Raw genomic sequence first — 57,671 nt, 5'->3', positions numbered from 1 at the left:
GCGGATGCCGATCTCGCCGTCGATGATCAGGTCGCAAGCGCCGACTTCGATGTAGAAGCCCGAGCCGGTGCGGTAGGCCTTCATCAGGAGCCCGGTCTCGTCGTCGCCGAAATCGATGGCGAAGCCGGCGCCGCGCAAACGATCGTAGAAGGCCGCGTCGCGCGCCTTGATGATGTCGTAAAGCGCCCGCTGGCCTTGCGGCAGCAGCGCGAACGGCGTCGAGGCGACGATCATGTCGGCCTTCTCGGTGGTGATGCCGCGGGCCAGCGCCTTTTCCGAAAAGATCTCGAAACCGATCTCCATCAGCGTGTCCGACTTGACCACCGTCGTCGGCGAGCGCTGGACCATCGTCACCTCGGCGCCGCTCTCCCAGAGGTCGACGCTGACGTCATGGCCGGAACTTGCGGCGCCGATGACGGCGACCTTTTTGCCGCGGAATTTCTCGCCGCTGGAATACTGGCTGGAATGCAGGATCTCGCCCTGAAAGACCTCGGCACCCGGCAGGTCGATGCGCCTGGGCGGGCCATAAGCACCGGTTGCAAAGACGATGTGCCTGGGTTTCAGCGTGATGCGCTCGCCGGCGCGGTCGAGCTCTACCGTCCAGACCCTTTCGGTCTCGTCATAGGACGCGCTCACGCATGTCGTGGAGGTCCAGTAGTTGAGCTCCATGACGCGCGTATACATCTCCAGCCAGTCGCCCATCTTGTCCTTGGGCGTGAACACGGGCCAGTTCTCGGGAAACGGTATGTAGGGCAGATGGTCGTACCAGACCGGGTCGTGCAGCACGAGCGAGCGGTAGCGATTGCGCCAGGAATCGCCGGCCTGGGCGTTCTTCTCGATGACTATGGCCGGCACGCCCAATTGCCTGAGCCGGGCGCCCAGCATGATGCCGCCCTGGCCGCCGCCGATGACCAGGCAATAAGGCTGCTGGCCGGCGCCGAGTTCACGCGTCTCGCGCGCCCTCGCCTCCAGCCAGGTCTCGCGCTCCGGATCGGCCTTATGGCGGACGCCCAGCGGCCGCGCCGGGCCCTTGCGCTCCTCAAACCCCTTGAGATCGCTCATCGCGGTAAACAGTGTCCGGCATTTGCCGTCCCTGAGGCGCATGATGCCTTGGCCCCACGCCGATGACGTCTCGAAAGAAAACCAGGCTTCGATCGTGCCTTCGTCCGAAGTAGCTTCGCCGCTGAGCTGCCACCGGGCAGGTTTTGTCGTTGCCAGCGTCGCCGCCAGCATGTCGCGGATCGCGACGCGGCCCTCCATCGTCCTGACGTTCCAGGTGAAGGTCAAGAGATCGCGCCAGTAGCAGTCCTCGACGAACAAATTGGTTGCCGCCTCGACGTCGCCGGCCTCGAGCGCCCGGGCAAAGGAATCGAGCCAGGTGGCAGCCTGTTTCGTCGGTGCGATGTCGAGCATCTGTCTTGCCTAACTTCCAGTGGCCTTTGCGCTGACCTCATTCTTACCCTTTCCCGGTTCTTTGCGGGAGAGGGTAAGGGCCGTGCAAACAGTCCGGAAGCTAAGGACGCAGCGTAGGCCGAAGCGACTGCCGCTGCCGTCAGGCCCGCGCGCGGGCCTGATCCGAACCGCTATCCAGCCATGCGAGATCGTCCGGCGAAAGTGAGATGTCGAGCGCCTGGAGGCTGTCTTCCAACTCGTCGAGCGTGCGCGGCCCGATCAGCGGGACGGACGGGAAGGGCTGTGCCAGCACATAGGCGAGCGCGACGTGGATCGGGCTTTTGCCCAACCGTCTGGCGAGCTCGATGGCGCGGTCGCGACGGCCGAAATTCCTCTCCGAATACCAGACCCGGACCAGCTCCTCATTGTCGCGCCGGTCGCGGCCGGCGCGGTCGGTGAAGAAGCCGCGGCCCTGGCTCGACCAGGCGAAATTCGGCATCTGCCGGGCGGCGAGCCAGGCCTTCCATTCGTCGCTGGAGGAGGTGACGCAGCCTGCCCAGATCGGCTCCAGCATCTCGGCCAGCGAGAAATTGTTGGAAAGCGCACCGGGCTTCTGCTTGCCGGTGCGCTCGGCATAGGCAATCGCCTCATCCATGCGTTCCATCGTCCAGTTCGAGCCGCCGAACGGACCGCGAATGCGGCCGGCCTTGACCTCGCGGTCCATCGCATCGACGAATTCGTCGACCGGCACATCCGGATTGTCGCGGTGCATGAAATAGACGTCGATATGGTCGGTCTGCAGCCGTTCGAGCGACTGGGTGAGCTGCTTGCCGATGACGTCGGGATAGCAGAGCGGCGAGTGCGCGCCCTTGCCGATGACCACCGACTGCTCGCGCACGCCGCGGTTCTTCAGCCACTGGCCGAGCAGCGTCTCGGTATAGCCGGAACCGTAGACGAAGGCGGTGTCGAACAGATTGCCGCCGGCCTCGAAATAGGCATCGAGCAGGATGGCGCCCGACGAAAAGGTGCGGAAATCCTCGAAGCCGAGCGCCAGGCACGAGGCCGGCCGCGGCAGGCCCGGAATGCTGCGCTTGGGGATGGCGGTTCCGCCGGAGCGCAGCTTCCGTCCGGAGATCGTGTCGACGCGCTTTGCCGGTTTCTCGATGTCGTATTCGAGCCCGATTGCGGCCCGCCATTTGTCGAGCACGCGCAGATTGCCGAGACTGTCGGCCCAGCCCATGCCGGGCCAGGCGAACTCCTGCTTTCCGCCGAGAATGGCCTCGCCGGCGGCGTCGACCTCAAATGCGTACAGCCAGCCGTCCTCCGTGACCTCGACCACCTCGGTGTCACCCGGACGGATGATGCGGATTTCGCCGGTGCCGCCTTGCTGGCCGCCGGCATACCAGAAATCCGCCACCTCGATGCGGCCTTTGCTGCCGAGAATACGCAAGACATTGTCCTGAGCGAGCGAGATGCTGCAGGACACTTCCGCGACGATGCCGCCCGGAAAATGCAACAGCGCCGACGCCCATTCGTCGACGCCGGATTGGCCGAGATGCGCAGCGCCGACGACTTTGTCCGGCTCGGCGAAGGGCTTTCCCACTGCTGCGCCGGCAATGAGCCGCGCCATCGAGACGGGATAGCCGCCGACATCGAGAATGCCGCCGCCGGCAAGATCCTTGGCGTAAAGCCGGTGCTCCGGCATGAAGCCCGGCATGGCGAAGCCGAAGCTGGATTTGATCATCTTGATGTCGCCGATCGCGCCGGTCCTGATCAGCTCGACCAGCCTGGCCGTCTGCGGATGCAGCCGGTACATGAAGGCTTCGCCGAGAAAGGTGCCGGCCTTGCGCGCGGCATGGATCATGGCGTCGGCTTCGAATGCGGTCAGGCCAAGCGGCTTTTCGCAAAGCACGTGCTTTCCGGCCTCGGCCGCCTTGATCGCCCATTCGGCATGGCTCGGATGCGGCGTCGAAATATAGATCGCGTCGACATCCGGATCGCCAACCAAAGCCTCGTAGCCGTCCAGGATGCGGGCGCCGGGGAAAGCCTCGGTGAGCCCCGACTTGCCGGGATTGCGCGCCCCTAAGGCGACCAATGTGCCGGTGCGCGAATGGGCGACGCCCCCGGCAAAAGCCTTGGCGATGTTGCCGGGCCCGAGAATGCCCCAGCGAACTTTTTCTGGTTTGGACGTCATGTCAAATCTCCGTGGGGTGGCCGCGAGCAATCGCGATCGGACAAAAGAAAGATGGGTTAGCGAATGCGTGCGCCGGTGGCGTCGAAGAGAAGCGAGCGGTCGGCTTTGATCGACACCACCAGGTCGTCGCCGTTCGCGCGATGCCGCGAGGCCTCGCGCTCGATGATCAGTTCCTCGCGTCCGCCCCCGGTACCGGAATTGGCATAGACATAGCTCACCGATCCCAAGTGCTCGGCGACGTCGGCCTTGAGGGTAAGGTCGCAATCGCCCTGGCCGGCGTCGAAGAAATGCTCCGGCCGCACGCCAAGCACAACATCGCCGCCTGTTGCAGGCAAGGCATCCGAAAGCGGCTTGCGCAGTCGCGCGCCGCGATGATTGACCAGTTCGACGACCGCCGCACCGTTGTCGGCCCCGACCATTTTTGCCGCCAGGAAGTTCATTTTCGGCGAGCCGACGAAGCCGGCAACGAAGCGGTTGGCGGGGTCGTCGTAGAGATCGAGCGGCGCGCCGATCTGCTCGATATTGCCGGCGTTGAGCACGACGATCCTGTCGGCCAGCGTCATTGCCTCGGTCTGGTCGTGCGTCACATAGACCATGGTAACGCCGAGCTCCTTATGAAGGCGCGATATCTCGACGCGCATCTGCACCCGGAGCTCGGCATCGAGATTGCTGAGCGGTTCGTCGAACAGGAACACTTGCGGCTCACGCACGATGGCGCGGCCGATGGCGACGCGCTGGCGCTGGCCGCCCGACAATTGCCGCGGCCGCCGCTTCATCAGCTCGGCGATGCGCAGGATTTCGGAAGCCCGCTTCACCCGCCGCTCGGTATCTCCCTTGGGGTTGCCGGTCATTCTCAGGCCGAAGCTCAGATTCTGCTCGACCGTCATGTGCGGATAGAGCGCGTAGGACTGGAACACCATGGCGATGCCGCGATCGGCCGCCTCGACGTCGTTCACCACCTTGCCGCCAATGGCGATCTCGCCGTCGCTGATGTCCTCGAGCCCGGCGATCATCCGAAGCAGCGTGGACTTGCCGCAGCCGGAAGGGCCGACGAAGACGACGAATTCGCCGTCATCGATGTCGATATTGGCACCGTGGACGATCTCGAAGACGCCGAAGCGCTTGATGACGTTTTTGAGTGTGACTGCCGCCATGCTGATCCTTACTTGATGGCGCCGGCGGCGATGCCGGCAACGAAATGGCGCTGCAGAAGCACGAACACGACGAGCATTGGCGCGGTCAGCATCACCGCGCCCGCCATGATGCCGCCCCAGGACACCTTGGTGAGACCGATCAGCGTGCCGAGCGCCACGGGCGCGGTCATCGCGCCCGGCTTGGAATTGATCAGCAGCGGCCAGAGATAGTTGTTCCAGGAGGCAAGGAAGAGGATGATGGCGAGCGCCGCCAGTATCGGCCGCGCCAGAGGCAGTGCGACGAACAGGAATATCCGCCATTCCTTGACGCCCTCGACCTTGGCGGCGTCGAACAGCTCGTGTGGCATCATCGAAAAACTCTGCCGCATGAAGAGCACGCCCAGCGAATTGAACAGCGGCGGCACGATCAGCGCCACCCAGGTGTTGGCGAGCTTGAAGTCGCGCGCCACCATGATGAATTGCGGTATCAGCACGACCGCATAGGGCAGCGTGATGGTGCCGAAGATGATGGCGACGACCATGCCCTTGCCGAAGAAGTTGTAACGCGCCAGCGCCCAGCCGGCCATCGAGGTCAGCATCACCGACAGGAAGGTATAGGTCACCGCCACCGAGACGGAGATGCCGATGGCGCCGATGAAATTGGTGCCGCGCTGCAGATTGCTGACATTGTCGAGGAAATTGCCATGCGGCAAAAGCTCGATGTCGGGGCTGAAGATGCCGTTGTCGGGCATCGTCGAAAAAACCACCATCATCCACAGCGGAAACAGCCAGACCAGTGCCAGCGGCGTCAGGAACAGATGCAGCGCGATGCTGCGTCCCAATCTGGCCTGGGAGCGGCTGACTCTTGAGTGCGAGGTCATTTCGGTTCCCTCGTCAGCCATATCTGCACCAGCGAAATGGCAATCGCCAGCCCGGCCATGGTGTAGGCGACGGCCGAAGCGTAGCCGAAATTGAGCGACCGGAAGCCCTGGCGGTAAAGCAGCAGCCCGAGCGTTTCGGTGCCGCCGCCCGGCCCGCCGCGCTCGGTGATCAGGAAGGGCTCGGTGAACAGCTGCATGGTGCCGATGATCGACAGCACGGCGCAGAACACGATGATCGGCTTGAGCAGCGGCAGCGTGATGTAGAAGAACTGTTTGACCTTGCTGACCCGGTCCAGGGTCGCCGCCTCGTAGACATCCTCGGGAATCGACTGCAGGCCGGCGAGCAGGATGATGGCGTTGTAGCCGGCCCAGCGCCACGTCACCGCCATCATGATCACCGCCATCGCCGGGGTGACGTTGGTAAACCAGTCGACACTGGGCAGGCCGATGCCGTTCAGCAACTTGTTGATGATACCGTAGTCGAGATTGAACATCAGCCGGAAAACCGCCGAATAGGCGACCTCGCCGACCACGACCGGCGCGAAGAAGGCAAAGCGGAACAGGCCACGGGCCTTGAGCAGTGGCGAATTCAAAAGCACCGCCATCACAATCGCCAGCGAAATCATCACCGGCACCTGGATGACAAGGATCAGCAATGTGTTCTTCAAGGCATTGAAGAAGGCCGGATCGCCGATCAGCCGGCCCCAGTTGAAGGTCGGCGCGAAGCGCCACGGCACGGTGCGCGTCGCCTGGAACGAGATCAGGAAGGAATCGATGATCGGCCACAGCCAGAAGATCGAAAAAATCAGCAGATACGGCGCGAGAAAGCGATACGCCGTGGCGTTCTGGTAGCGCATCGTTTTCCTCCTTTCTGCTTTCAAGTTCTTGCCTTCTCCCCTTGTGGGAGAAGGTGGATCGGCGCGTAGCGCAGAGACGGTTGAGGGGTGATGGCCGGAGTGCCGCCGGCGCCAAGCTGGAGCACCCCTCATCCGTCGCCTTCGGCGATACCTTCTCCCACAAGGGGAGAAGGGGAGCCGCGCGCTCGGAGCCGCCTCGTCTAGATCACGACTTGACCGGCAGGCCGGTCGCCGCGGCGATCTGGCTTGCGGCATCGTCGAGCGCTGCCTTGGCGTCGGGATAGCCGCCGGCCAGATATTTGGTCTGCACCGCGCGGATGATGATTTCGGCGTCGCTCTGGAACGGCGTGCCGCGGCTGGGGACGACCTTGGGCAAGGTGCCGAGGATGTCCTTCCACACGGCTTGGCCACCCCAATAGGGCAGGCCTTCGGAGACATAAGGGTCGTTGAGCGCCGAGATCAGCGACGGCACCAGGCCGAAGCCTTTCAGCATGGTGATCTGGCCCTCATTCGTCGCAAGCGTGTATTTCAGATAGGCGTAGGCGGCTTCCTTGTTCTTCGACACCGAGGTGATGGCGAGCGAGGAGCCGCCGAGATTGGCGGCGCGCGGACCGTCGGCGGTCAGGCTCGGCATCAGATAGACGCCCCATTTGCCTGCCCCATCGGGCGATTCGGTGCGTATGGTGCCTTCATACCAGCCGCCATACATCTGCGTGGCGACCTTGCCGGCGGTGTTGTTGGTGATCTTGGTGCTCCAGTCGGCAGAGGAAATGATGCCGGCGTCCTTCATCTCCTTGATCTTGGTCATGGCATCGACGCATTTGGGCTGGTTGACCGTGATCGATTGCCCGTCGGCGGAGAAGTAGGCGCAACCCTGCTCGTTGGAGATCATGCGGAAGAATTCGGAATCGCCGTTGAAATCGGCGTTGGTCATCGTGACGCCGGGATTGGCGGCCTGGATTTTCTTGGCGGCGGCGATGAAATCGTCCCAGGTCTTGATCGAAGACGGATCGACGCCAGCCTTCTCGTAGAAGTCGCGGCGGTAGAACATCGCCACTGGACCGGAATCCCAGGGCATCGCATAGGCCTTGTCGTCAACCTCGAGCTCGGTACGCTTGAAGTCGGGGAATTTTGCCTGGTCTTCCGCGGTGTAGCCGAGCGTATGCAGGTCGACGAAGCAATCCGGGAACTGGCTCCAGTAGTTTTCGGCTTCGCCGTTCTCGATCGTAACGATGTCAGGCAGCCCCTCGCCGCCGGCGGCACAGCCGGCGATCGATTTGTCGTAGGTCGGCTGGTTGCCAAGGTCCTCGACCGTCACCTTGATGTCGGGATACTGCTTGTTGAAGCCCGCTATGGTGGCCTTCAGCGACGAAGCGGCGATATTCCAGCTCCAGATCGTGATTTCACCGGACTGCGCAAAGGCCGGGCTGGAGCCCAAGGCAAGCGCGAGCGCGGCGCAGGTCAATTTTATGCGCATTGAAATCCTCCCATTTCAGTTGCTCTCTGTTTGCGAGCGTGGCTAGACTAGGCCTCGGGAAAGCCTTGTCCGCGACAAAGGGAATAAGAAATGAGCGGAAAGTAAGATGCCGGAAAGGCCGTTTTACCAGCCTGGCGCCAGCAGCGTGGAGGGCCTGCCGCTGCTGCTGCAGATGTTCCACACCCAGCCCCTGGTGATGCTAAAGCCGCATTGGCACGCCCAGGTCGAGGTGAATTTCATCGTGCGTGGCGCCGTGCATTACCGCATGGATGGGCACGGGCTTTCGCTTTCTGCGGGCGACATGTGCCTGTTCTGGGGCGGCCTGCCGCACCAGATGGACGAAGCCTCCGACGATGCCATCTATGCCGGCGCGCATTTGCCGCTGGTGCATTTCTTCCGGCTGCATTTGCCCGTCGAGGTCCGCAACAGACTGATGACCGGCGCGACACTGGTGACCGACGCCACCGACCGGTCGGACGACCACAATTTCGAGCGCTGGAACCGCTATGCCCGCTCCGGCGACCCGGTCAAGGCCGAGCATGCCGTCAACGAGCTTTTGCTGCGGCTGGAGCGGGTGCGCTTCGAGCCTTACCGGCTGGTGCCCGAAACCCCGGTCGAACAGGAGATAGGCAGTCCCTTCGATCAGCAATCGCTGCGCAATGTCGGGCGCATGTGCGACTTCATCGCCGAGAATTTCCTCTACGAAATCGATTGCGTCGACATCGCCGCGGCGGCCGATATCCATCCCAAATACGCCATGAGCATCTTCAAGAAATCGACCGGCATGACGCTCAATGAATATGTGAACTTGCTGCGCCTCAGCTACGCGCAGGCGCTGCTGATGCATCAGGATGCCAATGTGCTGCGCGTCGCCATGGAATCGGGCTTCGGCTCGCTCAGTGCCTTCAACAAGTCGTTCCGCAAGCTTTCCGGCATGTCGCCGTCGGATTTCCGCAGGGGCGTGGCCGGCGCCAGATAACGGCTGGATTCAAGCGATAATATCCAGGCGCCTCGGCAGGCGGTTCATCGGCGACGGCCCGTTGGCGGTGATCAGGAACTGGTCCTCGAGATTGAAGCTGGCGAGACCGTCGATGTAGAGCGGGATTTCGAATGCCAGCACCATGCCGGCCTCGATCACGACATTGCTGTCGGCCGAGATGAACGGCCATTGCTCGGAAAACACGGAATTGCCGACGCCGTGGCCGAAATGGCCGCGGCGATAGGAACGCAGGCCCTGGCGCGCCAGGCTTTCGCTGGCGGCGCGATGCACGGCGGCTAACGGCTTTCCGGGCATAAGCGCGGCAAGCCCGTCGGCGAAGGCGCGTTCGGCTATCGCATGCAATTCGGCCTGTTCGGGCGAGGGCGGCCCGAAGGTGAAATTCCGCGACATATCCGAGGCATAGCCGTTCACGCTGCACACCATGTCGGCCTTCAGCGGATCGCCGGCGGCGGCGACGACGTCGGCGCCTTTTGGGCGAGCGCCCAGCGTGACGTATTCCGCCGTCGAGATTTGCTGCGACGACCCGGCGGATGCATCCGCGACGCCTTGCCGGTAAAGCGCGACCAGCTCAGACTGACGCATGCCGGTCGTCGCATGCTGCTGCAGCCGCGACAGGCCGGCTTCCGACAGGGCGATGCCCTGCTGCAGAAGGTCGATCTCGCTCTGCGATTTGATTGCCCGCAGCCTGTCGAGAACCGGCGAGCCGTTGACCAGGGCAGTGCCCGGCAACATTGCCTGCATCGCGGAAAAATCGCTGGCCGAGACGAAATCCAGCTCGATGCCGAGCGTCGCACGCTCCAGCCCGAATTCTGCGAGGATCGTTTTCAGCTCGCGGACGGAGCGGGCAAGCTCGAAGGTCGCCGGACGTGAAAACCCGGGGGCGCGGCCAACCAGGCCGGCCTCGATGCGCTGCGCAACAGGCCGGTCGGCCGTCGCCGGCTCGAGCGACGCCGATTCGATCCAGATCGCATGCGTGCGCAGCACGGCGCCGGCCATCGCCGCCCGGAGCCGGGCAGCCTGGAAATCCGCCACCACGACGCCGATCGGCAGGTCGCCTCGCTTGGGAATAACGACGAAACCGGCGCCGGCCCGCCGGAACAGGCCGGCCGGGCCGATCCAGGCACCGGTGGCATATTGGAACGCCTCGGGCTCACAAAGCACCAGCGCCTCGATGCCGGCGCGCTGCATCAGGTCAGTTGCGCGCTCGCGGTCGACAAAGCCGGCCATGGGATCTCCTCGAATGCAATCGAAACCGACGCCGATGCGGCGGCGTTTGGCCTTAGCGTAGCTTCAGTGCCGCCGTGGAGCAGCTTTTTTCTGGAAGCGCTGTTCACCTTTGAGAGTTCGTCGTCGGGAAACGAAAAAAGCCGCGGCGAACCACGGCTTTCAACGCGACAAGTGGTCTGTTTCGAATGCTCACTCGGTTTCGTCAGAGGTGTCGTCGGCAGTGTCTGCCGCGTCTTTCGCGGCCTTTCTATCCAGCGCTGCCTGCAAGGCCAGCGTAGCCTGCGGCGAGGCCGGTGTCGTGGCAACGACCGCCATTGCATGAGCAACGCCGGTCGTCGACTTGTCCTTGGCCGCGGCGGAAGTGGCGGCTCCGTGTCCCTGCGAGCCGGCCCCGGCCGAGTTTCCGCCGTTACCGTTGCTGCCGCCATTGCCGTTGCCATTGCCATTGCCCCCGGGAGCAGCGAGTACCGGAGACGCGACAAGGGTGAGAGCGGCTACAGTCGCGAATAGACAGGTGCGCGTTTTCATAGTTCCTCCTTCGAGTCGCCCTCCCGCCAGGATGGGTTTCTGATGAAAAACGTCAGGACTTTCGAATCCGAAAGTCGGCTGTTACCTAGCTTTGTTCAAATACAGTATTCTACAAGACGGACCTTGGTCCGAAATCGATACGCAAAAGTCCTGGATTTTATCGACAGCGTACTTCGGACGACCGCAGCGGCGGGATTTTTGCTGCCGGCAGATCCGGCGGCGCTGCAGCGCAGTGTGCGTCGGCTGACATCAGGCTAGGGTCGAGGAAACCTAGCTGCTCGACCATCGGTGAGATCATTCAAGGCGATTGAGAAACATTCCACATCTCCTGAAGTTGGGAGCGCAGGTGCGCTTTTGAGGTGCCAAAATGTTTGATGCCGGCGGGCTTTTGGGAGGAAGCCATGATCCGCGTCACGCCTGCATTTCGTGTTTCGCGCCGCCGCGCGTTGCAGTTTGGCCTGGGAGCAACGCTCGCTTCGGCCACCGGCCTTGCCCCGATTTCCCGGGCCTATGCGCAGGATGAGGTCAAAGACGAAGACATTTTTTTCCGGTTCGCCCTCAATCTCGAATATATGCGGAAGCCGAATATTACCTGCGCGGTACAACCGGAAAAGGGATCGAAGACTCGGATACTGGCCCGAAGGCCGGCGCTGTCGTTGGCGGTAAACAGGTCAGCTTTGACACGCCTGCAATCGGCGAGTTCATGTGCCCATGGCGTCCAAAAAGCTAGTGAGTTCAATTGGCTCGCCCGAAAAGAGTCGAACTCCTGACCCTTAGATTCTGGTCTGAGAAGTCAAGATCTAGGCGGTTCGAACGTGTCCCATACTCCGTCAACGCTCCGGCTTCCCACCGCAAGGCACATCATGGTTTAGGAGCTTGGCTTAGACGCTCGAAGTGAAGTACCCAGCCCATACCTTATTCCATTCTGGAGTTTCCACGTTTTTCGCAGCGGTCAAGGCCGCCGAGAATCCGAGATGGTCAATACCAGTGAAATGATGCAGGTTCTTCTGGACCACGTGGCAAGCAGGCCGCTGAGCAGACGTAGCTTCCTGGTTTCAGCATATGGACCCTCTTTGTAATACGAATTGAAAATTGCGCCCTCATGTTTCAGAACAGGTCGGTAGACCCGCGAGGATGATTTCGAATCCTGCGGGTCGCTCACGGTCCTCAAGGCGAGAATTCTAAGAGACGTTCAACAATGACCCAGCACGCAGAAAACGCTCGAATTCTCATGTACAGCCACGACACGTTCGGGCTCGGCCATTTGCAGCGCTGCCGGACTATCGCGCATTCGCTGGTCGAGGATTTCCGCGGACTTCAGGTGCTCATCATTTCGGGTGCGACTATCGCTGGCGCCTTCGATTACCGCGCCCGTGTCGACTTCGTGAAGATCCCCAGCGTCATCAAGCTGCGCAACGGCGAATACACCTCGCTGGAAAAGGACATCGATCTGCATGAGACGCTAAGGATGCGCCAGTCGATCATCCGCCATACAGCTGAGACCTTCCGGCCCGATATCTTCATCGTCGACAAGGAACCGCTCGGCCTGCGCGGTGAGATTGAGGACACGCTGTCCTACCTCAAGACGCGGGGCACCACGCTGGTGCTTGGCCTGCGCGAGGTGATGGATGCGCCGCATCTGCTCGAAGCAGAGTGGGCGCGCAGAGACGTGATGCGCAAGATAGGCGTCTTCTACGACAAGGTCTGGGCCTATGGTCCGCCGGATTTCTACGATCCGTTGACGGGCTTGGATGTGCCCCCGGCTGTCAGGGCAAAGATGAGGTTCGTCGGGTTCCTGCAACGGAGCCTGCAGCGGAACGAGTTGCCCGGCCACCGGCCCGAGGGCGACTATATCCTCGTTACTACCGGTGGCGGCGGTGACGGCGCCGATCTGATCCACGACGTCATCGATGCCTATCAGCAGGATCCGCAATTGCAGCATAGAGCCCTGATCGTGCTTGGGCCTTACATGCCGGCGCGCAAGCGCAACAAGCTGCTCAAGAAGGGGTCCAAGATCCCTTACATCAAGATCATCGAGTTCGACAACCGCATGGAAGACCTGATTGCCGGCGCCAAGGCGGTAGTGGCGATGGGCGGCTACAACACCTATTGCGAGATACTGTCTTTCGACAAGCCGGCGCTGATCGTGCCGCGCGTCGAGCCCCGCCGGGAACAACTGATCCGCGCACGGCGCGCAGCCGAACTCGGCCTCATCGAGATGCTTTTGCCGGAAGAAGCCGAGGACTCCCGGCGGTTTGCCGATGCACTGAAGGTGCTGCCGGACCGGCCCCGCCCATCGCAGAGCAATCCGCATCTGACGCTCGAAGGGCTGCCTCATATTTCCGAAATCGTCGCGGAACTGCTCGACCGGCGGGCCGGCCATCACCTTTCGGTCATTGAAGGAATGACCTGAGTTGCAACATCGCAAGATCGTCGTGGTTCTGAAGGGTTATCCGCGGCTGTCCGAAACCTTCATCGCGCAGGAACTGCTCGGTCTTGAGCGTGCGGGGTTCGACCTGATACTCGTCGCGCTCAGGCGGCCGACCGACGAAAAACGCCACCCCGTGCATGACGAGATCAAAGCCCCCGTCCATTATTTGCCGGAATATCTGCATGAAGAGCCGCTGCGCGTGCTTCGCTCGCTGTTTGCCTGTCTGCTGCGTCCGGGCTTCTGGCGCGCGCTCGGATCGCTGGCTGCCGATATGCCCCGCGACTTTACGCGCAATCGCGCACGGCGCTTCGGGCAAGCGCTCGTGCTGGCGGCCGAATGGCCGGAAAACGCGGGCTGGCTGCATGCACATTTCGCGCACACGCCTGCATCGGTGACGCGCTATGCCAGCCAGCTTCGTGGCCAGCCCTGGACCTGCTCTGCCCATGCCAAGGACATCTGGACTTCGGCGGACTGGGATCTGGCCGGCAAGCTTTCCTCGGCGCGCTGGACGGTCACCTGCACGAAAACCGGCTTCGACCGTCTGAAAAAACTCGCTAACGGCAACTCGTCTGTGCATCTGAGCTATCATGGGCTCGACCTTGATCGCTTCGGCAGTTTCGGCAAGGCGCGAAAGCAGCATGACGGCTCGGCTCCGGACGAACCGGTTGTCGTTCTGAGTGTCGGGCGCGCCGTTGAAAAGAAAGGTTACGATACGTTGCTGGAGGCCCTTGCCCTGCTGCCCGGCGATTTGGCGTGGCGTTTCGAGCATATCGGCGGCGGCGAAGAACTGGAACGGTTCAAGGCGCTGGCGCAAAAGCTCGGCCTGGATGGTCGCGTCTCTTGGAAAGGCGCGCTTGCGCAGGAGGAGGTGCTTGAGCACTACCGCCGCGCCGACATCTTCGCCCTGGCCTGCAGGATCACCGCAAATGGCGACCGCGACGGTCTGCCGAACGTTCTGGTGGAGGCGGCTAGCCAGCGGCTTGCCTGCGTGTCGACCGATATTTCCAGCGTGCCGGAGCTTTTATCGCCGGATGAAACCGGGTTGCTGGTTCCGACGGAAAACCCGATTGCCCTGGCACAGGCGCTGGAGCGCCTGATCCGAGATCCCGTGCTCCGCGACCGCCTCGGCGACGCCGCAGAGCGGCGCGTGCGCGCCAATTTCGATCACATGGCAAGCATTGGACAGCTCAAGGAACTGTTCGAGCGGGAGTGGCGGGCCGCCGAATGAAGCGGCTGCGCGCTTTCTTCTATGTCCAGCACTTGCTCGGCATCGGCCATCTCGCGCGCGCCAGCCGCATTGCGGCGGCTCTGGTCGATGACGGGTTTGACGTTACCGTCGTGACCGGCGGAGCGCCGATCGCCGGGTTTCCGGGACTGGGTGTACAATCTGTAACCCTGCCACCTGTCACCTCCGGTGATGAAGGATTTTCGGGACTTGTCGACCTGCAAGGCAACCCGATCGACGATGATTTCAAGAAATGGCGTTCAGAGATGCTGCTGCAGGCATTCCGGGATTGCAGGCCTGATATCGTCATTGTCGAGGCGTTTCCATTTGGACGCCGGCAGATGCGTTTCGAACTCTTGCCGCTGATCGAGGCCATCGACGCGACGTCGCCCAGACCGCTGCTGGCGACGTCCGTCCGTGATATCCTCCAGGAGCGCGTCAAGCTGGGCCGAAACGAGGAAACGGTCGATCTCATCAACGGGCATTTCGATCTTGTTATGGTCCACGGCGATCCGGCTTTCGCAACCATCGACAAGACATTTCCACTGGCTGGGGCGATCAGGGCCGAGGTCACCTACACGGGGCTCGTTGCCGCGCCGCCGTCGCCCGCGGCCTCCGAGCGCTTCGACGTTCTGGTGTCGGTTGGCGGCGGGGCTGCCGGAAAGAGCCTTGTCAGATCCACCATCGCAGCGGCGCGGAATGCCAACAACGCTTGGAAATGGTGCTTGATCACCGGCCCAAACCTGCCGAAAGACGAGTTTGACGCGATCGCACGCGATGCCACGCCGGGCCTGTCCATCTTCCGGTTCCGCGAGGATTTCGCCAGCCTGCTGACCGGCGCCCGCCTGTCAGTCTCGCAGGCGGGTTACAACACGGTCTGCGATGTCCTGCGCGCGGGTTGTCGCTCCCTACTCGTCCCATTTGCAGCCGGCGGGGAAACCGAACAGACGGTTCGCGCCCTGATGCTCGAAGAACTCGGTCTTGCAACGGTGCTTATGGAAGAGGACCTGACGCCTGAAGGTTTGGCGCAAGCGATCGAACAAGCGCTTGTGGAACCGACGCCATCCGCGCATCGTCTCGATCTGGAAGGCGCGCGTCGCTCCGCGCAAATCCTGCGTGAGCGGCATCGAACATGGTCCCTAAATGTGGGGCCCGGTTTCGGAAAAGTTCATGATTAAACAGACGATAGATCCTAGAGCGGTTCATCGTTTCACGCAGAACCGCTCTGTCTCTTTGTTTTGACGCAATTCCGGACGGAAAGCCGTTTCCACACTTTCCTGCAAATGCTCTAACGCGCGTCGCGCCTGGTGAGATTCGTGCGACGCGCTTCAAGTCCTGTTTTTATGCATGTCGTTTCCCAAACCGCTACGCGCTTTTGGGCGAAATGCGTTAAACAGTTCCAATCAGCATGAAGCGCGTATAATTTTTTGTCGGCAGTTCGCCGGAGAACCGCACCTCCCGTAGCGCCGCCATTTCCTCGAAGGCTGCAAGCGAAGCCACGCAGTTGATGTGCGTCGGCTCGCTGAAATAATCGTTCGATTGCAGCAGTACATTCGTGCCCGGCGGAAGCAGAGCAAGCCAGGCGCGCAGATCGGCTATGTGTTCGCAGCTCGTATTGACCATCAGATCGGGCCGCCCGGCCGCATAGTCGAGTGCGTACATATCTGCCGTCAGCGCCCGGAACCGGTCGCCGGCTTCCCGGTTGAGGGTCCGGGCGACCGGCGCGACTTCGGGATCGATGTCGATACTATCGACCGCCGCGATGTCGAAGCGGGCGTCGTTGAAAAGCATTGCCGGCAATACGCCGTACCATCCACCCAGAACCCATATGCGTCCGAAGCGGCCGCCGCCGCTTTCGAACAGCCTGTCGAGCGCCCACATCTTGCAGGCGACCTGCTTGTGGTTGAAGGCGTTGGCGATATCGGCCTTCGGATGCTTGGCGACGACCCGCGCCAGCCCTGCCACGAGAGGGCAGTTGACATAAGCAGCAATTCCCCGCGTGAGGTCTAAGGCTTGCTCGTGCCAGTCCATGGCATTGCGTGGTTGCGTGACATCCATCATAATTCGTCTTGTATGTTGGGATTTTGGGCGACACAACGCAATCTTGCCTCCCGCAAGACTGTTTGATTCCGCGGACGTGATCATGCTGCAAGCCGCTTGGCTATTGCCCGGTGCCGGAGAGAGCCTGTTGCATCTGTCCGGATCATCGGCGTCCATCCGCCAGCACCAGCCGCGCAGCTGCGGCCTCGTGCCGCTCGGCTGTTCGCCAAAGCCCTACGAAAGCCGCGGACCGTTTGGCCAGCCGCTGTCTTCGCCGATCAACAATGCCCATGTCGATGCCATCGACCATGCGTCGGAACTGGATCGCGCCGCCTCGCAGGTTTCTTGCATCGTTGAGCGCAGGACAATGTCCGTGCACAGCAGCTTCGAGCTTGTCGTTGGCGATGAAGAAATTGCCGATACGCCATTCGCCAGCAGGTGCTTTTACATCCTGCATCCTTCCAACTGAAGGGTCCACAGTCGCATATGGAAGCCAGCCTAGCCCGCTATATCTGGACGCACACCAAGAAGCAGCAACTCTGGATATTGATGATCGTCGTGCTTTCGATGATCCCGTATTTCATGTCCTTCGACCTGCCGAAGCTGATCGTCAACGGACCGATCCAAGGTCGCGGCTTCGAGCAACCGGGCGCGACCCAGCCATTCATGAGGCTACACTATAACCTGCCGTTCGTTGGAGAGGTCCAGTTCTTCTCCGGTTTTCAGCTCGACCGCAAGGAGACCCTGTTTGCCCTGAGCCTTGTGTTCCTCTTGCTAGTCGTCATCAACGGCCTGTTCAAATTCTACATCAACACCTACAAGGGCCGCCTCGGCGAACGCATGCTGCGGCGTATCCGCTTCGATCTGGTCGACCGTGTGCTGCGTTTTCCGCCGGTTTATTTCAAGCGGGTGAAATCCGCCGAAGTGGCGACCATGGTGAAGGACGAGGTGGAGCCGCTGGGCGGCTTCATCGGCGACGCCTTCCTGCAGCCGGTACTGCTCGGCGGCCAAGCGCTGACGGCCATGCTGTTCATCATGATCCAGAACGTCTGGCTCGGAATGATAGCGGTCGTGATCGTGGCGATCCAGATCGTGCTCATCCCGCGAATGCGGCGGCGGCTGATCGTGCTCGGGCGCCAACGGCAGTTGACCGCGCGCGCGCTTTCGGGCCGGGTTGGCGAAATCGTCGACGGCATCGGCGCGGTTCACGTCCACGATACATCAAACTACGAGCGCGCCGACATAGCTGCCCGGCTCGGGCTCATCTTCAAGATCCGCTTCGATCTTTACCAATGGAAATTCATGGTGAAGTTCCTCAACAATTTTCTCGCGCAGCTCACGCCCTTTCTGTTCTACATGATCGGCGGGTATCTGGTCCTCGAGGGGCGGCTGGACGTCGGCCAGCTCGTGGCTGTGATCGGCGCCTACAAGGACCTGCCCGGACCGATGAAGGAACTGATCGACTGGGATCAGGATCGGCAGGATGTCCAGGTCAAATATCAACAGGTCGTTGAACAGTTCACCGTCGAGGGTCTCATCGCCCCGAAAATCGGGGCATTGACGATCGACGATCCCGATCCGATGACCAAGCCGCTGTCGGCGATCAATCTGTCCGTAGCAGACGATGGCGGTGCAATGCTCCTCAACCGTATCTCCCTCCAGGTCAAGCCGGGTGAGACGGTGGCACTGGTCAGTACCGCAACAGGTGGAGCGGAGGCGCTTGCAGAAGCCTTCGCGCGGCTGACCTGGCCGGACAGCGGAAGGGTCGCTTCGGGCACCGACGACCTGCTTGAACTCCCCGAAGCAGTAACCGGCCGGCGCATGTCGTATGCCTCGTCGGATGTTTTCCTGTTCCAGGCAAGCCTCCGCGACAACCTGCTCTACGGGTTGAAGCATGCGCCGCTGACATCGGTGCCTTATGACGGTGCTGCGGCAGATCAGCAACGCTGGAACATTCACGAGGCGCGCCGGTCGGGCAATCCGGATCTTGATATCCACAGCGACTGGATCAACTATGCTTCCGCTGGCGCTACCGGCCCGCACGACCTCTTTGAAGCCGTGCGCCGGGTGCTCGACGCGGTTGTTCTGTCGCGTGACATTCTGGATCTCGGCTTGCGCTCTTCGGCCGACCTCACGCGTCACACGGAGCTTGCCAGGCGGATCGTCGAACTGCGTGCGGCGCTGCGGACCCGGCTGGAACAAGAGGGGCTGAGCGGACTGGTGGTTCCTTTCGAACCGGGCGCCTACAACAAGGAAGCAACGATCGGCCAAAACCTGCTCTTCGGCGCTGCCGCCGGCCCTGAACTGGCCGACAGGGCCCTGGCGGCCAATCCCTATTTTGCTTCCGTGCTGAGGCAAGCCGGCCTCGACCGAACGCTCTACGAAATGGGCTTGGAGATCGCCAAACAGGCGATCGAGCTGTTTGCCGACCTGCCGCCCGATCACCAGTTCTTCCAGCAGCTCGCCTTCATGAGCGCGGAGGAGATACCCGCCTACGAAACCTTGCTGCAACGGCTCAAGAACCGTCCCTACGAGGCGGTTTCGGAAAACGATCGCGCCATGATCGTTACCTTGAGCTTTGCCTACATCGAGCCCCGGCACCGCTTCGGCCTGCTGAGCGACGAGCTGATGAGCAAGATCGTCGCTGCACGCAACCGGTTCTATGAAGACCTGCCGCCCGAGCTGCACAATGCGGTCGAACGGTATGATCCTGCCAAATACATTGCCGCGGCCACCGTCATGGATAATGTCCTGTTCGGGCGTGTGGGCAACAATCATCCCGACGCGCCCGACCGCATACGCTCCATCGTCTATGACATTCTTGACGAACTGGGGCTTTATGGCGAACTTCTGGATGTCGGCCTGGACTTCAACGTCGGCTCCGGCGGCAGGCGGCTGACCGGTGGACAGCGACAGAAGCTCGATGTTGCCCGAGCCTTGCTCAAGCGTCCCGATTTTCTCATTCTCAACCGGCCGCTGTCGGCGCTCGATCAGCGCATGCAGGATAAGGTGCTGCGAAATGTGCTCGAGGAAGCCAGGCGCGACGGCCATTCGCCGGCAATTGTGTGGGTCGTGACGAGTCCGGCAATGGCGATGATGTTCGATCGCGTTATCGTCTTCGACTCGGGTCAATTGGCGGAAGACGGAACACACGAGACACTTTTGGCAGGGAACGGTATCTTCAAGGAACTGTTGTCATAGAGCAACGGATATTCAGATGGGATCATTCTGCCGGTGCACGACATCGGGCTCGCCACCTTTCGCGTGGTTTGTCTCGCCATCCCGGAAAGAGAATTGATTCCATCGGGGCGTCCGTTGCTCTAGTCTGGCAAACGCGAATTTTGGAAGGTTTGCGACAATGCTGCTCAAGGATGAAGTTGGAATGCTGCAACGCGTTCCCTTGTTCTCTGCCATCGAGCCGACAAAGCTCAAGCTGCTTGCGTTCACATCCGATCGTGTGAGCTACAGCGCCGGCCAGATCCTTTTCCGGCAGGGCGACGAGGGAGACGCCGCCTATGTCATCCTTTCAGGCAGAGCGGATATTCTTGTCGATTCCGACAGCGGACCGATAAAAGTTGCCGAACTGGAGCCAAATTCGATCGTTGGCGAGATCGCCATATTGTGCAACAGCTCCCGCACTGCCACCGTCAGAGCGGCAAGTCCGCTGGAAGCCCTGAGAATCCGCAAGGATCATTTCCTGAGGCTTATGAGGGAGTTCCCGGAAATGACCATCGAGATATTGCGGGTTCTTGCCGATCGCCTAAGCCATACGACCGCGGATCTGATCGACGCACGAAGCGCCAAATAACGAAGGACGTGCGCTCGATCCTCGCCGTCGTGACGGCACTGTCCTCTCGCTGAGAAGATCACCCGGAGAAAGCCTGTCTGTCTCGCCTAGCAGCAGTTGTTTGGATATGATGGGCGAAGGGGTAGCATGGACGACAACGTTTTCCTGGTCAGGTTTTGGGGTGTCCGCGGCAGCATTTCGGTATCAGGCCCAGAATTCTCTCGCTATGGCGGCAACTCAATCTGCGTCGAGATGCGATGCGGTAAGCACACGCTTCTGTTCGACGCAGGCTCTGGCCTACGGCCTGCCGGCGCGGCGCTTCAGGCGTTGGGCGTGACCGATTTCGACCTGCTTTTCACCCATTGCCATTACGATCACATCATCGGGCTGCCGTCTTTTGCGCCGATCTATGATCGGGGCGCCAAGGTTACGCTTTGGTCCGGGCATCTTGCAGGACACATGACGACCCGGCAGATGGTCGATGAGTTCATGCGGCCGCCGTGGTTTCCGGTGAAACTGGAGGCCTGCAAGGCAAGCCTCGACTATCGCGATTTCGTATCCGGAGACGTGCTTCGCCCGCGCGAAGGGGTGGTGGTCCGAACCGGCAGTCTTATGCATCCGGGCGGCTGCATAGGCTACCGGGTCGAATGGGGTGGCGGCGTCGTGGCGGTGATCACAGACACTGAGCACGACCCGGATAAACTCGATCAGACGGTGCTCGGCCTGATCGAAGATGCCGACCTTGTCATCTACGATTGCACCTACACCGAGGAGGAAATGGAACGCCGCCGCGGTTACGGGCACTCGACGTGGCAACAGGGCGTCAAACTCTGTGAGGCGGCAGGTGCGCGGAGGCTTGCGCTGTTTCACCACGATCCGACACGCACCGACAAGGAACTGGACAAGATCCAGAAACTGGCCAAGGACAGGTTTACCGGCGCTTTTGCCGCGCGGGATGGCCAGACGCTCAACATTCCAGTCTCATTGCGCAAAAAGCGCTGAGCTATTTTCCTCTATCTCTTTGTCTTGACGCAATTCCGGACGGAAACCGTTCACACTTTCCTGGAATTGTTCCATCGGCGCTGCGCCCGATCAATGTCCTGATCGGAAGCCATGCGCAGGCTTCAGTCTTTGCGGTGACTGTGAACAGCCGTTCGAGGAAGAGCCAGGCCGGTTCATCATGTACGAGATGGTGGGTGAGCAGGCCCACCGGTTCGCCCCCATCGAATGCATGCTGCAATTGCGCGATGATAGCCTGAACCAATAGGCCATGATCGCGGCAGCCGCGCGTGCCATGCCAATCCATGATGTCGACATTGCTGTTGATGACCGCAAGTGAAGCCGGCGTTGGCGGCCCATAGACCGACAATGCCGAAAATCCTATCGATCCAAGGTCGGATACCAAGCCGGCGTCGATCCTGTTCCAGGGTGGCACCAGCATCGGAACGGCACGTGCGCCGTGCAGGCCGGTTACGTGCGCCAGCCCGCGAGCCACATCATCGAGCACCGCCTCGCGTGGCCGATGCGCGCCGAGCTCCTGCTTCTTCTGGCCCTCGGGCGCATGATTTCGGTGCGCCCAGCCATGGATGGCGACCGTGGCATGCGGCGCCTCGTCAAGCCGAACGACAAGCTTCTCGTCAGTCAGGGCGGGAATGACGGCCAGAGTCACCGGAACCGCGAATTCACCGGTGAGGTCGAGCAACCGATCAAGCGCAGGCGTCGGATCCACGGCGTCATCGTCGCGCAGCCAGAACTCTGCCTTATGGTCCGCCCGTTGCCGGCTCGCCAGTTCCTCCACCAAGGGTTGCCAGATCTGATCGGATGTCATGAGACCGGGATCTTTGCAAGAAGTTCGGCCAGACGCGCCGCCGCAGCACCGATAGAACGTTCTTCGAGGATGAAACGTCTGGCTTCTGCGGCCATGATGGATCTTTCGTCGTTACGGGCCAGAAGCCTTTCAATGGCAGAAGCGAACGCCGCCACATCGCCCGGCGGGGTGAGAAACCCGGCCTGGCCATCCCGCACGACCTCCGGCACGCCGGCGATGTCCTGAGCCACAACCGGAAGGCCGGCGGCCTGTGCTTCAAGATAGGCAACGCCATAGGCCTCGCCGAAACCCGGCCAGACGTAAATTCCCCCACTGTAGAGAACATCCGGCACGGCGGCTGGCTCAATCGCGCCAAGCCATTTGATACGGTCGGCGGGCAAGCTGGCGAATTGCGCTTTGATCTCCTCGCGGGCAGGTCCGTCCCCGACGACCGACATCGTCCAGGGCAGGTGACCGATCGAACCGAGCGCCTGCGCCAGCATGCCATAGCTTTCGACTTTGTCGCCCGGGCGCATCATGGCGACCGTAACGAGGCGCGACGGACAACCCCGTGCCGGCGTTTCCCGGAATGGCGATGTGTCGATGAAGGGCGAAAGCCTGCCGAAAGCGGCGTCGGGTACCGCATCTGCCAGTCCCTGACGATCCCTTTGCGTGAAGCAGATGTTCAGCGCCGCCTGTTCGACGGCTCGCGCCACCAACGCTTGCGTATCGGCCCACAAACCGGTGTTGCGCCGCCTCGAATAGGAGGCTTCCGCTGTCACATAGGGGACACCAAAGGCCAACGCCAGTTCGGGCCCGATCAGGTCGGGTGCCTTGTAATAGGGATGATAGGTGAACCACAGATCGGGCTTGCCGTCACGATCCCAAAGCCTTGCCAGCCGCGCGGCTTCCTCCCGGGCCTCGATCTTGAGCGCATCGAAACTTTTCGAATCCGGTTCGCGTAGATAAAAGCGCAATTCGGATGCCAATTCGACGCTATGCCTTCCATGCTCCAGTGCCTTGACCAGCATCCGTGCCATCTGGCGGTCGCCGGAGGCAACGGGATGATTGGGCGACTTCAGCGGCGCATAGAAGGCAATTCGCATCGCCGGACCCTATCATCGGAAAGCCTGCGCAAGTCAAATTCGAAGCATGATCGACTTCACCCTCAAGCACTGGAATGTGCTATCTGATGCTCATGGAAACAGCTGCCGCGTCCGATCCGTTTGTTGCTTCTCTGCCGGTCTTCGCAAAGTTCGAAAGCGTTGCCGATATCGATAACTATCGGCCTCTCCCCGATAGCTGGGCGCTGGCCACCGCCGACATCGTCGGCTCGACCAAGGCGATCGAGGCGGGGCGCTATAAAACCGTCAATATGGCCGGTGCCAGCGTCATTTCGGCGCTGCTCAATGCGCTGGGTAGGCAAGATCTTCCCTTTGTCTTCGGCGGCGACGGTGCGCTCGTGGCGTTTCCCGGCTCGGCGCTGGAGATCACCCGCAACGCGCTGGCGGCTGTCCAGAGATGGGTGGCGGACGAACTGGACCTGACCTTGCGTGCCGCAATCGTGCCGATAAAGGATATAAGAGCGCAAGGCCTCGACGTTCGCGTGGCGAGGTTCCAGGCCTCCGATGCGGTCTTCTATGCCATGTTCGCCGGAGGTGGCGGCAGTTGGGCGGAAGCCGAGATGAAAGCGGGGCGCTACCGCATCGATCCTGCGCCGGCCGGCGCGCGGCCGGACCTGACCGGCCTCTCGTGTCGCTGGAACCCGATCGAAGCCCGGCATGGCGAAATCGTTTCGATCATAGCCATACCGGGGGCGTCGCGCGACTTGCGCGGTTTTCAGTTTCTGGTTTCCGACATCATCGCCCTTGCCGGCAGGCAGGAACGCGATGGCCACCCGGTGCCGGTGAACGGGCCGGACTACAGTTTGCTGCCCGCCGGCCTCGATATCGAGGCGCGGGCCACGGCGCCGGCAGGACGGCGGTGGCTGTCGAAGCTGTGGATAGTGTTCCTGATGACGCTTACGGCTGTTACGGATAGATATGGCTGGACGATCGGCAGATTCGATCCGAAGATCTACAAACGCGAAGTGGCCAGCAATTCGGATTTCCGGAAGTTCGACGATGGCTTGAAGATGACCATCGACGTTGACGCGGATGTGTTGCAACGGATCGAGAACCGGCTGAAACAGGCGGAAGAGGCGGGCATCTGCAACTATGGCCTGCACCGCCAGAAATCGGCCTTGATGACATGCCTCGTCGCATCGCCGCTGCAGCGCGATCACGTTCATTTCATCGATGGCGCCGCCGGCGGCTATGCGATGGCTGCCGCAAGCCTTAAGGCGAAGGTGCCGGTCTGACGCTTGCGGACATCGATTTTCCGCAATATGCCTCGGGGCTCTTGTGAGCGGTGAACCTCACCATGGAAGCGGACGGCCTGTCCGAATTAACAGAAAGCAGATTGTTGGACGCCTCACGATCGATATATGACCGTCTTCTGACCCGGATTTCGACGCGCGCCGCGCAAGTCGGCGTGATCGGACTGGGCTATGTCGGGTTGCCGCTGGCGGTTGCGATCGCACGCGCCGGCTTCCCGGTTTCCGGCTTCGACATCGAAGGCCAGAAGGTCGAGAGCCTGAACAACGGCCAATCCTACATCGAGGCGGTGACGTCGACAGCTCTTGCCGGCCAGGTGGCAAGCGGACGGTTCCGCGCCACTGCGGATTTTGCCGAACTGGCCGTCTGCGATGTCATCATCATCTGCGTTCCGACACCACTGACGAAACACCGCGAGCCGGATCTCTCCTTTGTCAGGAACACCGCAGGCACCATCGCGAAGCATCTGCGTCTCGGCCAGCTGATCGTGCTGGAATCGACCACCTATCCCGGCACCACCGACGACGTGATCAAGCCCATCCTGGAAAAAACCGGCTTGCAGTCGAGGATAGATTTCTTCCTCGGCTTCTCGCCCGAACGCGAGGATCCCGGCAACCGCAGCTTTGAAGTCGCGACGATCCCCAAGGTCGTGGCAGGTGACGGCATTGAAGCGGCGACGCTCGTGCAGGCTTTCTACCATGGCGTGGTCAAGACCGTCGTTCCGGTTTCCACCACGGCGACCGCCGAGGCGGTCAAGCTGACGGAAAACATCTTCCGCTCGGTCAACGTCGCCCTCGTCAACGAGTTGAAGATCGTGCTCGGTGCGATGGGAATCGACATCTGGGAGGTGATCGAGGCGGCAAAGACCAAGCCCTTCGGCTACATGCCTTTCTATCCCGGCCCTGGACTTGGCGGGCACTGCGTTCCGATCGATCCCTTCTACCTGACGTGGAAGGCTCGCGAATACGAACTGCCGACCCGCTTCATCGAGCTGGCGGCAGAGATCAACACGGCCATGCCGCGTCATGTGGTCGATGAACTGGCGAAGGCGCTGGACCGGCGCTGCGGCAAGGCGCTCAGCCGCTCGCGCATTCTCATCATCGGGCTCGCCTATAAGAAGAATGTGCCCGACATCCGCGAAAGCCCCTCATTGCGGCTCATTGAACTCATCGAGGAATGGGGCGGCAAGGCGGAATTCCACGATCCGCATGTTGCCGAAATCCCGGCCACACGGGAGCATATGGCGATCAAGGGGCGTCGCTCGGTCGAATTGACCGAGGCGGCCTTGAAGGATTTCGACGCTGTCGTCGTTGCAACCGACCACGACGCGATCGACTATCAGGCGATCGCGGATCACGCTCTACTGATCGTCGACACACGCAATGTTTTTGGCCGCCTCGGGCTAGCCCGAGAGACGGTGGTGAAGGCCTGACGGCGTCCAAGCCGGCGAATTTGTGGCAGATCAGGGAGATTTCGAGATAGCATGAGCACAGCGCAAGCAGAAATTTCTGCCATTCTCATGGATAAGGTTGCCGATTGGCTGACCCAATCGGCGTTGGCGGGCAACGACCTGGAAACATTGGTAAGGGGCTTTTGTGAACGGCTGGCTGCTGCCGGCCTGCCGTTGAAGCGGGTGCATTTGAGCTTTTCGATGCTTCATCCGCTTTATGACGCGCTCGGCTTCACCTGGCTCCGCGGCCAGGGCCTGGAAGTGGAAGGCTTCCGCAAGGAGAACGGCGTTCATTCCGACAGATTCCTGACCAGCCCATACTACCATCTGCTCAGCCACAAGCTGGACCATCTGCGGCGCCGGCTCGACCCGTCGGTGCCGTCGGAATTTCCTGTTTTCGATGACCTCAAGCTGATGGGCGTCACCGATTACATGGCTTTTGTCCATCCCTTCAGCGGCAACACCAGTCAGGGCATGATCGGGTCTTGGTCCACCGACAGTGCTGCAGGCTTCAGCGACAGCATGATTTCGGCGCTGCTGCGCATCCAGAACCATCTCGCTATCGCAACCAAGATGGCGGTGCTCACCAAGCTTGCGGACAACATGATGACCACTTATCTCGGCGGCGACGCCGGCAGGCGCGTGCTCGAAGGCCAGATCAAGCGCGGCGAGGGTGATACAATCCGGGCGGCACTGGTCATGGGCGACATGCGCGGGTCGTCAAGACTTGCCGAAACCTCCGGCCGCGAAGTCTATATCGATACGCTGAACCAGTTTTTCGACGCCGCTGCTGCACCTTTCAATCGCAAGGGCGGGCAGATCATGAGTTTCATAGGTGATGGCTTCATTGCCGTCTACCCTTGCGCAAGGCACCGTTCACAGTCCGAGATCGCCTGCCAGGCTGCTCTTGCAGCAGCGCACAAGGCCACCGCGCGCATGATGGATCTTAATCTGCGCAGAAAGCAGCAGGGATTGAGCGACATAAACTATGGTATCGGGCTGCATGTCGGCAATGTGATGTTCGGCAATGTCGGGCTTACCGACCGGCTCACATTCTCTGTCTTCGGCTCGGCTGTAAACGAGGTCCAGCGCCTCCAGACCCTGACCAAGAAATATCCGCACAGCGTTCTCGCCAGCAAAGACTTCGCCAGCTATTGCGGCGCCAACAACTGGCTGGCGCTCGGCATGGAGGAACTGGCGGGCATCAGGCAGAAGCTAACGGTGCTTTCACCCGATTTGTCGGGTGCTCTCGCACTCGATGAAGACGGTGCGCTGGAGCCGATTTACGACCGCATATCGGACGCCGAGCAGGTCATGCTGCTTCATCGCAATGCCGCGCGGCCGTCCGCGGGCGACCCGAGGAAGCTCCAGTAACCGCCACGCTCTGATCCGAACGCGTTTGGTATGCAGTCCGGTCGCCGGTTCCGCCAGGGAACTGGCGACTGTTCGAATCCAAGTTGCTCTAGGCTGGCAATGCGTTAGTCTCGCCTTCTGGACGTGCCAGAGTGGGGGCTGGTGTGAGAATGAATTTGGGCGTTGATCTGCTGCGGATCGAGGATGTTGGCATCTCTTTTGCCATTATAGGGGGACCGTTGCATGCTGTCAGGCGTGCAAATCTTCGCGTCCTGCCCGGCAAGGTTACCGCGCTTGTGGGCGAGTCCGGTTCCGGAAAATCGGTTCTCAGCCAGGCAGTGATGGGCATTTTGCCGAACACAGCCCATGTTCGCGGCCGTATCCTGTTTTCCGATCCAAAAAAGCCCGGTACGACGCAGGATATCCTGCAGATGCCGCGTGACGGAACCGAAATCCGGGCGTTGAGAGGCAGCCGCATCGGCAAGATATTTCAGGAGCCGATGACATCGCTGTCGCCGCTGCATACGATCGGCAATCAGGTCAGCGAATCCCTGCAGATTCATACGCCCATGGCCCGGGTGGAGCGCAAGGCGCGGACCGAGGAAATGCTCGGCCTTGTCGGCTTTCCCAACCCCAAGCGCGCCTATGACATGTATCCCTTTGAACTTTCGGGAGGATTGCGTCAACGCGCCATGATCGCCATGGCGCTTATCTGCCGGCCCGCCCTGTTGATCGCCGACGAGCCGACGACGGCGTTGGACGTGACCATCCAGGCGCAAATCCTGCAATTGCTGCGCGAGCTTCAGACGAAGCTGAACATGGCGATGCTGCTGATCACGCACGACCTTGGCGTAGTCGCCAATGTCGCCGACGAGGTGGTGGTCATGTACCATGGCGAGATCATGGAAGCGGGACCCGTGGAGGCGATATTCCGCCGGCCGGGCCACCCTTACCTGAAGGGCCTGATGGCAGCCGTTCCGCATTTCGACCTGAAGCCCGGCGAAAGGCTAAAGGCGCTCCGCGAGGTGCCGGTGAATGTCGGGAACCTGCTCGGCAAGCAGACGGCGCCGGCATCGAAGGGGCCGAACGACCTCCTGCTATCGGTCAGCGATCTGACAAAGACCTTCACGATCCGCAAGTCCGGATGGTTCGGCGGAGATCATCAAACCTCTGTTCGCGCCGTGGACGGCGTGAGCTTTGATATCAGGCGGGGTGAGTGCCTGGGTCTTGTCGGCGAAAGCGGCTCCGGCAAAACCACCGTCAGCAAGATCCTCATGCGGGCTGTCACCCCTACCGGCGGCTCTGTGATCTTCAATGGCCGCGATGGTCCGATCGACGTCTTGGAAGCCGAGGGAGACGCCCTGCGCATGCTGCGCGCGAAAATCCAGATGGTATTCCAGGATCCGGTTTCGTCGCTTTCACCCCGCATGACGGTGGAGAACATTTTGAGCGAGCCGCTGGAAATCCATCGACGTGGCAATGCCGCGTCCCGACTCGCCACGGTCAAGAGCCTGATGCAGGCAATCGGGCTCGACCCGCGCTTCATAAAGCGTTATCCGCATAGTTTCTCCGGCGGGCAGCGTCAGCGTATCGGCATCGCGCGCGCGTTGGCGCTGGGGCCTGAACTCCTGATCTGCGACGAGCCGGTTTCGGCACTCGATGTCTCTGTCCAGGCGCAGATCCTGAACCTTCTGAAGGACCTGCAGAAGGAACTGGGCCTGACCTACCTGTTCATATCCCACAACCTCGCGGTGGTGGACTACATGGCAGACCGTATCGCGGTGATGTGCGGCGGGCGTATCGTCGAGCTCGCGCCGCGCGAAATTCTGCTTAGGAAACCGGTCCACCCCTACACGCGCTCATTGGTCGCCGCAGTACCTTTCCCCGATCTCGACAGGCCGATGGATTTCAAGACGCTGAAACTCAGCGGCGCTTCCGACACCAGCGCATGGGGACCGCAATTCCGCGACGAGGGCGACGAGGATATGCTGTCGCCGCTCGATCTTGGCGGCGGCCACCTCGTGCTGGCCCGACGTTCGGCCGATTTCAGCGAGCTACGCCATTGATCAGCCGGCGCACCGTCCTTGGACTCATGGCTTCGGCATTTCTGCCGGGCACGTTGCGCGCAGGCGATCTGGAGCCGGAATTTCTTGAGCCGCAGCTGAAGGCCAGAGCGCTGCCGGCACTCGCCGAACGCCTGCCCAAGCGCCCTCGCGCGTTGAATCTCGCCGCGATGGGCCGGCAGCCCGGCCAATATGGCGGCACGCTGCGCACGATCATCGGCAGCCAGAAAGACATCCGGATGATGACAATCTACGGGTACGCTCGCCTGGTCGGCTATGACGAAAAGCTTAACCTCCAAGCCGACATTCTCGAAAGTTTCGATGTAGCGGATGATCGTGTCTTCACTTTCAAGATACGAGAAGGACATAAATGGTCTGACGGTAGCCTGCTGACGTCGGAGGATTTTCGCTATTGCTGGGAAGATGTCTGGCTGAACGATGAGCTTTCGCAAGGCGGGCTCGCCCCGGCCCTGCTGGCGGACGGCAAGCCGCCACGCTTCGAGATCGTCGATCCGTTGACGGTCCGCTATAGTTGGGATGCGCCCAATCCCGACTTCCTGCCCAAGCTCGCCGCTGCTTCGCCCCTATCGCTTGTTCTGCCGGCCGCCTATCTCAAGCAGTTCCACAAGAAATACCAAGATCCATTCCGGCTCGCCGGCCTAATGAAGGAGAACCGGGCCCAGAAATGGACGCTCTTGCACATCCGCATGTCGCGGCAGTATCGCCCGGAGAACCCGGAACTGCCGACGCTCGATCCCTGGCAGAACCGGACCAAGCCGCCGGCTGAGCAGTTCGTCTTCGAGCGGAACCCGTTCTTTCATCGAATAGACGAGAATGGCCGGCAACTGCCTTATGTCGACCGGATTGTCATGAATGTCAGCTCGTCGGCGATCATTTCCGCCAAGACCGGTGCGGGCGAGAGCGACCTGCAAGGCATGGGAATTGACTTCACCGATTACTCCTTCCTGAAGGATGCGGAGAAGCGCTACCCGGTGAAGATGCATCTCTGGAAACGCACACAAGGTTCGCGGCTGGCGCTGCTGCCCAATCTGAATTGTGCCGACCAGGTGTGGCGTGGCCTTTTTCGTGACGTGCGCGTGCGCCGCGCACTTTCGCTCGCTGTGGACAGGCGCGAGATCAATTTGGCTGTGTTCTACGGATTGGCGCAGGAAAGTGCCGATACGGTCCTGCCGGAGAGCCCGCTCTACCGGCCGGAATTCGCGAAAGCCTGGGTCGCCCATGATCCCGACCAGGCCAATGCCCTGCTCGACGAGGTCGGGCTTCAGGCGCGTGACGATGACGGCCTGCGGATACTCCCCGACGGACGCCCGGCGCAGCTCGTAGTGGAAACGGCCGGCGAAAGCACGCTGGAAACGGACGCGCTCGAGCTCATCACCGATCACTGGCGCAAGATCGGCATCGCCCTGTTCATCCGGACTTCGCAGCGCGACATCTTCCGCAGCCGCGCGCTTGGTGGCCAGATCATGATGTCGATGTGGTCGGGCATCGACAATGGCGTGCCGACCGCCGACATGAACCCCTACCAACTCGCCCCCACCGTCGATGACCAGCTGCAATGGCCGCTCTGGGGTGCTCACTACTTGTCCCGTGGCAAGGTCGGCGAAGCGCCCGATCTTCCGCCCGTGGTCGAGTTGATGGCTTTACTCAAGCGCTGGAACGCATCGACCGAAGCCACGGAGCGCGCCGAGATCTGGAATTCAATGCTGTCGATCTATACCGATCAGGTGTTTTCGATCGGCACGGTAAACGGAACGCATCAGCCGATTCTGGCATCCTCGCGGCTGCGCAATCTGCCTGACAAGGCGCTCTACGGCTACGACCCGACCGCCTATTTCGGTGTCTATATGCCGGATACATTCTGGCTTGGAGAGTCCTGAGCGTGCTTCGATATTTTGTCTGGCGTATCGCCGTGATGGTTCCAACGCTGCTGGTCATATCGGCACTGGTGTTCACGATCATCGAACTTCCCCCAGGCGACTATTTCGACAGTTATGTTGCCGAGCTTCGGGCTCAGGGCGAAGCGGTGGATTCCGATCGCATCGAGATGATGCGCAAGGAATATGGTTTCGACAAGCCACCGGTCATTCGCTACTTCTACTGGGTCGGCGGGATGCTGCACGGCGATTTCGGCTATTCCTTCGAATATGAGCTGCCGGTTCGCGACGTCGTCGGGGACCGAATGTGGCTGACGGTGCTGGTTTCGTTCGTCACGATCATCTTTACCTGGCTCATCGCCTTTCCGATCGGCATGTACTCCGCCACGCATCAATACAGCTGGGGCGACTACGGCCTGACTTTCTTCGGCCTTCTCGGCCTTGCGATTCCGAACTTCATGCTGGCGCTGATCCTGATGTATTTCGCCAACATCTGGTTCGGAACGTCTATCGGCCATCTCATGGACCAGCAATATCTCGGCGAGCCGATGAGCTGGGCCAAGGCGAAATCGATCCTCGCCCATCTCTGGATTCCGGTCTTGATCATCGGCACCGGGGGCACGGCAAGCATGATCCGGCGGCTGCGCGCCAATCTGCTCGATGAGCTACATAAGCAATATGTCGTGACCGCGCACGCCAAAGGCCTTCATCCCTTCAGGGCGCTGGTCAAATATCCGCTGCGCATGGCGCTCAATTTCTTCATTTCGGATATCGGCTCTATCCTGCCGGCCATCATCTCCGGTGCCGAAATCACGGCGATCGTGCTGTCTTTGGAAACGACCGGGCCGATGCTGATCAAGGCGCTGCAAAGCCAGGACATGTATCTCGCAGGGTCGTTCCTGATGTTCCTCGCCTTCCTGACGGTCATCGGCGTCCTGATTTCCGACCTGGCGCTGGCGCTACTTGATCCGCGAATTCGTTTGCAAGGCGGCAGCACCAAATGAACACGCAATCGCCGCTGCCCGCTCCGGGTGCCCCACTGCAACACTACGTTTCCATCGAGCCCTTTGACCTGCAGTCGGTCGAGGCGATGACGCCGGAGCAGGAGAAGGTCTTTCAGGCGTCGCAGTTGCGGCTGATGTGGTGGAAATTCCGTCGGCACCGGCTTGCCCTTGTATCCGGCATATTCCTGGCAGCGCTTTATTTCGGGATACTGATCTGCGAGTTCCTGGCGCCCTACGATCTGCACACGCGCAACATGGACTACATCTATTCGCCGCCGCAGCGGGTGCACCTGTTCCACAACGGCGAGTTCGTCGGGCCGTTCGTCTATGGCCGCCAGATGACGCTGGATATGGACACGCTCAAGCGGAACTACATCGAGAACCAGGATGATGTTCAGCGGATCCGTTTCTTCTGCAAGGGCGATAAGTACCGGTTCTGGGGCCTGATCGAAGGTGACAGGCATTTTGTCTGCCCCGCCGAAAACGGCCAGCTCTTTCTGGCCGGCACTGACAGGCTGGGGCGCGATGTGCTCTCGCGCATCATCTATGGCGCCCGCATTTCACTGACAATCGGCCTCGTCGGCATCAGTTTCAGCTTCCTGCTCGGCATTGTCATCGGCGGACTGGCCGGCTATCACGGCGGTATCTTCGACCTGATCGTCCAACGGATAATCGAAGTTCTGCAATCGATCCCCAGCATTCCGCTATGGCTGGCTCTGGCGGCGATCATGCCGATAACCTGGAGTCCGATCCTGATCTATTTCGGCATCACCGTCATCCTCGGGCTGCTCGACTGGACCGGACTGGCGCGGGCCGTGCGTTCAAAGCTTCTAGCTTTGCGCGAGGAGGATTACGTTCTGGCCGCGCAATTGATGGGCGCCAGAAGCAGCCGCATTATCGGGCGGCATCTCATTCCCGGCTTCATGTCGCATCTGATCGCGACGGCGACGATCTCCATACCCGGCATGATCCTGGGCGAGACGGCGCTGAGCTTCCTCGGGCTCGGCCTGAGGGCACCGATAACGAGCTGGGGCATCCTGCTCACCGAGGCGCGCAGCGTCAGCGTTATCGCGTTCTATCCATGGCTGCTTTTGCCGATGCTCCCCGTCGTTCTCGTCATCTTGGCGTTCAACTTCCTCGGCGACGGGTTGCGGGACGCCGCGGACCCCTACAAGTGAGATCGCTATTCCGCCGCGCGCAGCGCCGCCGACTCCACCCGGTATGATCCTTGTTGGCAGCCTGTTCGCCTGTTGCAGTGTTCATCGTTCGCCTCTACACGCGGCAAGACTCGTCGCGAAACGCTCTGCTCGGGGCAGTTGATTCCGTGGACTGGTTCAGGACATACAATCGCACATGAGTCGCCTCGACAGCTTCATCCGGAGGATGACCGCACAGCGCGACATACTCGATCATGTCTGCGCCGAGGTGGCGAAGATGGAGGGGCCCGTGCTCGAGCTCGGCCTCGGCAATGGCCGGACGTTCCACCATCTGCGCGAGCGCCTGCCCGGACGCCGGATCGTAGCGTTCGACCGCGCACTTGCCGCACACGCCAGCTCAATTCCCGAAGCTGAAAACCTCGTGCTCGGCGAAATACGCGAGACGGCGAGCAGGTTCATTGGCATCGACGCCGCTCTTGTTCATGCCGACATCGGCACCGGCTATGAAGATCGCGATGCAGTGATCTCTACCTGGCTTCCCGATCTAGCCGCGCGCCTGCTTCGCGTCGGCGGCATCGCGGTCAGCGGCACGCCGCTCGATCACCCGCAGTTGCAACGCCTCTCGCCGCCACCTTCGATTGCCGCCGATCGCTATTTTATCTGTAGGCGCGTGTGAGGGGCCGGGACGAGCCAGATTTTCGGGGGCCAAGTCTCCAGGGGCCAAGTCTTCAGGGGATCGTATATACCGCTATCTCCCGGTCAATGCCGCGCAGCGAGACCTCGTGGGGCACGGGCGTCAGCGCGTTCCTGTGTAAGAGATCGGCGGTGAGATTGTCGTCGACCACCGCTCGAGTGGCGAAGATCGCCTGTGCGTTGGCAAGGTTCTGGACCCGCGAAGCAATGTTGACCGTCTGGCCGAAATAGTCCTGTCGCTCATTCATCGACACGGCGATGCAGGGGCCGGCATGGACTCCGATCTTGAGCAGCAGATCCTCGCGCCCGCTCTTGTCGTTGAGCGTACGCATGGCATCGCGCATCCTGAGGGCTGCAGCAATCGCACGATCAGGCGTCGCGAAGGTCGCCATCACCGCATCACCGATCGTCTTCACCACCGCGCCTGCCTCCGCCGTGACGATCTCGTGCAGAACCTGGAAATGCTCGCGCACGAGATCGAAGGCTGAAAGGTCGCCCACCCGCTCGTAAAGCTCGGTCGATCCGCGCAGGTCGGTGAACAGGAACGTCAGGCTGGTGATCTTCAGGCGCTGGTTGATGTCGAGTGTATCCGTGCGATAGAGATCGCGGAACGTCTGGTTGGTGAGCAGGCGCTTGGCGGTCAGGAAGGGCCGGCGTTTTCCCAGGAAATCATGCAATGTCTGGCCGGCGATGAAGACTGTCGGCAGCACGCGGGTGTCGGTCCGGTTTTCCAGCGAAATGCGCAACGGGCCGGGTTGCATCTCCAGCGTCTGGTTCTGGACATGGTCGCGGTCGAAGGCCAAAGAGAGGCTCCGGCGCTCCTTTGTTGGTTCGCCCTTCCCGTCGATGAACTGCGCTGAATGGGTGACCGGCTCGAAGACGATGATGAATTCAGACGGAAGCTGTATGGTCAGAACCGCCTTTTCACCGGGCGCAAGCTCGATATCCTCCAGCGAGAACGCTTCCAGCTTTTTCACGAAATCCTCTTCCGGCAGATCGACGCCGGACGCCCAGTAGATCTGGCGGAAATATTCCGCCACCGGCAGTTCGTGTGGATTGTGTGCGGCAATCCTGCGCACGCGGGGACTGACGGTGAATGTCGCCTCGACCATCTCGTCGAGAGTCGGTGAATAGCCCTCGGAGCACAGCGCGCAGGTGTATTCGTCCTTTTGCAGGGTTTTCAGCGTGGCGTTGGTGTCGAGCACACCGCCGCAGCCGGGGCACAGAACATTCCAGGAAATGTCGAAGATGCCCACCCGCGCCGCATGGAGAAAGGCGCCTATTGCACGCTCCTCGTCGAGGCCATGCTTGCTGGCGAAGGCTGGCGCATTGATGCGGCAAAGTTCGCGGTCCTCGCCCTCCGCGATGGTTCGCTTGATCGCGTCGATCGCCTGCGGATCGACATCGGCCGATCGTCGCAGAAGTGAGAATAGATCCTGAGCTTCGTTCATCGTGCAGGCTCCGGAAAATGCACCTCGAGGCGTTTTGACCGGACCGATCTTTGGTCCGAGTGTTCCATCTTACTTCGAAACGGACCGTACGGCCATTCGAATGGATAAGCCTGGTGACCGTTCAATTTCCATTCGGCGGATTTTAACCGGCCGCAAGCAGCACTATGATGGTCCATGGAGCATTCATCTTTGGGATTTTCTCCCATGCCGACATCAGACAATCCGCCATTTCCCGCGGTCCTGCGCCTTTTTTCTGCGGGGGTCATCGTCGTCCTGATCGTAGGCGCCGGCCTGTTTTTCATGCCTGCGCTGGTGAAACCGGGCTGGCCTTGGGCCGTCACGCCGTTCAATGCGCGCTTCCTCGGTGGCTTCTACACCGCCGAAATGGTCGTGATGGCGGCACTGCTGGTCTGGAATCGCTGGTCGCCCGGCAGGCTCGTGCTCGTCATGGCCTTCATCTTCACCGTCATCGTGTCGGTGGCTTCGTTCATCAATCTCGGCTATTTCAACTTCGAGCGCAAAGCGCCCTGGCTGTGGTTTTTGGTCTATCTTGCTTCGGCCGCGGTATCCGGGCTGTTCCTGTGGCGGGCCAGGGCCCGTCCTTCTGCAAAAGGCGTGACCTTAAATCCCGCATGGCGCGGCTACATGCCGACGGAATCCGCGATCCTTGGGCTCTATGGCGTCGGCCTGTTGCTGTTTCCCCTGACATTCAGTGGCATCTGGCCATGGCCGATCGATGCCTTCCACGCTCAGGTCTACAGCGCCATCTTCCTCGCCGGTGCGGGCGGTATATATCTCGTCTGGAGAAGCGCGCCGCGCGAGGAACTGCTGGTGCTCGGGTTGGCGCAGTGTCTGGTTGGCCTGCTTGCCATCCTCGGCGTCGTCATCACCGACGCTGCGGTGCACCGGATCGACTGGACGGCGACCGGGACATTGGGCTGGCTCGCCCTTTTCGGCTGGATAGGCATCAGCGGCGTCTTCAAACTCCACGCCGCCTCCCGGTATTTTTAGCCCGCAATCGGCATCATATAGGTCAGAGACGGCTGGATTTTCGGGTGGCGTCCGGTGCATCGTACCGGGCCGCTTGCCTTCGCCGGGAACGCCATGACCAGCACGACCTCGCCACCCGCCGAGAAAATCCAGCCGCTGCTGCGGTCCGTCCGGCCAAGCGATGCGGAGGCGCTTTGCGCTATCTTCAACATGCCGGGCTTCCGCTGGGGCACGCTCAGGATGCCTTTCGAGATGGTGGAGCAGGTGGCGCGGCGCATTGCCAAGTCCGGCCCGGAAACCACCTGGATCGTTGCCGAGCTGGACGGCAAGGTCGTCGGCCATGGCAGCCTGGTCGTGCAAGGTTCACCGCGCCGTTCGCACATCGGCGAGATCAATATCGGCCTTGACGATGCCTTTGTCGGCAAAGGTATCGGCTCTGCCATACTTGGCGCGCTGCTTGACGTGGCCGACAACTGGCGCGCCCTGAAGCGAGTCGAATTGACCGTCTATGCCGACAACGAAGCGGCCCTCCGTCTCTACAAGAGCCACGGCTTTGAGATCGAAGGCCGGCATGTGAAGGCCGGCTTTACCGACGGGCAGTACCACGACCTCCTGAGCATGGCCCGGCTGCGGTTCTAAGATCCGCTGTTTGCCTTAGCTGTCTAGCCTATCTGACAATTCGTGCCGAGGCAGCGAACAGGTGATTGCTCAAGGAGAACTGCGTAGGATACTGTCATTTCGTCTCACACCATCTTGATCGAGTTGACGATCTATGTAGGCCGGCCGCATCCAGCAAGTCTGGTCTCGCTTGGCGTTTACACCGCAAGCGGCTAGACGGGACCAATGACCGCCGTCTTTGATCCAACCCCTACCCCTCCGCGGGAAATTCTGGCTGTGCTGTCGCTGCTCTGCCCGGAGGTCGTGCGCGACATCGAGCAGAACTGGAATGCACCGGTTTCCGATTACGCCCGCCATCTGTGGCGGCCGGTGGCAAGGCCTGCATCGGGCCCGGCGATCGCTGCCCGCTCGATCCTGCGCGAAGTCCTGCATCAGCGCCTCGGTAGGATCATGCAGCCTGAGGAGATCGGCAAAGCCCTCGACGAGTTCGAGCACAGACCGGTGATTCAGTCCGGCCTGCACTGCTTGCTTCTGATGGACCGGATCACCTTCGATGCCCTTCTGCTTGCCTGGCTCGGCGCGGTCGAAAACGGGCTGTCGGCCTTCGTCGGCTTCATGGGAACGACGATGACCATGGAGACAGTTGGCCGGGAGGGGCCGGGATGGCTCGATGTCGGCGACGACAAGGTCAACCTGTTTGGCATGGGGCGCCACAAACTGTGCCGCAAAAGCGCCTGCGTGGCCGGTCCCGTCTCCATCAACAAGCGCGCGCTCGAAGCGGTGGGCGATGAAACGGATGCCAGCCGCTGGCTGGGCACACTGCTTGCCAGCCGGGACAAGGTGTTTGAAACCGCCGCCGATGCGCTGACTGAACTGAATGAGGATCTGGTCGCCAATTGGGATCGTGCCGGCATGGCCCTGCCGGTTTTCGTCGATGATCGGGTCGCCGCGGCTGCCATGGCGCGGCATCTAGAATATGACGGCAGCCTTCTTTCCAGGCTGCTGATTGAACCCGCAAGACGCCAGCGTCTCGAACATGCCTGGCAAGAGGCCGCATCGAGCCCATTTGGCAGATTCCTGCCCAATGCCACGGACTATTTCTGGGGCATCCGCGAGGAGCGCGTGCGCAAGCTCGTTCTCGAGAACGGGCACCTGATCGAGCCCGACAGGCCGCAAGGTCTTTCCATCCCGTTCGAGCGGCCGTATCTCAGGCAGGCGCTGCTGGACGGCGTGCTGCTGCCGAACTTGTTCCTGACGTTCCTCGTCCTTGCCATATTGCCGCGCGTGCGGGTCGTGGGCGGCCTGAGACAGATTGGCTATGTAGCGCTTTTCCACTCGATCCTTCTGGCCGTGCTGGACGAAAACGTGCCGGAAGAGCGCGATCTGGCCGCGGAACTGCAGGTTCGGGAAAATGCCTGGGGCATGCGGGTCATCGATGAAAAGATCTCAGTCCGCGAGCAGCTTGCCGTCCTGCCGGAAGGAGCGCTCTTCCCGGACCTGCTCCGGCAATACCGATTGCGGACATTTGCCGAGACGACCGACGACCTGAAACTGGTTCGCGAAAACGCCAGATGGCGCAAGATCGGCCAGGCAGAGATCAAGCCGACCTGAGCCTAATTCGCAACCGCAAGCGACGGCGATCCATCGGCGAGCCTCTGGCGTCTGACCCCGCCGCACAGGCCTCACCTGTCATTGCACCACACCGCCCTTGCGGAGCCCATCCACCACGTGTTCGAAATCGACCGGTTCTTGTGGCAGACCAAGACTTTGTAGCGGTATCCAGCGAATAGTCGCGATTGACGCGAAGCACCTCCTGCCATGGCGCGCCGGCCTCGGCGAAGCGGCCCAGATGACCGTAGCTGGCGGCCAGAAACGCGCGCGAGACGTCGGTGACAGCGTTTGCGAGCCAGCCGTTGCATCAGAGGTCATGGGTAGCGCTCTGCCACCGGACCCACACGGATCGGCCGCTGCCGCTTGCCCGCCGACGGCTATCGGTGCATCCTTGTGAATAGCCTGGCCGTGAAGTGCGAGCGAGATCACGCCGTCACGGCCACTAGTGAGGTCTTGTTCGATGGACTGCTCAGGCTGCGGTTTCGAGATTGAGGGCGGTTACGCCTTCTGTCCGAGGTGTGGCAGGCGCCAGCCCGTGCCATGCGCCAGTTGCGGCTACACCTGCGCACCTGATTTCGAGTTCTGTCCGAAATGCGGGGCAAGCGTCGGTGCGCCCGCAAAAGCCGTCGAACGGCCTGCTCCGGCACCAAGCCGGACCATTGTGTCGCCTTCTCGAACTCCGTCGCTGCTTCCGAACATCGAAAGCGAAGAAGGGCTGCATCCCGTCTCTGACGCCGATCGCCGGACGGTAACGGTCCTGTTCGCCGACCTTTGCGGCTTTACGACACTCAGCGAGCAGCTCGACCCCGAGGTCATGCAAGCGCTGCAGAACAAACTGTTCAAGGAATTGACGGCGGCCGTGCGAAACTTTGGTGGGTTCGTCGACAAATTCATCGGCGATGCGCTGCTCGCTTTGTTCGGTGCGCCGGTCGCGCATGAGGACGATCCGGAACGCGCGCTTCGTGCCGCTCTCGACATGATCGCCCGGACGGCGCGGCTCGGCGAAAGCACCCCCCACTCCGGCTCGCCTCTGTTACTCCACATCGGCATAAACACTGGTCCGGTCGTTACTGGCGGGTTGGGCATCGGCGCCGCCAGATCCTATTCCGTGACCGGCGACACAGTGAACACGGCGCAACGCCTGCAATCGCTGGCCGCACCGGGTGAGGTGCTGGTAGGCGAGCTCACTCACAGGCTGACCCGGCATGCCTTCTCTTACGAGTCGCTGGGTGATGTCGTGTTTCGCGGCAAGGCTGGCAGCGTGCTCGTTCATCGACTGGACGCACCGCTAGCGGTGCCGCGTGCAGCGCGCGGGCTCGAGGCGCTCGGCCTCAGTGCGCCGCTAATAGGTCGTGGGGCGGAGCTCAATAGAATGATGGCGAGCCTTGACCAGGCGTGCGGCGGCTCGGCCCAACTTGTCCGCCTCGTCGGAGAAGCCGGCATCGGGAAATCGCGGCTGGTGAAGGAGTTCGTCGCCCGCGTCGGCGACGACGAGCGTTTTCGCAACGTCGCCGTGCGGCAGGCCACGTGCTCACCGCTGGGTGAACAATCTTTTGGCGCCTTGGGCGCAGTGGTGCGCAGCGCTGCCGGGATGATGCAAAACGACAATGGGGACGAAATGCGGGGGAAGCTCGCAGGCTTGCTTGCCGATCTCGGCCTGCAGGGCGAGGAGGCGAAGCGGCTGATGCCTTTGCTCTACCATGTGCTTGGCCTTGGCGACCCCGATGCCACCTTGCAGCATGTCGAGCCCGAGCAGCTGCGGCGGCAAATTCTCTACGCAGTCCGCACAATCATCGAACGGCGGCTTGCGTTGTCGCCGCTATTGATTGTCGTCGAAGACCTGCACTGGGCCGACGCCGTGTCGCTCGAGGCACTACGTTTCGTGATGGACAGGTTGGAACGCACGCGGTTGATGTTGCTGGTCACGCATCGTCCGGCGCCGGACAACGACCAGCTCGACTCAAGTCGGGTCAGTCACACAGCGCTCAGGCTTCCGCCACTCAACAATGATGACGGACGCAGCCTGCTGGCAGCGCTTTTCGGCGAGAGCTGGGTAAGCTCCGCGGGAGGGCTTCTCGACCAGATCCTCGAGCGCGCGGGCGGCAACCCCCTTTTTGTAGAGGAAATCGTTCGCGGCCTTATCGATCGCGGTGTACTGGTGCGAGAGGGCCAGCGATGGCGGACTGTGGCAGGCGAAGTCGCAACCGGCATCCCCGCCACTATCCAGGCAATGTTGCTTGCCCGCGTCGACCGGCTGCCCCAAGAGGTGCGCCGGTTGGCCCAGGAGGCCGCGGTAATCGGCCCGCGCTTCGATGCCACACTTCTGAAAACCGTGACAGCCGACCCCGGCCGGCTCGAAGCCGGCTGCGAACTGCTTTGCGATGCGGAAATCATCGAGGAAGTTGCCGGATCAGGCTCGGTCTCGTCTCAAAGCTACCGCTTTACGCAAACATTGCTGCAGGACGTGATCTACCAGAATCTGCTCCTGCAACGCCGGACCGAAATCCACGGGCGGATCGGTGCTGCCTTGGAGCAACTGTGCGGCGACGAGCCGGAACGGCTCGAGGATTTGACCGTGCTGGGTCATCATTTTGCACAGAGCGCCGAGCGGGAGAAGGGCGCGCATTACCTGCAGGCGGCAGGCGATCGCGCTCGCATGATATATGCCAACGACGACGCCCTTCGTTTCTACGAGCGAGCACTGACTGCGTTGGGCGCGATCGGGCAAACACCACTCAAACTGGCAATTGCAGAGCGCATTGCCGATTTGAGCGGCCCGGCAGGCCGCCGTGAGATCGCGCACCACCACTACGAGACGGTGTTGCAGGCATACCGCGAGTCAGCCAATCGCGTCGCCTCGGCGCGAGTTTTGCGTAAGATCGGTCGGCTACTCTGGGATGTCGGCAAGCGGGACAAGGCAGAACCCCGCTATGCCGAGGCGGCAGCGCTCCTCGATGGAGCGGATGCCCCGATCGAGCAGGCGCATCTGTGGCAAGAACGTGGCCGACAGGCGTTCCGTAGCGGAGATCACGCTCTCGCGGCAAAATGGGCAGACGCGGCGCTGGATTGCGTAGGCACACTGACAACGGAGCATGTCTCCGAGGTAAGGTGTGATGCCACTCTTGTGACCGCCGAGGCACTCAATACCAAGGCTGTCGCGCTGGCTCGCCTTGGGCGAAACCGTGAGGCCGTGCGTCAGGTTGAGCGTAGCATTGAATTGGCCGAAGCCGCCGGTCTGCTGGGCGCGGCCTGCCGCGGCTACACCAATCTCGGCGTGCTTTACACGACCATCGATCCCGCAAAGGCAATGGAGGTCTGTCGGCGCGGTCTTGAAGTGGCGCGCCGTATTGGTGATTTGGGTTTCCAGGCGCGCCTCCTCGCCAATCTGGCGGTCGCTTGTTGTACTTTCACGGATCGCTGTCCAACGGAGGGCGTACCCGCTGCCGAGAAGGCCATTGAGATCGACCGTGCGCTCGACCAGCGCGAGCACCTGCCGGTGCCTTTGATCGTGCTTGGGCAAATCCACCAGTGCAACGGCCGCCCGGACCTGGCGGTTGGGTTGTTCCACGAAGCACTGGACGTAGCTCGCGAAACGGGCGAACCCCAACTGCTGTTTCCGTGTTATGATGGTCTCGCAACGCTTAATCTCGATCTCGACAATCTGGCCGAGGCCGAACGCTACTTTTCCCTGGCGCAGGGTATATGCGCCCAGCACGGGCTCGACCCGGAAGCGCTTGTGGTGCTGCCTTTTCTCGACTAGCCGGGGTGGAGGTTGGAAATGTCCGCGCGTAGTGACTTGGTGCCGCTTCAACCGGGCGACCGTGCGCCAAACGTGGTACTCGACGCCATTACCCAGGAAGGCAAGATCGCGCTTGACGATTTTCGCGGCCAAAAACCGGTGCTGGTCGGCCTGTTTCGAGGTCTGCATTGCGCGTTTTGCCGGCGCCATATCGCCGCCCAGGCGCGGCTTGATCCGGAGCTGCGCGAAAGGGGCGTGGAGAGCCTGACGGTGGTCAACACGCCGATCGAACGGGCGCGTCTCTATTTCCGCTACCATCCGATGCCGAATCTGCTTGCGGCCTCCGATCCTGAACGCGCTTCACATCGTGCTTTTGGACTGCCCAATCTCGAATTCACCCAAAACGAGACGAACTGGCCGTACAAGGTCTCGATGGCAGCGGCAAAGGATATGCGGGTCGACATACCAGGCGAGTTGCCCGGTCCTATGGATCCTCTTGCGGCCAGTGAAATGCTCAACAAGAGGGACCATTACGAGCTGACCGAAGCCGACGAGCAGATGCTAGCAACGGGACACGGACAATTGGTCGGTCAGTTCCTGCTGGACCGGCAGGGGATCGTCCGCTGGAGCTTCACGGAGGTTCCAGAGGGTGGGCGATACATGTTTGGGGCGCCAAGCCCGCAGGAGCTGATGTCAGCCGTATCGCAAGTCGCCCAATAGACTTGCGAACGAGGTAAGCGGGCGGGACACGGAATAAAAAGCGGAACCAATTTGTTACGAATCTAGACACTGACAAGTTCACGGTTCATGCGAGCACGGCCTCGACAACGGCAACAAAGTCATCGAGCGAACGATCCCCACGAATCTCGATGCGCGGAAGGTCGATGGGATCGCAATCGAGGTCCGCCGGTCCGTGTCTGCCGCCGAAGCCGATTCGATAGCCGCACTCCTTGGCCAGCCTGCCAAGCCGTCGGTCGGTGACAGAGAAGGGTGCCGCGAACGCCGCGGTTGGCCGACCGGTCCACCGTTCGATGAACATACGAGAGCGCAGGAGCTCGGCGGCCAAGTCAGAGCTCGACAGACCATCGATCGCGCGATGCGTCGCCAGATGGCTTCCGAAGAACGCACCTTCGCCGGCGAGGCGTCGCACCGTCCCGGCGTCCATAAGCTGCGTCGGCGGGCCGCTGTAGGCGTCCCACTGTGCACTTTCACCCACCAAGTCCGTCACCAGGAACACTTCCGCGGTCAGGTCGTTCGCGCGCAAGGCCGGCCAGGCATGGTCGGCAAAGTTCTGGAAGCCGTCATCGAAGGTGATGAGCACTGGGCGGCCAACGAAAGGCTGACGGTTGGCGATGAACCATTCCAGCTGCTCGGAGCTAATCGCGTGAAAGCCATTGGCGCGCAGCCATGTCATTTGGCTGGCGAATGCGGCGGGCGCGAGCCGAAAACGGGCGAGCGCGGCCGGACCTTCATCGGAGACACTGTGATACATGAGGACAGGGATACGCTGCCGCCGCTCGCTATGTGCGACGTCGCGGCGCAAGGCCCGCGCCCCGCCCCAGACGATATTTCGCGCGACTCCGATTTCGATGGGGGCGCGGATTGGCACATGATCTATCGTCGGTTCCGTCGCCACGTCGCCTGGTGACAGGCGGCGGAAGCGGTCTATGCGGTAGAGCTCGGTCTGGATCGATTGCTCGAGAACGAGGCCGTGGGTCGCTGCCAGCGTCTCTGAGATCGCTTGTGCACCGAATGTGTTCCAGTCGAAGCCCGTCCTTTCAACATTGTCTCGTAGCACGAATGCGTGTGCGCTGATGAAACTGCCACCAGGCGCCAACGCCTCAACAAGTTTTTTGGCGATGCGCCGCAACTCGGTGAGATCGTCCAGGTAGTAGAGCACTTCCGAACAGACGATCAGATCCATCTCGCCCGGCAGCGTGTCCGCAGAAAAATCCAGTACGCCGAACTCAACGTTCGGCTGATCACTGCATCGCGCGCCCGCCCGCCCGACGGCTACGGCGGAGATGTCAGTTGCGGTCAAATGGCCCACGCGCGGCGCCAGCTGCCGCGTGAAGTGGCCCTCCGCGCAGGCCAGCTCAAGCGCCCGTCCGATGGGACCGGCAGGCAGAATTTCGAGCTGCCGCTCATATTTTTCCTGCTCATAGGGCGAACCGTAGTTCCAGGGATCCTCGATCGCAAAATGGCGATTCCAGAAAGATGTGCGGTCATTGTCGCGCCCATCCGCGGCCCGTGCACGGCGCGGCGCTGCAAAAGGCTCTTTAGTTTCGGCGCTCGACCGAACCAGCGCCTGCGCTTCCGCGGCCAATCCCGCAAGTTTGCCGAAATGGCTGTCCTGATCAGACCGGCGTCCCGCCATGGACAACAATGCCTCGGCTGCAGACATGTTTGACTTGTCGGCACCGGCGCCCTTTTGCGGTGCATCTACAGGCGATCGCCTCGCAAGTCGCGCGGCACTGTGCATAGGCCGCTCAGAGGGCAGGAAATTCAGGATCAATTCAATCCAATGACGCCTCGTCACTCTCCCGAGTACGCCGAACTGCACGAGAGCCTCGATCTGGCCATCCATCATCAGATGGGCATAGATTTGATCGATTCCTTTCGGTACTTCGATCGAGGCCGGATTTCGCACGTCGACACGAATTCCAAGTGTCCGCGCCAGCCTGCGCGGCGCGGCAAGATCGTCGACATCGAGCAGCATTTGCTCAAAGTGATACTGCACGCGGCGAGCCGCGTCCGGATTATTCCAGACCTTGCCGAGTTCGAGGATCAACTCGGTGAGGGAAGCGCCGAACCTGTCCCACCTGGCAGCCAATTGCGCTGGCACCGACAGGCTTCCTACCATAAGGCCATCGACGGCCACCTTGGCGATCTCACGCGCCCACTTACGTCCTGCTGGGAGCGCGCGCAGGGACTGCGGGTTGATCGAGCGCGAGCCGCAGCCGCAATCCGATGCGGCGTTCCACAACGCGAACCACGCGAGTGCTTCTGAAGCGGTGTGGCCGTTCGCGTCGGTCGCTCCATTGGCGTGAGCCGATGCCGGGTGTTTGACCCTGGGATCGGCGGAAAAGCCGCGAGCGATCACGACTTCGCCATCTGCCAGCATCTGCGCCGAATTGCGGCTGAGCGCGTTGGGGCTGGCCCGATAGAAAGCGAGCGGCTCGTCGACCATCACCCAATTTTTGCCTAGACGTGCGAGGCGCTGCCACAGATCCCAGTCCTCGCAGGTGCGCAGCGACACGTCGAAACCGCCCAACTCGACAATTATCTCCCGATCGACCAGCAGCGCGTGAGTGCGGACGGCACACCGGCGGGCGAACGTTTCGAAGGGTTGAATCGCAACCTCCGTTGCGATGCTCGACGCCGTGAGTTCGCCATCGGGCATCACGCGTCGGGAACCGCAATAGGCAGCCACTGCATCGGGAGCGGATTTCAGTGCGGCCAGCATTTTGGCAAGGAAGCTGGCATCCACCCAATCGTCCGCATCCAGAAACATGAGCCAGTGGCCGCGCGCCTTCGAAATCCCGCTATTGCGCGCGCCGGCGGGGCTATGCGCGCAAGAGCTCAACATCCGAAATCGGGCATCGTGCTCTACATAACCGGCGATGATCGCAGGGGTGCGGTCCGTGGAGGCGTCGTCGACGATGATCGCCTCCCAATCCATTATTTCCTGATCAAGAAGGCAATCGAGTGAGCGCGCCAGCGTTACCTCCGCGTTGTGCGCAGGAACCACGATTGAAACCAAGGGATCATGCGCCACGCCGTCTTACCCGCGCCTGGTTCGAGGTAGAACAAGATGTGTTGATCTTTCTCGGCGTAGGCCGTCACAATCGACGCCGATCAGTCCGTCGACCCATCGTCCATCACCACTATATCCAGTATCTGGCAGGTCTGCCGGCGGATGCCGGCACGCATTGTGCCGACGGTTTGCTCGGCATTGAGCATCGGTACCACACCGCCCTGCGGTAGCATCCTGGATCATCGAGCTTTCGTTTTCTTCGGCAAGAGTTGGCAAATGTCAAAACCGGATGACGGCATCGGCTGGCAGCACTGCCCTGTCAAGATAAGGGCGAATTGGAGGCGGGCAAAAAAGACTTGAACACAGGCTGAATGGCAGCGCGCATGCCCGACGGCTTGGAGCTGGGGTCGATGCGCCAGGGCATCTCCGCTCTCGCATTTCATCTGCATAAAGATGATCGCGGGCGAAGACGCGAGCGCGAGCTGATCCGGATCGAGCCGCATGTCGAAATCTACCCGAATGGGGACGTTCGAACCGACTTAAGCCGCGAAGATTCCGGCTTGCGGGTCGACAATTTTACTGGCAAGTTTACCAGTTGCTAAATTAGCGCTGTGGCAATGTTCAAAAGAAGGGGCATGGGATGGCCAAGGAATCTTCGAGTACCGCTTCTTCGGCAAATAAAGCGGACGCAAATCTGATAAGTAATGCAGACGGAAGCGGGCTGACCTTCATGGCGGGCCAGGCTCGCGAGAGCGGAGCCCCCGGCGACGCTGTAGGTGTCGACAAGATACGTGATCTGCTGTTCGGCAACCAGATGCAGGACTATGACCGCCGCTTTTCCAAGCTTGAAGAACGGGTCTTGCAGCGCTTCAAGGATGTCGAATCCGAGGCCAAGCGCAATCTTGAAATGTACGAGTCAAATGCAAAGAAGCAGGTTGACTCGCTTGCGGCGCAATTGCGGAACGAAAAAGACGCGCGAGCCGACGCCGATAAGGAGATTGATCGGAATCTTCGCGAGCAAAATCAGGCGCTCGAAAAGCAGGTGCGCGCGTTGTCGGATCAGTTGAGCGAGCTTGAGCGGGAAGTTGCGGACCGGATAAATCGAAACGATCATTTGCTGCGTGAGGAAATCAAGCAAAAGAATGAAAGCATTCAGATGCTGATGGAGAAAATGTTTTCCGATCTTGGCAATGTCAAGACCGACCGAAATCTTTTGGCTGGCCTGTTTGTTGAGGTTGCAAAATGTCTAAATCAGGATCCCGTCGGCAGCAAGAACAACTCGGAGCGTACCTGGAAAGTGAGTTGATCGGAACTTGACGTCGACTGTCGACCCAATCAGCCTCCCTCAAAGAGCAGCTTCGAACGATACAGAGATTGATCGCGAGGCGCTGGCTCGCCTTTTGATCGAAATTGCCCGGAACGTTGATCCGGACTATCGTGCGCGTCTCGACGGAATCCCAACCGCCGACCCTCGCATGGAAACGCTGCGCCAGTTGCTGGTCGGCCGCGAAATTTCGGAGCTTTCACGAGTTACGCACCTGCTCGACGAACCCGAGCAGCTTGCGGCTGCAGTGGGGAGCGTTCTCCCCAGTGCAGCCGCACGTGCGCCTCATGCGCAACTCGGAGAGGCCCTTGCGCCAGCTGTCGAGAGGGCCGTGCAACGGTCCATCCAGAAGAGCCCGCGTACGCTGACGGATATATTGTACCCGGTGTTTCTGCCGGCTATTCGCAAGTCGATCGGCGAAAAGATCGACCAGACCTTTCAATCGTTGAATGAAACTTTAAGACATATATTTACCTGGCACGGGCTCAAGTGGAGACTTGAAGCGTGGAGAACAGGAGCAAGCTTCTCAGAAGTTGTTCTTAAGCATTCTCTTGTTTATCGTGTAGAACACGTCTTTCTAATCAATCGCAATTCCGGGCTTTTGATAGCGCATGTAACTGCCGATAATGCAACTAGCGAAGATCCTCAACTCATTTCTTCTATGCTTAGTGCAATTCAAGATTTTGTAAAAGACTCATTTAACGAGAAAGAACAGAGCGGCCTGGATACCATTCGTTTCGGAGAGCTTCGTCTCTGGTCGGAAGTTGGACCGTTTGCGACCTTGGTTGCGGTGATCCGGGGAAATCCGCCGGAGGAATTACATGAAATAATTCGCGATGTATTGCTTCGCATCCATGATGAATGCTCACAGGCTCTAGAGCAGTTTGACGGCGACAGTTCGCAGTTGGCCGGCGTAGAGACGCAGTTGCAGACCTGCGTTGAACTGAAGCAGGAGGAATCAAACCAGGGATTTCCGTGGCTGGTCGTGGCTGCAGTCCTGCTGGTTTTGATTCCGGCAGGCGGTTGGTTCTTTCTTTCCTGGCAATCCGTGCAGCGCTGGCAGACCTATGTGTCGCGACTGGGGACCCAGCCGGGCATCATCGTTGCCGAACAAAAGGTGCGTGATGGCCAATTCTATATTGCCGGTCTGAGAGACCCGCTTGCCGCCGACCCGCAGTCGCTGTTGGCCGGAACGCAGGTCGATCCCGCCCGCGTTCATTCACAGTGGCAATTCTATCAGAGTCTTGATCCGGAGTTCGTATTGAAGCGGCTAACGGCGTCGCTGGTTCCGCCGGATTCAGTACGACTTTCGATCGTCAATGGTCGCATCGTTGCCGAGGGTGAGGCTCCCAACACCTGGATAGATCGGGCGCGCGCAGCGGCCCAACAACTTTCGGCAGGCGGACCGGAATTCGACATCTCCAGGGTTCGTGATGTGAGCCCCGAAGCACGCGCGGCGGAGCACTGGCAGACTTATGTGTCGCGACTGGAGGCCCAAGCGGGAATCATCGTCGCCCAACAAAAGGTGCGTGATGGCCAATTCTATATTGCCGGCCTGAGAGACCCGCTTGCCGCCGACCCGCAGGCTCTGCTGTCCGGAACGGAGGTAGATCCCGCCCGCGTTCATTCGCAGTGGCAATTCTATCAGAGCCTTGATCCGAAGTTCGTCCTGAAGCGGCTGATGGTATCGCTGACCCCGCCGGATTCAGTACGGCTTTCGATCGTCAAGGATCGCATCGTTGCCGAGGGTGAGGCTCCCGACATCTGGATAGACCGCGCACGCGCAGCGGCCCGACAGCTCTCGGCAGGCGGACCGGAATTCGACATCTCCAAGGTTCGTGATGTGAGCCCCGAGGCTCGCGCGGCGGAGCACTGGCAGACTTATGTGTCGCGACTGGAGGCCCAAGCGGGAATCATCGTCGCCCAACAAACGGCGAGGGGGGGACATTTCTATATTTCCGGCCTGAGAGACCCGCAGGCCGCCGACCCGAAGGCTCTGCTGTCCGGAACAGGGGTCGATCCTGCTCGCGTTCATTCACAGTGGCAATTCTATCAAAGCCTTGATCCGAAGTTCGTGGTGAAGCGGCTGATGGCGTCGCTGACTCCGCCGGATTCAGTACGGCTTTCGATCATCAAGGATCGCATCGTTGCCCAGGGTGAAGCTCCTGCCGCCTGGATAGATCGGGCGCGGGTCGCCGCCCAACAGCTGTCCGCGGACGGACTCTCTCTAGAACTCTCCGAGCTGCGTGAGTTGACCCCTCCGCAACTCACTCATTTGAGGGAGGCTATTCAAGCGGTCAACATTTTCTTCGATTCTGGCAAGGCTGTACCGGGACCAGAGCAACTGCCGGTTCTCGACAAATTGGCGAATCAGTTGAAGGAATTGGCCGAGGACGCCCGCAAGGCAGGCGTAACAGCACAGTTCATGTTGACCGGCCATTCGGACGAGACGGGCCGTGAAACGGCCAAGTTGTCGATCAGCGCCGCGCGCGCGGAGACAGTTCGTGCGCTTCTCAAGAAGCGCGGCGTCGATCCGGAGTTGCTCTTGGTTCGCGGCGCGGGCACCTTTGAGCCAGCGGAGATTGAAAATAGCCGAACCGGGAACTCCGCCAACCGCAGAGTTTCGGTTACGGTAAACTTCCACTAGGCGGAGCCCAGGATATTGCAAAAGAAGATCTGTATGTTGGGCGGGTTCGCTGTCGGAAAGACGAGTCTGGTTCGCAGGTTTGTGCAAAGCATCTTTTCAGAAACCTACTTGACCACGGTGGGAGTGAAAATCGACAAGAAGAGTGTCGCATTCCCGGACAAAACCGTGGATCTGATTTTGTGGGATTTGGCCGGCGAAGACGATATCGGCTCATTCCGCGTCAGCTATGTGCGAGGTGCGAGTGGGCTCGTGCTTGTCGTCGATGGAACACGCGCTGCTACTCTTGCCGTTGCGCTCACGTTGCGCGAGCGGGCCGAGGCTGAATTCGGCGCTATGCCGTTTGTATTGCTGTTCAACAAATCCGATCTGGCCGATCGGTGGGCAATATCGGATAGTGAAATTGACGAACTGAGGCAACTTGGATGGCAAATCTATCTAACAAGTGCGCTTTCGGGCGAACATGTTGATGATGCGTTTCGTCAACTTGCTTCGATGGTCAGCAAATAAACCATGAATGTCTTGCCAAGAGAAGTTAAAAGCTGGATTTACGATTTCTTCTACAACGAGCGCTCGGTCGCATATCTGAAAATCGACGCCCAGCTTTGCATAGCTGCGAAGGGCGGTAACGTTAACCATTACGGACTCTCGTCAGTTCGCATAGGTAAGCCTGTTGCCGAGCAGCTTGAATTCATGGAAGGTTTGTTGCCCTGCCCGGAGCTTCCATATGATATGGCCATGGTCGAACTGCCCAGCGGGCGTGTCGCGGACCTCCATCTTTTTGCTGACAATGCCTGCGTGTGGCTGCTCTTTCTTGACGCCACTGCCGAACGCGACAATAGGCAGCGGCTTCAACAGAAGGCTTATGAAATGACGCTTCTGCAAGAGAGGGAGCGTCAACTCAACGAGAAATTACAATCGACAAACGAGGCGTTGAGGGCGAGCCAAGAGGGATTGTCGCGTGAATACCAGCGCGCCGAAGCCCTACTCCTCAACATTCTTCCGGCGTCGATCGCGGAGCGGCTAAAAGCGCACGAACAAATTGCAGACAACCATGCGGAGGTGAGTGTGCTTTTTGCCGACATCGTCGGCTTTACGGAAAGAGCGCGGAGCGTCGGAGCCGTGACGACGCTCGCTATTTTAAATTACTTCTTCAAGGCGGCGGATCTGCTCTCGGAGCGATACGGCTGCGAAAAGATCAAGACAATCGGCGATTGTGTGATGGTGGTCGCTGGCCTGCCCACCGCGCGATCCGATCATGCGGAAGCCCTTGCGCACTATGCACTTGAACTGCGGAAGGCGGTTAAGCGCGAACGCTTCGCAGGAGAACCGATAAGACTCAGAATTGGAATTCACTCAGGACCAATCGTGGCGGGCGTCATAGGCAAAAGGCGGTTTGCCTATGACCTATGGGGCGACACCGTTAATCTCGCCGCACGTATCCAAACGTCCGCGGAGCCCGATGAAATCCGTATTTCGGATGCAACTCATCAACTGCTTGGACCAAATTTTGCTTGCGACCCACTCCAGGAAACGGAATTGCGTGGTACAGGTCGTGTGCGAATGTGGCGGCTCCCGGCCTGATTTGCCGCATGGCAGTGCCGACCCGGAAGCGCATTTCATCTCAAGCAACATCATGGTTTCGAATGTCCGCAGCGGTGCGCGAAGCAGTTGACCACCGAGCGACCGCCAAAGGTCTGTCCTGGTCAACTCAGGAAATCAGTTCCTGAGATTTAACGTCGATGCCCAGTCCATAGAACGGCCGGAGGCCTGGGACGAGGTCGGAATGTCCTGCCCCCGCGGCTAAATAAACACCGCCAAGTACCCGGCGCAACGGTCTGGCTCGGAACGATGACGTCTTGCACCGCAACATCGGTTTCTTCAAGGTAGGGCAACAACGGACATAGATGTCGTTGCTCGCCGATCTGACCGGAAGGTTAACAGCACGATGCCACTCATGACTCGACGATTGGGCGCCAGGAACCTGGCGCGCCCGGCACGGCGTCTCGGAGACCTGACTGCGATGTTTGCCCTGATTGCCAGGCCGCTCGTCTTTGGGATCGCCCTTTTGTTGGCTGGTCAGGCGCAGGCGCAGGCGCCGGCGACCGTCCCGCCTGAAAGGGTCAAACAGCTGCTCGAGCTTCTCGACGATCCGTCAGTGAAGGCCTGGGTGGCCGAACAGCGAAATCAGGACGCCGGATCAACGGGAGCGCCCGCCGAGAGAGGGGCTTCGCCGACCGACGCATCGTCCGGCGCTGTGGCCGCACCAGGCCAGATGAATACGATGGCATCCTCGACGCTCGATGGGATCAGGCATCATATCGAAAGAATCGTGCGAACTTTGCCCTTGCTGCCAGGCCAGTTCGCGCGCGTTCGGGCAGAGACGATGGAGGATATGTCCAGCAAGGGGCCTGCCGGCGTATTTGTGCTGATTGCAATGTTCATCGCTGCCGGCCTGGCACTCACTTGGGCAACATTCAAGCTCACCCGTCCATTTCGTCTTTGGATTATCGCGCAACTGAAGGATACGCCTGTTGGGCGAGCCAAGAAGATTGGTGGCCGCCTGCTTTATTCCAGCATGCTGATAGTCTCTTTCGCACTGGGCAGCGCCGGCGCGTTCATGTTGTTCGACTGGCCGATGCTTATCCGCGAGATTGTACTGACATTTCTGATGGCGGCAGTCGTTACATGGGGTGTGCGCATGTACGTCATGGCCACGCTCGTCCCTTCCTTCATGAACGTCGAGAACGCCGTCGAGGTTCGTGCTTTGCCGATCACCAACGAAGCGGCTGACCATTGGTCCTATTGGCTACCCCGGATCGTCGGCGTCTTCGCCTTCTTCGGCGCCGCGTTTATCCTCTTGCCAGGTCTCGGCATCGATCAGGACGGAATGACGGTCCTGTCACTGGTCGCCGATTTCGTGCTGCTGCTGCTCCTGCTGCTCGCCATTTGGCGTCGGCCAAGAACGCAGCGAGACGGTGCGCGCCACATCGGTCACACGGAAGCGACATGGCTATTGACTGCTTATTTCGTCGTCCTGTTCCTGCAGCGTATCGCCGGCCTTTATACATACTTCTGGTTCACCTTCGCCGCATTCTTCCTGCCTTTGGCAATCGTGGTGACGCAGCGCGGGGTTAATTTCGTTCTGCGGCCAGGTTCGGAAGACGTCGGCCGGCCCACGATCCCGGCGGTGACGATCGCTGTCATCGATCGCGGAATCCGAATGATTTTCATCCTGGCGGCGGCTTACCTTCTCGCACGTGTCTGGGGTCTGGACATGCAATCCATGCGGGGCAGTGATACGACGACAACATTCATATTGCGCGGCTTGATCAATGTCGTGGTCATTGCCCTTGCCGCCGACTTCGGCTGGTCGATCATCAAAGCTTTGATCGAACGAAAGCTGGGCATCGAAACACCGCACCCTGTGATCAGCGACGAGGACGTCCCGATCCTCGATCCGCAGCAGGCGCGGCTGCATACGCTCTTGCCGATCCTCCAGAATATTCTGCTCGCATCGATCATCGTGATGGCGGTGCTTATGATGCTCGCCTCGCTGGGTATCCAGATCGGCCCATTGATCGCCGGCGCTGGCGTCGTCGGCGTCGCGGTGGGCTTTGGGGCACAAACCATTGTCAAGGACGTCATTTCAGGCGTGTTTTTTCTGCTCGATGATGCGTTCCGTGTTGGCGAATACATTTCATCGGGCAATTACAAGGGTACTGTGGAAAGCTTTTCGCTGCGCTCGGTGAAGCTGCGCCACCATCGTGGTCCGCTGTTCACAATACCTTTCGGTGAACTCGGGGCAGTCCAGAACCAGAGCCGTGACTGGGTTATCGACAAATTCAACATCACCGTTGGTTATGACACCGATATCGACTTCGCTCGCAAGCTGATCAAGCGGATCGGCCTCGAACTGGCGGAAGATCCCGAGTTCAAACACTGGGTGCTCGACCCGATCAAGATGCAGGGCGTACAGGAGTTCGGCGAATACGGCATCGTATTGAGGGTCAAGGCCACAACCAAGCCGGGAGGTGCCTTCGGTATGAAACGCAAATTTTATGTACGCCTCCGCCAGGTCTTCAAGGAACAGGGCATCGAACTCCCATTTCCGACCGTCCAGGTCCAGGGGCTACAGAACCAACATGGGGCAGAGAATGCACCGTTGGAGATCACGCCCGAGTTGAAAATGGCCGTCGCGCAGTCGCACACTATTCGGCGCAGAAAAAAAGCTAGCACAACGGAATAGAAGAGCTGTGACACCTGCTGGTCACAGTGCGGCTTTCCGCGCATCGCTCATGGCAGGGACACTCTTTTCGCCACGTAAGCAAAAGGCGCCCCGAAAGGCGCCTCTTAATCGCTTGGTTCCCCTCAAGGAAACTGGAGCGGGTGAAGCGATTCGAACGCTCGACCCCAACCTTGGCAACCCGTTCCGGCGGTTTTCGCTACAGCAAGTCTTTTTATCCCATAGCGCTAAAAATCCCTACGTATCAATAACTTACATTGACACCCCTGTCGCCGGGCCTACGCTGCAAACACCCCGGATTTCCGTTCTGGTGCTTCCCCCCTGCTTCCCCGGCGATGCTGCACCTGCGTGGGGAAGCAGATATTCCCGATCGCGCGCGCCTCCAGTCAAGCCGCGTCTCGCAGCAAAGGAAAGCCGTATCTGAAAAGGAATGCCTGAATGCCGAAACTTACAAAAAAGCTCGTTGACGCCCTGGAGCGTGACGCCGACCGCGATGTTTTCGTGTGGGATTCCCAGGTGCGCGGTTTTGGCGTGCGCGTCAAACCCTCCGGCACGAAAACGTTCATCATCCAATATCGAAACGCCGAGCGGAGGACGCGGCGGTTCGTGATCGGCCAGTGCGGTGTGCTGACAGCCGAAGTCGCGCGTGACCTCGCAAAGAAGAAGCTGGCCTCGGTGATCGACGGCGGCGATCCATCGCAAGAGCGTCATGCCGCCCGTGAGGGAATGACGGTGGCGCAGGTTTGCGACTGGTATCTGGAGGAAGCGGAAGCCGGTCGCCTGCTTGGCAGGAATAGGCGTCCTATCAAAGCCTCGTCGGTTACAGGCGATCGCAGTCGCATCGAGCAGCACATCAAGCCGCTTGTCGGAACGCGCGTTGTTAGTCACCTGAAGCTAGCGGACATCGAGCGCCTTCAGGCAGACATCGCGGCGGGCAAGTCGGCGCGGGAGCGCCATGCAGGGCGCGGCGGGCAGACTTCAGGCGGTGCGGGTGTGGCCGGGCGAGCGATCAGCACGCTGCGCAGCCTGCTCAACCATGCGCGGCGGTTGGGCATCATCGAGCAGAGTCCCGCGAACGGTGTGCGTGTGATTGCGTCGAATAAATTGAAGCGGCGTCTGAGCGCTGGCGAGGTGCGCCATCTCGGAAAAATCATGGCGCAGATGGAACGTGAAGGCGAGCATCCGACAGGCCTCGCAGCGATCCGCGCGATGCTGCTGACCGGCTTCCGGCGCATGGAAGTGCTGGCCATGCGGAAGGAATGGATCGAGCCGGAAGACAATTGCGTGGCCTTTCCGGATACGAAGTCCGGCGCGCAGATGCGTGCTGCCGGCGACGCCGCAATTCTGCATCTGATGAGCCAGGGACAGCGCAGCAACTCTCCCTATGTCTTTCCCGCCGACTGGGGGGACGGCCATTTCATTGGAATTGTCCGCGTGCTCGACCGGGTGTGCGGGCGCGCCGGGTTGGAGAACGTGACGCCGCATACCCTCCGGCACACCTTTGCCAGCATCGCCGCTTCACTCGGCTTCAGCGAACTGACCGTCTCCGGATTGCTCGGGCACGGACCGAGAGGAGTGACGCAGCGCTATGTCCATCTCGATGTCGCGTTGGTGATCGCCGCGGATCAAGTCTCAGCCGAGATTGCACGATTACTTGACGGAGGTGAGATTTTGTCCACCAAGGAAGCGAGGCGTATTCGCTTGTCGGGACATGCCGGGATGCTCGCTTCTGTATGACGGAATGAGAGCCGCAACCAGCAGGCGCGGTCATTGGGAATCAGTCTCAAGAATGTCGTATTTCAGCGGGCTGGCGGTGTGGGAGTGAAGAGTGAGAATTCGGCCAAAATGGCGCTCGGGGCAGGCTAGGAACCGAGACCTAAAGTAGGATCGGCGGCACGCTGCGGGCGTGGCGGAATTGGTAGACGCAGCGGATTCAAAATCCGCCGTCCTTACGGATATGTCGGTTCGAGTCCGACCGCTCGTACCAGTCACCTTCAAACTACGAATCTGGGGGTCAGGAGTTCGAATCTCTTCGGGCGCGCCATTATTTCAATAACTTAGCCGGACTCCGCAGACTAAAGTTATGGATTAGTCTGCGATTTAGTCTGCGGAAAACATCTTGATGGGGCCCGGGTGTGCGGATGTGAGGCCTACCTCCGAAGGCAGAGGTCACAGGTTCGAATCCTGTCGGGTGCGCCATTTTTCCTTTGTATTTCAATGCATTAGCTGGTCAGTAGACGCAATGTGTATGTCCGAGGCAATGTGCCCCTAAGCAGTGGAGCAAGCGTTTGGCCACAAACTGACTGACTCATTGGTCCAATTGCGCGTTGGATTCATCCATTTTTTGCGGAAGCGGCGCCGCGATGATCCAGCGAAACGATTGAGCGTTGCTCCCGAAGGCAGCACTCTGCGCGTTCGGTCCGATGGTTTTAAGCTCGAACTGCAGAACAGGGCAGCGGCGAACGCCTGTCCGAGCATCCACAACGTAGCGTCGGCGGGATGATGATAGCGGAAGACCGCTGTCAATGGAATCGCGTCAAATCACCAGTACATACATCGGCTATTTGAGGTTCTCCTCGGGCTTTTCATGGCCAAAAGAATTGTCTCCCAGGTGTGGCTCGATATCCGAAGCTGGGCGATCCTCTCCCACATGCTTGCCCTCACGTCCGCACCCTGAGCGCCTGCTCCAGCCTGTCGGCAATCTGGGTGACGATATAGGCAATCACCATGTAGATCACGACGGCAATCACGAAGGCTTCGAGGTAGTAGTAGTTCAGCGCGGCGGTCAGCTGGGACTGGGCGAAGATATCGACGACCTCGATGGCGAATCCGAGAGAAAGCGCCTTCATGATGACCATCATCGAGGTTGTCAGGTCGGGAATTGCCGTGAGAGCCACCTGGGGAAACAGAATCCGTCGGAACAATTGGCCGTTCGTATAGCCAAGGGAATGGGCGGCGTCTGACTGACCAGTGTCAAAGGCGTTCAGGGCTCCTTTGATAATCTCCGATTGGAACGCAGCGATACAGCCTGTCACCGCAATAATAAGGATAACCGAGTTGGGTGTTTCGTGGGCGTTGAAGTTGATCCCGAGCAACGAGAGCAGGAACTGGAATGCCGGGGGCAGACCGAAATAGGCGAGGAAAATCACGATGACCATCGGAACGCCCTTGAAGATGATCTTGTAAGCCATGATGAGCTCTCGCAGCACCGGGACTCGTCTGTATTCGACGAGTGCAAAAATGCTGCCGACTAGCGTCGACAAGACGAAAATCGTCAGCGCCATTCCAAGCGTTACAGGTACGGCGCCCAGAATTTCCTGGG

43 protein-coding genes, 1 tRNA gene and 2 pseudogenes (1 of these 46 running past the window's edge) are annotated in these 57,671 nt (G+C 60.5%); 30 read left to right on the top strand and 16 right to left on the bottom strand.

The annotated features are described in order from the left end of the window. The 6 genes from NKH41_RS11850 to NKH41_RS11825 all read right to left on the bottom strand — a co-directional run. Window positions 1–1,413 carry the 5' portion of an NAD(P)-binding domain-containing protein gene (locus NKH41_RS11850; protein WP_352770100.1) on the bottom strand. It extends 369 nt beyond the left edge of the window, so the window shows 1,413 of its 1,782 coding nt (coding positions 1–1,413); its start codon is at window positions 1,411–1,413; its stop codon lies off the left edge, out of view. Between the two features lie 139 nt (window positions 1,414–1,552). Further along, the gene (locus NKH41_RS11845) at window positions 1,553–3,586 is read right to left on the bottom strand and encodes an aldo/keto reductase (protein WP_352770097.1); all 2,034 of its coding nucleotides are present in this window, start codon (window positions 3,584–3,586) and stop codon (window positions 1,553–1,555) included. 56 nt (window positions 3,587–3,642) lie between these two features. After that, window positions 3,643–4,740 carry an ABC transporter ATP-binding protein gene (locus NKH41_RS11840; RefSeq protein WP_352470902.1) on the bottom strand — a complete coding sequence of 366 codons (1,098 nt, stop codon included), beginning with the start codon at window positions 4,738–4,740 and terminating at the stop codon, window positions 3,643–3,645. A gap of 8 nt (window positions 4,741–4,748) precedes the next feature. Beyond that, entirely contained in the window at window positions 4,749–5,600 is an 852-nt protein-coding gene (locus tag NKH41_RS11835) for a carbohydrate ABC transporter permease (protein ID WP_352770094.1), read from the bottom strand. Next, entirely contained in the window at window positions 5,597–6,457 is an 861-nt protein-coding gene (locus tag NKH41_RS11830; protein ID WP_023675946.1) for a carbohydrate ABC transporter permease, read from the bottom strand. The genes NKH41_RS11835 and NKH41_RS11830 overlap by 4 nt, the downstream gene beginning before the upstream one ends. 205 nt (window positions 6,458–6,662) lie before the next feature. Continuing rightward, the gene (locus NKH41_RS11825; RefSeq protein ID WP_352770091.1) at window positions 6,663–7,934 is read right to left on the bottom strand and encodes an extracellular solute-binding protein; all 1,272 of its coding nucleotides are present in this window, start codon (window positions 7,932–7,934) and stop codon (window positions 6,663–6,665) included. Window positions 7,935–8,040: 106 nt separating this feature from the next. Between NKH41_RS11825 and NKH41_RS11820 the strand changes: the two genes are divergently transcribed. Beyond that, on the top strand, window positions 8,041–8,913 hold the full coding sequence (locus NKH41_RS11820) for a helix-turn-helix domain-containing protein (protein WP_023675948.1): 873 nt from the start codon (window positions 8,041–8,043) through the stop codon (window positions 8,911–8,913). A gap of 9 nt (window positions 8,914–8,922) precedes the next feature. Here the strand turns inward: NKH41_RS11820 and NKH41_RS11815 are convergent, their stop codons facing one another. Together NKH41_RS11815 and NKH41_RS11810 are read right to left on the bottom strand one after the other, a co-directional pair. Further along, window positions 8,923–10,161 (bottom strand): M24 family metallopeptidase, encoded by a 1,239-nt coding sequence (locus tag NKH41_RS11815; protein ID WP_352770088.1) that lies wholly within the window; start codon window positions 10,159–10,161, stop codon window positions 8,923–8,925. Between the two features lie 189 nt (window positions 10,162–10,350). After that, complete coding sequence (locus tag NKH41_RS11810) at window positions 10,351–10,689, bottom strand: hypothetical protein (RefSeq protein WP_023675950.1); 339 nt, start codon at window positions 10,687–10,689, stop codon at window positions 10,351–10,353. A gap of 401 nt (window positions 10,690–11,090) precedes the next feature. On the opposite strand from NKH41_RS11810, the pseudogene NKH41_RS11805 reads away from it, so the two are divergent. The 4 genes and pseudogenes from NKH41_RS11805 to NKH41_RS11790 all read left to right on the top strand — a co-directional run. Next, a pseudogene (locus tag NKH41_RS11805) lies at window positions 11,091–11,395 on the top strand (ferritin-like domain-containing protein); the annotation flags it as partial. Between the two features lie 492 nt (window positions 11,396–11,887). Then, window positions 11,888–13,102, top strand: a complete 1,215-nt coding sequence (locus tag NKH41_RS11800) for a glycosyltransferase family protein (protein ID WP_352450264.1) — start codon at window positions 11,888–11,890, stop codon at window positions 13,100–13,102. Window position 13,103: 1 nt separating this feature from the next. Beyond that, window positions 13,104–14,348 carry a glycosyltransferase gene (locus NKH41_RS11795; RefSeq protein WP_352770086.1) on the top strand — a complete coding sequence of 415 codons (1,245 nt, stop codon included), beginning with the start codon at window positions 13,104–13,106 and terminating at the stop codon, window positions 14,346–14,348. Next, window positions 14,345–15,523: a glycosyltransferase family protein gene (locus NKH41_RS11790; RefSeq protein ID WP_352779491.1), complete on the top strand. Its 1,179-nt coding sequence runs from the start codon at window positions 14,345–14,347 to the stop codon at window positions 15,521–15,523. The genes NKH41_RS11795 and NKH41_RS11790 overlap by 4 nt, the downstream gene beginning before the upstream one ends. Window positions 15,524–15,734: 211 nt before the next feature. Here the strand turns inward: NKH41_RS11790 and NKH41_RS11785 are convergent, their stop codons facing one another. Beyond that, a complete protein-coding gene (locus NKH41_RS11785) occupies window positions 15,735–16,403 on the bottom strand; it encodes a class I SAM-dependent methyltransferase (protein ID WP_352450272.1) in 669 nt (222 codons plus the stop codon). Window positions 16,404–16,488: 85 nt separating this feature from the next. On the opposite strand from NKH41_RS11785, the gene NKH41_RS11780 reads away from it, so the two are divergent. The 4 genes from NKH41_RS11780 to NKH41_RS11765 all read left to right on the top strand — a co-directional run bounded on the left by NKH41_RS11780 (window position 16,489) and on the right by NKH41_RS11765 (window position 21,174). After that, window positions 16,489–16,854, top strand: coding sequence for a hypothetical protein (locus tag NKH41_RS11780; RefSeq protein ID WP_352470896.1), 366 nt, complete (start codon window positions 16,489–16,491; stop codon window positions 16,852–16,854). A gap of 17 nt (window positions 16,855–16,871) precedes the next feature. Further along, window positions 16,872–19,586 (top strand): ABC transporter transmembrane domain-containing protein, encoded by a 2,715-nt coding sequence (locus tag NKH41_RS11775; RefSeq protein ID WP_352500819.1) that lies wholly within the window; start codon window positions 16,872–16,874, stop codon window positions 19,584–19,586. Between the two features lie 157 nt (window positions 19,587–19,743). Continuing rightward, complete coding sequence (locus NKH41_RS11770; RefSeq protein WP_023675957.1) at window positions 19,744–20,193, top strand: cyclic nucleotide-binding domain-containing protein; 450 nt, start codon at window positions 19,744–19,746, stop codon at window positions 20,191–20,193. A gap of 126 nt (window positions 20,194–20,319) precedes the next feature. Beyond that, window positions 20,320–21,174 (top strand): MBL fold metallo-hydrolase, encoded by an 855-nt coding sequence (locus tag NKH41_RS11765; RefSeq protein WP_352470894.1) that lies wholly within the window; start codon window positions 20,320–20,322, stop codon window positions 21,172–21,174. Window position 21,175: 1 nt separating this feature from the next. On the opposite strand, the gene NKH41_RS11760 is transcribed toward NKH41_RS11765, so the two are convergent. Beyond that, window positions 21,176–22,000: a polysaccharide deacetylase family protein gene (locus tag NKH41_RS11760; protein WP_352770081.1), complete on the bottom strand. Its 825-nt coding sequence runs from the start codon at window positions 21,998–22,000 to the stop codon at window positions 21,176–21,178. After that, complete coding sequence (locus tag NKH41_RS11755; protein WP_352770079.1) at window positions 21,997–23,085, bottom strand: glycosyltransferase family 4 protein; 1,089 nt, start codon at window positions 23,083–23,085, stop codon at window positions 21,997–21,999. The genes NKH41_RS11760 and NKH41_RS11755 overlap by 4 nt, the downstream gene beginning before the upstream one ends. A 74-nt stretch (window positions 23,086–23,159) precedes the next feature. On the opposite strand from NKH41_RS11755, the gene NKH41_RS11750 reads away from it, so the two are divergent. The 8 genes from NKH41_RS11750 (at window position 23,160) to NKH41_RS11715 (ending at window position 33,952) form a co-directional block, all read left to right on the top strand. Continuing rightward, entirely contained in the window at window positions 23,160–24,338 is a 1,179-nt protein-coding gene (locus tag NKH41_RS11750; protein ID WP_352770077.1) for a DUF3095 domain-containing protein, read from the top strand. A 104-nt stretch (window positions 24,339–24,442) separates the two neighbouring features. Then, entirely contained in the window at window positions 24,443–25,786 is a 1,344-nt protein-coding gene (locus NKH41_RS11745; RefSeq protein ID WP_352770076.1) for a nucleotide sugar dehydrogenase, read from the top strand. A gap of 51 nt (window positions 25,787–25,837) precedes the next feature. Further along, a complete protein-coding gene (locus NKH41_RS11740; RefSeq protein WP_352684409.1) occupies window positions 25,838–27,178 on the top strand; it encodes an adenylate/guanylate cyclase domain-containing protein in 1,341 nt (446 codons plus the stop codon). A gap of 149 nt (window positions 27,179–27,327) precedes the next feature. Further along, window positions 27,328–29,223, top strand: a complete 1,896-nt coding sequence (locus NKH41_RS11735; protein WP_352614644.1) for an ABC transporter ATP-binding protein — start codon at window positions 27,328–27,330, stop codon at window positions 29,221–29,223. Continuing rightward, complete coding sequence (locus NKH41_RS11730) at window positions 29,220–31,118, top strand: ABC transporter substrate-binding protein (RefSeq protein WP_023675965.1); 1,899 nt, start codon at window positions 29,220–29,222, stop codon at window positions 31,116–31,118. Before NKH41_RS11735 ends, NKH41_RS11730 begins: the two co-directional genes overlap by 4 nt. A gap of 2 nt (window positions 31,119–31,120) precedes the next feature. Continuing rightward, a complete protein-coding gene (locus tag NKH41_RS11725; RefSeq protein ID WP_023675966.1) occupies window positions 31,121–32,119 on the top strand; it encodes an ABC transporter permease in 999 nt (332 codons plus the stop codon). After that, complete coding sequence (locus tag NKH41_RS11720; RefSeq protein ID WP_352470886.1) at window positions 32,116–33,297, top strand: ABC transporter permease; 1,182 nt, start codon at window positions 32,116–32,118, stop codon at window positions 33,295–33,297. Before NKH41_RS11725 ends, NKH41_RS11720 begins: the two co-directional genes overlap by 4 nt. 175 nt (window positions 33,298–33,472) lie before the next feature. After that, window positions 33,473–33,952: a class I SAM-dependent methyltransferase gene (locus NKH41_RS11715; RefSeq protein ID WP_352470885.1), complete on the top strand. Its 480-nt coding sequence runs from the start codon at window positions 33,473–33,475 to the stop codon at window positions 33,950–33,952. 52 nt (window positions 33,953–34,004) lie between these two features. Here NKH41_RS11715 and NKH41_RS11710 read toward each other — a convergent pair whose 3' ends face one another. Beyond that, window positions 34,005–35,420 carry an adenylate/guanylate cyclase domain-containing protein gene (locus tag NKH41_RS11710; RefSeq protein WP_352770073.1) on the bottom strand — a complete coding sequence of 472 codons (1,416 nt, stop codon included), beginning with the start codon at window positions 35,418–35,420 and terminating at the stop codon, window positions 34,005–34,007. A 204-nt stretch (window positions 35,421–35,624) separates the two neighbouring features. On the opposite strand from NKH41_RS11710, the gene NKH41_RS11705 reads away from it, so the two are divergent. The 3 genes from NKH41_RS11705 to NKH41_RS11695 all read left to right on the top strand — a co-directional run bounded on the left by NKH41_RS11705 (window position 35,625) and on the right by NKH41_RS11695 (window position 38,639). Further along, window positions 35,625–36,431, top strand: coding sequence for a hypothetical protein (locus tag NKH41_RS11705; RefSeq protein ID WP_352684418.1), 807 nt, complete (start codon window positions 35,625–35,627; stop codon window positions 36,429–36,431). Window positions 36,432–36,524: 93 nt separating this feature from the next. Beyond that, window positions 36,525–37,049 carry a GNAT family N-acetyltransferase gene (locus tag NKH41_RS11700; protein WP_352541941.1) on the top strand — a complete coding sequence of 175 codons (525 nt, stop codon included), beginning with the start codon at window positions 36,525–36,527 and terminating at the stop codon, window positions 37,047–37,049. Window positions 37,050–37,253: 204 nt separating this feature from the next. Further along, window positions 37,254–38,639 (top strand): hypothetical protein, encoded by a 1,386-nt coding sequence (locus tag NKH41_RS11695; protein WP_352500817.1) that lies wholly within the window; start codon window positions 37,254–37,256, stop codon window positions 38,637–38,639. A 78-nt stretch (window positions 38,640–38,717) separates the two neighbouring features. On the opposite strand, the pseudogene NKH41_RS11690 reads toward NKH41_RS11695, so the two are convergent. Beyond that, a pseudogene (locus NKH41_RS11690) lies at window positions 38,718–38,928 on the bottom strand (adenylate/guanylate cyclase domain-containing protein); the annotation flags it as partial. A gap of 171 nt (window positions 38,929–39,099) precedes the next feature. Between NKH41_RS11690 and NKH41_RS11685 the strand changes: the two are divergent. Together NKH41_RS11685 and NKH41_RS11680 are read left to right on the top strand one after the other, a co-directional pair. Next, complete coding sequence (locus NKH41_RS11685) at window positions 39,100–42,399, top strand: adenylate/guanylate cyclase domain-containing protein (protein ID WP_352770070.1); 3,300 nt, start codon at window positions 39,100–39,102, stop codon at window positions 42,397–42,399. Window positions 42,400–42,417: 18 nt separating this feature from the next. Further along, on the top strand, window positions 42,418–43,098 hold the full coding sequence (locus NKH41_RS11680) for a peroxiredoxin-like family protein (protein WP_352470916.1): 681 nt from the start codon (window positions 42,418–42,420) through the stop codon (window positions 43,096–43,098). A gap of 85 nt (window positions 43,099–43,183) precedes the next feature. Here the strand turns inward: NKH41_RS11680 and NKH41_RS11675 are convergent, their stop codons facing one another. Together NKH41_RS11675 and NKH41_RS11670 are read right to left on the bottom strand one after the other, a co-directional pair. Further along, window positions 43,184–46,156, bottom strand: coding sequence for a trifunctional glycosyltransferase/class I SAM-dependent methyltransferase/polysaccharide deacetylase (locus NKH41_RS11675; protein ID WP_352770068.1), 2,973 nt, complete (start codon window positions 46,154–46,156; stop codon window positions 43,184–43,186). Window positions 46,157–46,236: 80 nt separating this feature from the next. Then, the gene (locus tag NKH41_RS11670) at window positions 46,237–46,368 is read right to left on the bottom strand and encodes a glycosyltransferase (protein ID WP_352470878.1); all 132 of its coding nucleotides are present in this window, start codon (window positions 46,366–46,368) and stop codon (window positions 46,237–46,239) included. Window positions 46,369–46,518: 150 nt separating this feature from the next. Here NKH41_RS11670 and NKH41_RS11665 point away from each other — a divergent pair, with 150 nt between their 5' ends. From NKH41_RS11665 to NKH41_RS11630, 8 genes are all read left to right on the top strand, one after another. Further along, a complete protein-coding gene (locus NKH41_RS11665) occupies window positions 46,519–46,737 on the top strand; it encodes a hypothetical protein (protein WP_352500816.1) in 219 nt (72 codons plus the stop codon). Between the two features lie 38 nt (window positions 46,738–46,775). Beyond that, a complete protein-coding gene (locus tag NKH41_RS11660) occupies window positions 46,776–47,441 on the top strand; it encodes a DUF3450 domain-containing protein (protein ID WP_352470876.1) in 666 nt (221 codons plus the stop codon). A 7-nt stretch (window positions 47,442–47,448) separates the two neighbouring features. Continuing rightward, complete coding sequence (locus tag NKH41_RS11655) at window positions 47,449–50,106, top strand: OmpA family protein (RefSeq protein ID WP_352470875.1); 2,658 nt, start codon at window positions 47,449–47,451, stop codon at window positions 50,104–50,106. A 15-nt stretch (window positions 50,107–50,121) separates the two neighbouring features. Then, window positions 50,122–50,613, top strand: coding sequence for a Rab family GTPase (locus NKH41_RS11650; RefSeq protein ID WP_254818889.1), 492 nt, complete (start codon window positions 50,122–50,124; stop codon window positions 50,611–50,613). Between the two features lie 3 nt (window positions 50,614–50,616). Continuing rightward, on the top strand, window positions 50,617–51,687 hold the full coding sequence (locus NKH41_RS11645) for an adenylate/guanylate cyclase domain-containing protein (protein ID WP_352614629.1): 1,071 nt from the start codon (window positions 50,617–50,619) through the stop codon (window positions 51,685–51,687). A gap of 439 nt (window positions 51,688–52,126) precedes the next feature. After that, window positions 52,127–54,352: a mechanosensitive ion channel family protein gene (locus tag NKH41_RS11640; RefSeq protein ID WP_352770065.1), complete on the top strand. Its 2,226-nt coding sequence runs from the start codon at window positions 52,127–52,129 to the stop codon at window positions 54,350–54,352. A gap of 435 nt (window positions 54,353–54,787) precedes the next feature. Further along, window positions 54,788–56,086: a tyrosine-type recombinase/integrase gene (locus NKH41_RS11635; RefSeq protein WP_352770063.1), complete on the top strand. Its 1,299-nt coding sequence runs from the start codon at window positions 54,788–54,790 to the stop codon at window positions 56,084–56,086. Between the two features lie 163 nt (window positions 56,087–56,249). Beyond that, window positions 56,250–56,336: transfer RNA gene (locus NKH41_RS11630), tRNA-Leu, on the top strand. Window positions 56,337–57,009: 673 nt separating this feature from the next. Here NKH41_RS11630 and NKH41_RS11625 read toward each other — a convergent pair. Continuing rightward, window positions 57,010–57,663 carry an amino acid ABC transporter permease gene (locus NKH41_RS11625; RefSeq protein WP_352932714.1) on the bottom strand — a complete coding sequence of 218 codons (654 nt, stop codon included), beginning with the start codon at window positions 57,661–57,663 and terminating at the stop codon, window positions 57,010–57,012. Window positions 57,664–57,671: the final 8 nt, after the last annotated feature.

Source organism: Mesorhizobium sp. M1169 (assembly GCF_040318345.1).
Lineage (GTDB): Bacteria > Pseudomonadota > Alphaproteobacteria > Rhizobiales > Rhizobiaceae > Mesorhizobium.
The sequence above is the reverse complement of the archived record's forward strand: the minus strand, read 5'-3'. Positions and strand labels throughout refer to the sequence as shown.

Coding starts and splice junctions, on each gene's coding strand:
- NKH41_RS11785 (WP_352450272.1), bottom strand. CDS start 16,403: ATGGATGTCACGCAACCACGCAATGCCATGGACTGGCACGAGCAAGCC.
- NKH41_RS11640 (WP_352770065.1), top strand. CDS start 52,127: ATGTTTGCCCTGATTGCCAGGCCGCTCGTCTTTGGGATCGCCCTTTTG.
- NKH41_RS11710 (WP_352770073.1), bottom strand. CDS start 35,420: ATGAACGAAGCTCAGGATCTATTCTCACTTCTGCGACGATCGGCCGAT.
- NKH41_RS11715 (WP_352470885.1), top strand. CDS start 33,473: ATGAGTCGCCTCGACAGCTTCATCCGGAGGATGACCGCACAGCGCGAC.
- NKH41_RS11765 (WP_352470894.1), top strand. CDS start 20,320: ATGGACGACAACGTTTTCCTGGTCAGGTTTTGGGGTGTCCGCGGCAGC.
- NKH41_RS11820 (WP_023675948.1), top strand. CDS start 8,041: ATGCCGGAAAGGCCGTTTTACCAGCCTGGCGCCAGCAGCGTGGAGGGC.
- NKH41_RS11790 (WP_352779491.1), top strand. CDS start 14,345: ATGAAGCGGCTGCGCGCTTTCTTCTATGTCCAGCACTTGCTCGGCATC.
- NKH41_RS11735 (WP_352614644.1), top strand. CDS start 27,328: ATGAATTTGGGCGTTGATCTGCTGCGGATCGAGGATGTTGGCATCTCT.
- NKH41_RS11670 (WP_352470878.1), bottom strand. CDS start 46,368: ATGCTACCGCAGGGCGGTGTGGTACCGATGCTCAATGCCGAGCAAACC.
- NKH41_RS11775 (WP_352500819.1), top strand. CDS start 16,872: ATGGAAGCCAGCCTAGCCCGCTATATCTGGACGCACACCAAGAAGCAG.
- NKH41_RS11740 (WP_352684409.1), top strand. CDS start 25,838: ATGAGCACAGCGCAAGCAGAAATTTCTGCCATTCTCATGGATAAGGTT.
- NKH41_RS11635 (WP_352770063.1), top strand. CDS start 54,788: ATGCCGAAACTTACAAAAAAGCTCGTTGACGCCCTGGAGCGTGACGCC.
- NKH41_RS11660 (WP_352470876.1), top strand. CDS start 46,776: ATGGCCAAGGAATCTTCGAGTACCGCTTCTTCGGCAAATAAAGCGGAC.
- NKH41_RS11720 (WP_352470886.1), top strand. CDS start 32,116: ATGAACACGCAATCGCCGCTGCCCGCTCCGGGTGCCCCACTGCAACAC.
- NKH41_RS11825 (WP_352770091.1), bottom strand. CDS start 7,934: ATGCGCATAAAATTGACCTGCGCCGCGCTCGCGCTTGCCTTGGGCTCC.
- NKH41_RS11705 (WP_352684418.1), top strand. CDS start 35,625: ATGCCGACATCAGACAATCCGCCATTTCCCGCGGTCCTGCGCCTTTTT.
- NKH41_RS11695 (WP_352500817.1), top strand. CDS start 37,254: ATGACCGCCGTCTTTGATCCAACCCCTACCCCTCCGCGGGAAATTCTG.
- NKH41_RS11840 (WP_352470902.1), bottom strand. CDS start 4,740: ATGGCGGCAGTCACACTCAAAAACGTCATCAAGCGCTTCGGCGTCTTC.
- NKH41_RS11685 (WP_352770070.1), top strand. CDS start 39,100: ATGGACTGCTCAGGCTGCGGTTTCGAGATTGAGGGCGGTTACGCCTTC.
- NKH41_RS11645 (WP_352614629.1), top strand. CDS start 50,617: ATGAATGTCTTGCCAAGAGAAGTTAAAAGCTGGATTTACGATTTCTTC.
- NKH41_RS11835 (WP_352770094.1), bottom strand. CDS start 5,600: ATGACCTCGCACTCAAGAGTCAGCCGCTCCCAGGCCAGATTGGGACGC.
- NKH41_RS11780 (WP_352470896.1), top strand. CDS start 16,489: ATGCTGCAAGCCGCTTGGCTATTGCCCGGTGCCGGAGAGAGCCTGTTG.
- NKH41_RS11830 (WP_023675946.1), bottom strand. CDS start 6,457: ATGCGCTACCAGAACGCCACGGCGTATCGCTTTCTCGCGCCGTATCTG.
- NKH41_RS11800 (WP_352450264.1), top strand. CDS start 11,888: ATGACCCAGCACGCAGAAAACGCTCGAATTCTCATGTACAGCCACGAC.
- NKH41_RS11680 (WP_352470916.1), top strand. CDS start 42,418: ATGTCCGCGCGTAGTGACTTGGTGCCGCTTCAACCGGGCGACCGTGCG.
- NKH41_RS11760 (WP_352770081.1), bottom strand. CDS start 22,000: ATGACATCCGATCAGATCTGGCAACCCTTGGTGGAGGAACTGGCGAGC.
- NKH41_RS11700 (WP_352541941.1), top strand. CDS start 36,525: ATGACCAGCACGACCTCGCCACCCGCCGAGAAAATCCAGCCGCTGCTG.
- NKH41_RS11845 (WP_352770097.1), bottom strand. CDS start 3,586: ATGACGTCCAAACCAGAAAAAGTTCGCTGGGGCATTCTCGGGCCCGGC.
- NKH41_RS11755 (WP_352770079.1), bottom strand. CDS start 23,085: ATGCGAATTGCCTTCTATGCGCCGCTGAAGTCGCCCAATCATCCCGTT.
- NKH41_RS11665 (WP_352500816.1), top strand. CDS start 46,519: ATGCCCGACGGCTTGGAGCTGGGGTCGATGCGCCAGGGCATCTCCGCT.
- NKH41_RS11770 (WP_023675957.1), top strand. CDS start 19,744: ATGCTGCTCAAGGATGAAGTTGGAATGCTGCAACGCGTTCCCTTGTTC.
- NKH41_RS11810 (WP_023675950.1), bottom strand. CDS start 10,689: ATGAAAACGCGCACCTGTCTATTCGCGACTGTAGCCGCTCTCACCCTT.
- NKH41_RS11815 (WP_352770088.1), bottom strand. CDS start 10,161: ATGGCCGGCTTTGTCGACCGCGAGCGCGCAACTGACCTGATGCAGCGC.
- NKH41_RS11750 (WP_352770077.1), top strand. CDS start 23,160: ATGTGCTATCTGATGCTCATGGAAACAGCTGCCGCGTCCGATCCGTTT.